The organism is Gemmobacter lutimaris, from assembly GCF_003570715.1.
Lineage (GTDB): Bacteria > Pseudomonadota > Alphaproteobacteria > Rhodobacterales > Rhodobacteraceae > Gemmobacter > Gemmobacter lutimaris.
In genome coordinates this window covers 79,469-135,355 of the sequence record NZ_QXXQ01000009.1, presented here as the reverse complement: position 1 = coordinate 135,355, position 55,887 = coordinate 79,469, and the positions used below count along the sequence as shown (strand labels likewise).

At 63.1% G+C, this 55,887-nt stretch carries 55 protein-coding genes (2 of these 55 only partly in view); 15 read left to right on the top strand and 40 right to left on the bottom strand.

Annotation, left to right across the window (positions count from 1 at the left end):
• The 20 genes from D2N39_RS15545 to xylF form a co-directional block, all read right to left on the bottom strand.
• Positions 1–435 carry the beginning of an EscU/YscU/HrcU family type III secretion system export apparatus switch protein gene (locus D2N39_RS15545; protein WP_119135693.1) on the bottom strand. Its footprint begins 639 nt before the window's first position, so the window shows 435 of its 1,074 coding nt (coding positions 1–435); its start codon is at positions 433–435; the stop codon falls past the left edge of the window.
• On the bottom strand, positions 432–1,205 hold the full coding sequence (locus D2N39_RS15540) for a flagellar biosynthetic protein FliR (RefSeq protein ID WP_119135692.1): 774 nt from the start codon (positions 1,203–1,205) through the stop codon (positions 432–434). Before D2N39_RS15540 ends, D2N39_RS15545 begins: the two co-directional genes overlap by 4 nt.
• Positions 1,202–3,262 carry a flagellar biosynthesis protein FlhA gene (flhA, locus tag D2N39_RS15535; RefSeq protein WP_119135691.1) on the bottom strand — a complete coding sequence of 687 codons (2,061 nt, stop codon included), beginning with the start codon at positions 3,260–3,262 and terminating at the stop codon, positions 1,202–1,204. The genes D2N39_RS15540 and flhA overlap by 4 nt, the downstream gene beginning before the upstream one ends.
• A gap of 10 nt (positions 3,263–3,272) precedes the next feature.
• Complete coding sequence (locus D2N39_RS15530; RefSeq protein WP_119135690.1) at positions 3,273–3,944, bottom strand: transglycosylase SLT domain-containing protein; 672 nt, start codon at positions 3,942–3,944, stop codon at positions 3,273–3,275.
• Positions 3,945–4,018: 74 nt separating this feature from the next.
• Complete coding sequence (locus D2N39_RS15525) at positions 4,019–4,867, bottom strand: alpha/beta hydrolase (RefSeq protein WP_119135689.1); 849 nt, start codon at positions 4,865–4,867, stop codon at positions 4,019–4,021.
• The gene (locus D2N39_RS15520; RefSeq protein WP_119135688.1) at positions 4,864–5,295 is read right to left on the bottom strand and encodes a CoxG family protein; all 432 of its coding nucleotides are present in this window, start codon (positions 5,293–5,295) and stop codon (positions 4,864–4,866) included. Before D2N39_RS15520 ends, D2N39_RS15525 begins: the two co-directional genes overlap by 4 nt.
• Before the next feature lie 11 nt (positions 5,296–5,306).
• Positions 5,307–6,116, bottom strand: a complete 810-nt coding sequence (locus D2N39_RS15515; protein ID WP_119135687.1) for an aspartate dehydrogenase — start codon at positions 6,114–6,116, stop codon at positions 5,307–5,309.
• Positions 6,103–6,804, bottom strand: a complete 702-nt coding sequence (locus tag D2N39_RS15510; protein WP_119135686.1) for an ABC transporter ATP-binding protein — start codon at positions 6,802–6,804, stop codon at positions 6,103–6,105. The genes D2N39_RS15515 and D2N39_RS15510 overlap by 14 nt, the downstream gene beginning before the upstream one ends.
• Positions 6,798–7,553 (bottom strand): ABC transporter ATP-binding protein, encoded by a 756-nt coding sequence (locus D2N39_RS15505; protein ID WP_119135685.1) that lies wholly within the window; start codon positions 7,551–7,553, stop codon positions 6,798–6,800. The genes D2N39_RS15510 and D2N39_RS15505 overlap by 7 nt, the downstream gene beginning before the upstream one ends.
• Complete coding sequence (locus D2N39_RS15500) at positions 7,550–8,521, bottom strand: branched-chain amino acid ABC transporter permease (protein ID WP_119135684.1); 972 nt, start codon at positions 8,519–8,521, stop codon at positions 7,550–7,552. The genes D2N39_RS15505 and D2N39_RS15500 overlap by 4 nt, the downstream gene beginning before the upstream one ends.
• A 3-nt stretch (positions 8,522–8,524) precedes the next feature.
• Positions 8,525–9,439: a branched-chain amino acid ABC transporter permease gene (locus tag D2N39_RS15495; protein ID WP_119135683.1), complete on the bottom strand. Its 915-nt coding sequence runs from the start codon at positions 9,437–9,439 to the stop codon at positions 8,525–8,527.
• 67 nt (positions 9,440–9,506) lie between these two features.
• Positions 9,507–10,664 (bottom strand): ABC transporter substrate-binding protein, encoded by a 1,158-nt coding sequence (locus D2N39_RS15490; protein ID WP_119135682.1) that lies wholly within the window; start codon positions 10,662–10,664, stop codon positions 9,507–9,509.
• An 84-nt stretch (positions 10,665–10,748) separates the two neighbouring features.
• Entirely contained in the window at positions 10,749–11,297 is a 549-nt protein-coding gene (locus D2N39_RS15485) for a 3-hydroxyanthranilate 3,4-dioxygenase (RefSeq protein ID WP_119135681.1), read from the bottom strand.
• Positions 11,298–11,313: 16 nt separating this feature from the next.
• Positions 11,314–12,267, bottom strand: a complete 954-nt coding sequence (locus D2N39_RS15480) for a dihydrodipicolinate synthase family protein (protein WP_119135680.1) — start codon at positions 12,265–12,267, stop codon at positions 11,314–11,316.
• Positions 12,264–14,351: a xanthine dehydrogenase family protein molybdopterin-binding subunit gene (locus D2N39_RS15475; protein WP_119135679.1), complete on the bottom strand. Its 2,088-nt coding sequence runs from the start codon at positions 14,349–14,351 to the stop codon at positions 12,264–12,266. The genes D2N39_RS15480 and D2N39_RS15475 overlap by 4 nt, the downstream gene beginning before the upstream one ends.
• 124 nt (positions 14,352–14,475) lie before the next feature.
• A complete protein-coding gene (gene xylA, locus D2N39_RS15470; RefSeq protein ID WP_119135678.1) occupies positions 14,476–15,777 on the bottom strand; it encodes a xylose isomerase in 1,302 nt (433 codons plus the stop codon).
• Complete coding sequence (xylB, locus tag D2N39_RS15465; RefSeq protein WP_119135677.1) at positions 15,774–17,213, bottom strand: xylulokinase; 1,440 nt, start codon at positions 17,211–17,213, stop codon at positions 15,774–15,776. The genes xylA and xylB overlap by 4 nt, the downstream gene beginning before the upstream one ends.
• 1 nt (position 17,214) lies before the next feature.
• Positions 17,215–17,973, bottom strand: coding sequence for an ATP-binding cassette domain-containing protein (locus D2N39_RS15460; RefSeq protein ID WP_119135676.1), 759 nt, complete (start codon positions 17,971–17,973; stop codon positions 17,215–17,217).
• A 12-nt stretch (positions 17,974–17,985) separates the two neighbouring features.
• A complete protein-coding gene (locus tag D2N39_RS15455; RefSeq protein ID WP_119135675.1) occupies positions 17,986–19,299 on the bottom strand; it encodes a sugar ABC transporter permease in 1,314 nt (437 codons plus the stop codon).
• 139 nt (positions 19,300–19,438) lie between these two features.
• The gene (gene xylF / locus D2N39_RS15450) at positions 19,439–20,464 is read right to left on the bottom strand and encodes a D-xylose ABC transporter substrate-binding protein (protein ID WP_119135674.1); all 1,026 of its coding nucleotides are present in this window, start codon (positions 20,462–20,464) and stop codon (positions 19,439–19,441) included.
• 213 nt (positions 20,465–20,677) lie between these two features.
• On the opposite strand from xylF, the gene D2N39_RS15445 reads away from it, so the two are divergent.
• From D2N39_RS15445 to D2N39_RS15430, 4 genes are all read left to right on the top strand, one after another.
• Positions 20,678–21,955 carry an ROK family transcriptional regulator gene (locus D2N39_RS15445; protein ID WP_119135673.1) on the top strand — a complete coding sequence of 426 codons (1,278 nt, stop codon included), beginning with the start codon at positions 20,678–20,680 and terminating at the stop codon, positions 21,953–21,955.
• 132 nt (positions 21,956–22,087) lie between these two features.
• Positions 22,088–22,993 (top strand): LysR family transcriptional regulator, encoded by a 906-nt coding sequence (locus D2N39_RS15440; protein ID WP_054304134.1) that lies wholly within the window; start codon positions 22,088–22,090, stop codon positions 22,991–22,993.
• Positions 22,994–23,289: 296 nt separating this feature from the next.
• Entirely contained in the window at positions 23,290–24,999 is a 1,710-nt protein-coding gene (locus tag D2N39_RS15435; protein ID WP_233557201.1) for an autotransporter assembly complex protein TamA, read from the top strand.
• The gene (locus tag D2N39_RS15430; RefSeq protein ID WP_119135671.1) at positions 24,999–28,820 is read left to right on the top strand and encodes a translocation/assembly module TamB domain-containing protein; all 3,822 of its coding nucleotides are present in this window, start codon (positions 24,999–25,001) and stop codon (positions 28,818–28,820) included. The genes D2N39_RS15435 and D2N39_RS15430 overlap by 1 nt, the downstream gene beginning before the upstream one ends.
• Here D2N39_RS15430 and D2N39_RS15425 read toward each other — a convergent pair.
• From D2N39_RS15425 to D2N39_RS15395, 7 genes are all read right to left on the bottom strand, one after another.
• Positions 28,814–29,665, bottom strand: coding sequence for a YihY/virulence factor BrkB family protein (locus D2N39_RS15425; RefSeq protein ID WP_119135670.1), 852 nt, complete (start codon positions 29,663–29,665; stop codon positions 28,814–28,816). The two genes, D2N39_RS15430 and D2N39_RS15425, sit on opposite strands and share 7 nt — an antisense overlap.
• Positions 29,666–29,748: 83 nt before the next feature.
• Positions 29,749–29,955, bottom strand: coding sequence for a hypothetical protein (locus tag D2N39_RS15420; RefSeq protein WP_147373503.1), 207 nt, complete (start codon positions 29,953–29,955; stop codon positions 29,749–29,751).
• Between the two features lie 77 nt (positions 29,956–30,032).
• Positions 30,033–30,701, bottom strand: coding sequence for a YjbF family lipoprotein (locus tag D2N39_RS15415; RefSeq protein WP_147373502.1), 669 nt, complete (start codon positions 30,699–30,701; stop codon positions 30,033–30,035).
• Positions 30,698–32,863 (bottom strand): YjbH domain-containing protein, encoded by a 2,166-nt coding sequence (locus D2N39_RS15410; protein ID WP_119135667.1) that lies wholly within the window; start codon positions 32,861–32,863, stop codon positions 30,698–30,700. The genes D2N39_RS15415 and D2N39_RS15410 overlap by 4 nt, the downstream gene beginning before the upstream one ends.
• A gap of 60 nt (positions 32,864–32,923) precedes the next feature.
• Entirely contained in the window at positions 32,924–34,834 is a 1,911-nt protein-coding gene (locus D2N39_RS15405; RefSeq protein WP_407645588.1) for a polysaccharide biosynthesis protein, read from the bottom strand.
• Between the two features lie 148 nt (positions 34,835–34,982).
• Positions 34,983–35,606 (bottom strand): sugar transferase, encoded by a 624-nt coding sequence (locus D2N39_RS15400; protein WP_119135725.1) that lies wholly within the window; start codon positions 35,604–35,606, stop codon positions 34,983–34,985.
• Complete coding sequence (locus D2N39_RS15395) at positions 35,603–36,445, bottom strand: NAD-dependent epimerase/dehydratase family protein (protein ID WP_119135665.1); 843 nt, start codon at positions 36,443–36,445, stop codon at positions 35,603–35,605. The genes D2N39_RS15400 and D2N39_RS15395 overlap by 4 nt, the downstream gene beginning before the upstream one ends.
• Positions 36,446–36,615: 170 nt before the next feature.
• Here D2N39_RS15395 and D2N39_RS15390 point away from each other — a divergent pair, with 170 nt between their 5' ends.
• A complete protein-coding gene (locus D2N39_RS15390; protein ID WP_233557197.1) occupies positions 36,616–37,692 on the top strand; it encodes a polysaccharide biosynthesis/export family protein in 1,077 nt (358 codons plus the stop codon).
• 19 nt (positions 37,693–37,711) lie between these two features.
• On the opposite strand, the gene D2N39_RS15385 is transcribed toward D2N39_RS15390, so the two are convergent.
• The 4 genes from D2N39_RS15385 to D2N39_RS15370 are packed head-to-tail and all read right to left on the bottom strand — an operon-like array spanning position 37,712 to position 40,014.
• On the bottom strand, positions 37,712–38,155 hold the full coding sequence (locus D2N39_RS15385; RefSeq protein ID WP_119135663.1) for a MarR family winged helix-turn-helix transcriptional regulator: 444 nt from the start codon (positions 38,153–38,155) through the stop codon (positions 37,712–37,714).
• Positions 38,155–38,985 carry a carbon-nitrogen hydrolase family protein gene (locus D2N39_RS15380; protein ID WP_119135662.1) on the bottom strand — a complete coding sequence of 277 codons (831 nt, stop codon included), beginning with the start codon at positions 38,983–38,985 and terminating at the stop codon, positions 38,155–38,157. The genes D2N39_RS15385 and D2N39_RS15380 overlap by 1 nt, the downstream gene beginning before the upstream one ends.
• Before the next feature lie 3 nt (positions 38,986–38,988).
• Positions 38,989–39,246, bottom strand: a complete 258-nt coding sequence (gene grxC, locus D2N39_RS15375; RefSeq protein ID WP_119135661.1) for a glutaredoxin 3 — start codon at positions 39,244–39,246, stop codon at positions 38,989–38,991.
• Positions 39,247–39,291: 45 nt separating this feature from the next.
• The gene (locus D2N39_RS15370; RefSeq protein WP_119135660.1) at positions 39,292–40,014 is read right to left on the bottom strand and encodes a double zinc ribbon domain-containing protein; all 723 of its coding nucleotides are present in this window, start codon (positions 40,012–40,014) and stop codon (positions 39,292–39,294) included.
• Positions 40,015–40,048: 34 nt separating this feature from the next.
• Here D2N39_RS15370 and D2N39_RS15365 point away from each other — a divergent pair, with 34 nt between their 5' ends.
• Together D2N39_RS15365 and hemH are read left to right on the top strand one after the other, a co-directional pair.
• The gene (locus D2N39_RS15365; RefSeq protein ID WP_119135659.1) at positions 40,049–40,864 is read left to right on the top strand and encodes a methyltransferase domain-containing protein; all 816 of its coding nucleotides are present in this window, start codon (positions 40,049–40,051) and stop codon (positions 40,862–40,864) included.
• A 53-nt stretch (positions 40,865–40,917) separates the two neighbouring features.
• Complete coding sequence (gene hemH, locus D2N39_RS15360) at positions 40,918–42,003, top strand: ferrochelatase (protein WP_199725265.1); 1,086 nt, start codon at positions 40,918–40,920, stop codon at positions 42,001–42,003.
• Positions 42,004–42,077: 74 nt separating this feature from the next.
• Here the strand turns inward: hemH and D2N39_RS15355 are convergent, their stop codons facing one another.
• Together D2N39_RS15355 and D2N39_RS15350 are read right to left on the bottom strand one after the other, a co-directional pair.
• Positions 42,078–42,257: a hypothetical protein gene (locus D2N39_RS15355; RefSeq protein ID WP_054304150.1), complete on the bottom strand. Its 180-nt coding sequence runs from the start codon at positions 42,255–42,257 to the stop codon at positions 42,078–42,080.
• Positions 42,258–42,405: 148 nt separating this feature from the next.
• Complete coding sequence (locus tag D2N39_RS15350; protein WP_119135657.1) at positions 42,406–42,978, bottom strand: L,D-transpeptidase; 573 nt, start codon at positions 42,976–42,978, stop codon at positions 42,406–42,408.
• Between the two features lie 160 nt (positions 42,979–43,138).
• On the opposite strand from D2N39_RS15350, the gene dalA reads away from it, so the two are divergent.
• Positions 43,139–43,747, top strand: a complete 609-nt coding sequence (gene dalA, locus D2N39_RS15345; protein WP_119135656.1) for a divisome-associated lipoprotein DalA — start codon at positions 43,139–43,141, stop codon at positions 43,745–43,747.
• A 76-nt stretch (positions 43,748–43,823) separates the two neighbouring features.
• Here dalA and D2N39_RS15340 read toward each other — a convergent pair whose 3' ends face one another.
• The 7 genes from D2N39_RS15340 to D2N39_RS15310 form a co-directional block, all read right to left on the bottom strand.
• Entirely contained in the window at positions 43,824–44,324 is a 501-nt protein-coding gene (locus D2N39_RS15340; protein ID WP_119135655.1) for a L,D-transpeptidase family protein, read from the bottom strand.
• Between the two features lie 109 nt (positions 44,325–44,433).
• Positions 44,434–45,654 (bottom strand): class I SAM-dependent RNA methyltransferase, encoded by a 1,221-nt coding sequence (locus D2N39_RS15335; protein ID WP_119135654.1) that lies wholly within the window; start codon positions 45,652–45,654, stop codon positions 44,434–44,436.
• On the bottom strand, positions 45,651–47,495 hold the full coding sequence (locus D2N39_RS15330) for an ABC transporter ATP-binding protein (RefSeq protein ID WP_119135653.1): 1,845 nt from the start codon (positions 47,493–47,495) through the stop codon (positions 45,651–45,653). Before D2N39_RS15330 ends, D2N39_RS15335 begins: the two co-directional genes overlap by 4 nt.
• Positions 47,492–49,333, bottom strand: coding sequence for an ABC transporter ATP-binding protein (locus D2N39_RS15325; RefSeq protein ID WP_119135652.1), 1,842 nt, complete (start codon positions 49,331–49,333; stop codon positions 47,492–47,494). The genes D2N39_RS15330 and D2N39_RS15325 overlap by 4 nt, the downstream gene beginning before the upstream one ends.
• A gap of 76 nt (positions 49,334–49,409) precedes the next feature.
• On the bottom strand, positions 49,410–50,009 hold the full coding sequence (locus D2N39_RS15320) for a FecR family protein (RefSeq protein WP_119135651.1): 600 nt from the start codon (positions 50,007–50,009) through the stop codon (positions 49,410–49,412).
• Between the two features lie 103 nt (positions 50,010–50,112).
• Complete coding sequence (chrA, locus tag D2N39_RS15315; RefSeq protein ID WP_119135650.1) at positions 50,113–51,414, bottom strand: chromate efflux transporter; 1,302 nt, start codon at positions 51,412–51,414, stop codon at positions 50,113–50,115.
• 25 nt (positions 51,415–51,439) lie between these two features.
• Positions 51,440–52,738, bottom strand: coding sequence for a FliI/YscN family ATPase (locus D2N39_RS15310; protein ID WP_119135649.1), 1,299 nt, complete (start codon positions 52,736–52,738; stop codon positions 51,440–51,442).
• An 84-nt stretch (positions 52,739–52,822) separates the two neighbouring features.
• Between D2N39_RS15310 and D2N39_RS15305 the strand changes: the two genes are divergently transcribed.
• The 7 genes in view from D2N39_RS15305 to flgA are tightly spaced (at most 11 nt apart) and all read left to right on the top strand, a layout consistent with a single transcriptional unit that may run on beyond the window.
• Entirely contained in the window at positions 52,823–53,206 is a 384-nt protein-coding gene (locus tag D2N39_RS15305) for a FlgB family protein (RefSeq protein WP_119135724.1), read from the top strand.
• A 3-nt stretch (positions 53,207–53,209) separates the two neighbouring features.
• Complete coding sequence (flgC, locus tag D2N39_RS15300; RefSeq protein WP_119135648.1) at positions 53,210–53,590, top strand: flagellar basal body rod protein FlgC; 381 nt, start codon at positions 53,210–53,212, stop codon at positions 53,588–53,590.
• Positions 53,591–53,601: 11 nt separating this feature from the next.
• The gene (gene fliE / locus D2N39_RS15295; RefSeq protein WP_119135647.1) at positions 53,602–53,889 is read left to right on the top strand and encodes a flagellar hook-basal body complex protein FliE; all 288 of its coding nucleotides are present in this window, start codon (positions 53,602–53,604) and stop codon (positions 53,887–53,889) included.
• Positions 53,886–54,152: a flagellar biosynthetic protein FliQ gene (locus D2N39_RS15290; protein WP_119135646.1), complete on the top strand. Its 267-nt coding sequence runs from the start codon at positions 53,886–53,888 to the stop codon at positions 54,150–54,152. Before fliE ends, D2N39_RS15290 begins: the two co-directional genes overlap by 4 nt.
• Positions 54,153–54,154: 2 nt before the next feature.
• Positions 54,155–54,868 (top strand): flagellar hook-basal body complex protein, encoded by a 714-nt coding sequence (locus D2N39_RS15285; protein WP_119135645.1) that lies wholly within the window; start codon positions 54,155–54,157, stop codon positions 54,866–54,868.
• A 1-nt stretch (position 54,869) separates the two neighbouring features.
• Positions 54,870–55,655 carry a flagellar basal-body rod protein FlgG gene (gene flgG, locus D2N39_RS15280; protein ID WP_119135644.1) on the top strand — a complete coding sequence of 262 codons (786 nt, stop codon included), beginning with the start codon at positions 54,870–54,872 and terminating at the stop codon, positions 55,653–55,655.
• Positions 55,655–55,887 carry the 5' portion of a flagellar basal body P-ring formation chaperone FlgA gene (flgA, locus tag D2N39_RS15275; protein ID WP_119135643.1) on the top strand. It continues 178 nt past the right edge of the window, so only the first 233 of its 411 coding nucleotides appear in the window; the start codon lies at positions 55,655–55,657; the stop codon falls past the right edge of the window. Before flgG ends, flgA begins: the two co-directional genes overlap by 1 nt.

The following is a 55,887-nucleotide window of genomic DNA, read 5'->3' as shown; positions in this document are numbered from 1 at the left end:
ATCGAACATCCCGCGCCGCCCGAACTTTTGCGTAGCTGTTGCAAGCGGAGAAATGCGCGAAAGCTTCGGCAACAGATTTGTGGGGGTAAACAGAAAGGCACGCTGTGCGGTCAAGGCCAACAGCACCATCATCGCGGGCAGGCCAAACACAGGCAGCAGCGGTAGCAGCAGATCCGGCAGAATGCCGACCAAGGATGCCCGCGCGCCGGCCGTCATTTGACGCGACAACAGATCGGCATTGGCCAGCACGCCCCCAAGTTGCGCAGCCAGATGCTGCGCCGACCAACCGCCGGTCAAAACAAGGGCAAGCAGAAATCCCGTATAGGCCGCCGCCGACAGCAGATCCTGTGATCGCGCGATCCGGCCTTCGCGGCGCTGATCGTCAAGCCGCTTCTGCGACGCCTCGAATGTCTTGTCGTCGCTATCCTCGCTCATGGCGCTGCCAGCGGATTGAGGAGAAAGCTCTCAACCGCGTCTGCCCAGACCGGCAGGATCAGCGGCGCCACCAGGGCAAACAAGGCGAGGCCCCCAAGGGTAAGCGCCGGGGCACCAATAAAAGCCACCATCAATTGCGGCATCGCCCGATTCACCACGCCGATCGCCACATTGTAAAGGAGCGAGCCGATAACGAACGGAGCGGCAAAGGCCAACGCAAGCCGGAAGGATCGGCCAACCTGCGCCAGCCCCCAATGCAGCAGGTCGCCCGAAGGCAATATGGTGCCGGGCGGAAAGGTGCTGTAGCTTTCGGCAAGGTATTGGGCGGCCCGCAGATGCAGGCCCAGAGTCATGAATAGCGCGAGGCCTGCGAGGCTGAGCGCATGCCCCATCGCGGGTTGCGACTCACCCATACCACCAAAGAACTGCGACAGCGAAGTGGCCTGCGCGATGATCGCACCGGCCGTTTGCAGCGCGAAGATGAAGAAGCGCAGGCCAAGCCCCAGCATCAGGCCAATGGCCGGTTCCGTCAGAAACAGGGTGAATCCCACGGTTTCGGGTTGCAGGCCCTGCGGCAGGACCATCGGGGTGACAATCAAGGTAAACGCAAGCGCCGCAACCAGCTTTATCCGCGCTGGCAGCATGGTTTCACCGAAGCCCGGCATCAATGCCACCGCCGCGCCAACCCTTAGCAATACGACCAGGGCCGCCGCGAAAAGCGGAGCGGCAAGGTCGCCAAGCTGTGTTAGCAAGGGAAACAGCCCCATCATGCAGGAACCGTGCCAATCATCGCCGGGCGTGCCTCCAGCCCGATTTCGTCATAGGACAGGACAGGCGTCGTCAGCCCCCGTGCCGCCAGAACCGTGCGCAGAAAGCGCCGTCGCAGGGTCGAGGTGACAAGCGCCGGGAAAGTGCCTGCTTCCGCCGCGCGCGACAGCCGCTCTGCCAGGGCGGTGGCAAGTCGGCCGAATTGTTCAGGCGGCAGGGCCACATCACGCAACCCGCGCTCTCCGTCGATCTGATAGGTGGCAAAGGTCTTTTCCCATTCGGGCGCCAGTTGCAGCAGCGGAATGGTGCCATCCTCGCGCTTCAACTCGGCCACCAGCTGGAAACCCAGCCGCTGCCGGACATGTTCGCAGATCGCCTCGGGGTGACCGAGGCCGCGCGCTTCGGCGATGGCCTCCAGGATCAGCGGCAGATTGCGGATCGAGACCCTTTCGTCCAGCAAAAGCCGCAGCACCGCCAACAGCATGTCAACCGGCACACGGTCAGGGACAAGTTCATCCAGCAACCGACGGTTCGCCTCGGCCCGCGACGGATCGCTGACCTTGACGAATTCGTCCAGCAGCCGACGAAGCCCCTTCAACGTCAGCAACCGCGCCAGATTGGCTTTCAGAACCTCAAGCAAATGCGTGGCCAGAACCTCGGCTGGTGTCACAACGGTCAATCCCGCAATGGCTGCGTCTTCCTGCGAGTCAGCCGCGATCCATCGTGCCGCAGCGCCATAAACGGGCTCGCGCACATCCATCCCCTCGGGCGCCGCCACACCTTCGGCCAGCAGCGCCAGCACCCGGTCCGGGATCAGACGATCACGCACCCGTTCGACCCCCTGAAGTCGGATGCGGTAGCTGCCCGGAGGCAACAGAGGATCGTCCGTCAGCCGGATTTCCGGCAGGATCAGCCCGAAGCTGGTGGCGATATGATTGCGCATATTCTGGATGCGCGCATCCAGCCCGGTTGCGGGGTCCAGCACCATCGGGATAAGACTGGGCGCGAATTCGATATGAATATCGTCGAAATCCAGCAGATCACCCAGGGATTTCCTTGCCGGTTCAGCCGCCACCTCTGCTTCAGTGGCGGGTGGCAAGGCGCGGCGGCGCAAGCCGTTCCACGCCAGACCGCCCAGCGCAGCCGCGCCCAGCATGAAAGGCAGAAAGGGCAGACCCGGCACCAGCGCAAACAGCGCGAGCAGCAGCGCCACTGTGCCCATTGCTGCCGGATATTGCCCAAGCTGATGGAAGAACGACACATCTACCGCCCCCGTCGCACCGCCACGCGCCAGCAGGATTGCCGCGGGGACCGAAATCACCACCGCCGGGATCTGGCTCACCAGACCATCGCCAACCGTCAGGATGGCGTAGGTTTCAAAGGCCCGGCCCACAGGCATGCCATGGATGACAATGCCCATGATCAGGCCCATGACAATGTTCAGCCCTGTGATCAGCAGGCCCGCCACAGCATCGCCCTTGACGAATTTCGACGCACCATCCAGCGAGCCGAAAAAGTTGGTCTCGGCCAGTTCGCGTTCCCGTCGCGTCTTCGCCTCTTCATGGGTGATCGCGCCTGCTGCCATGTCGGCGTCGATTGCAAGTTGCTTGCCCGGCATCCCGTCCAGTGCGAAACGGGCCCCGACCTCGGCCATGCGACCTGCCCCCTTTGTGATGACGGTAAAATTCACGATCATAAGGACGCAGAACACCACGACACCCAGAAGCAGATTGCCGCCCATGATGAAATTGGCAAAGCCTTCAATCACATGGCCGGCGGCGGCCGTGCCTGTATGCCCTTGACCGATGATCAGCTTGGTGGATGAGACGTTCAGCGCCAGTCGCAGCATCAGGGAGGACAGCAGGATTGTCGGGAAGGCCGAGAAATCCAGCGGGCGCTCCACGAACAAGGTGACGGTGAACATAAGGATGGCCAGCGCAAAAGACACGGCAAGCCCGATGTCCAGCAACCAGGTCGGCACCGGCAGGATCATCATGCCGATCACCGCCATCAGGGCGAGTGCCAGCAGAACGGTAGGGCGTGGCAGAAGTGCAATCATCCTGGTCGTCTCAGGGCAGACGGGCAAACAGGGATGAGCCACCCACGCTGCGCGGCACAAGGGAGCCACGGGCGCTGCGACTACCTGGCTGCAAAAGCGGATAGCGGTTCGGCCTTGGTGCCGGTTCGGCACTGGCCAGCGTCAGCACCGGCACGGGCAATGTTCCCAAGCCGGCGCGAACCGTGCGGAAACGGTCCATATAGCGGCTGGCATAGGTATCGGTTGCCGAATGATACGCGCCCGCCGCTGCCTCCCAATCGCCGGTTTCCCGATATTTCCCAGCCAGATAGCGGGCCGCGTAAAGTGCGTTTTCTTCGGGGTCGAACATGGCCTGCAACGAAGGGAAGGCCCTCGAATGCCAGCGGTGATTCAACTGGAAACAGCCGATGTCGATATTGGTGATCCCGGTCTGAAGCTGATCTTCAACCCAGTCCTGCGCGGCTTTGGCACTGTCGAACCACCACCCCTTGCCGCCCTGATTGACGGCCCAGGGCCAAGGCTCTATCCGACCGGCTTTTGTGCGACCCGTCTCGGTCCGCGTCAGCGCCAGCAGCACGTCCAGCGGCACATCCGTTTCCGCAGCGGCCCGTGCCGCAGCGTGATCGCACAAGTCAGCCGTGCTGGCCAGCGCAGGCAAGGCGGTAAGGCACAGGCACAGTAAGAAGGCCAGAGTGTAGGGCATGAACCGGATTCTCCGCTGGCACCATTCCGCACCAGCCTAGAAGCCGAATCTTTCCAACCGGTAAGCGCCGCCTCTCAGAACAGCCACAAAAGCATCCGCGACAGATCGCTGTCGGCCTCGCAAAGATCGAGGATCACATCGAAATGGTGACGTCCCGCAACTTGCAGCAGCGGTGCGCCGGTCGCTTGGGCATAGGCCGCACTCTGGCGGTGGAATCCGGCCGTTTCCTGCTCGGCCACTGCCACCCCGAGTTTCATGCCACCGGCCGGCAGATGCCGCAGCGGACTGCAATCGGCGATCTGTTCGGGGGTGAAGCCCATCCAGTCCTGCACGGTCATCGCGGCCAGCGGCGCCAGTTCGAACAGCCCGCTGATTGGCAGCGCCCCGCGCAGCGGATGCACCGGCAGCCCGTATTGCGCGGGCCAGTCCGGCGCCGCCAGCGCACCTGTCAGATGCCCCCCGGCCGAACTGCCTGCAACGACGATCCGGCTCCGGTCAATTCCCAGGTCGGGCGCATTGTGCCAGAGCCACGCAACCGACTTCCGCACATCATGCACAATGTCGGCAATGCTGGCAGCGGGTGCCAGCCGGTAATCCGGTGCTGCGGTGGCGATCCCATGCGCCGCCAGCATGGGGGCCGCGAAGGTTGAATGTTCCTTTGATAACGCTCGCCAGTAACCGCCATGGACAAAGACCATCAGCGGACGAAGGCTTGACGGATCGGTGGCCAGCAGATCAAGCCGCTGGCCGGTCACATCGTCAAACAGCAGATTGGCGCGGCAGGGGAGTGTTTCGCGCGCCAGCGCACTTTGCCCGGCATAGGCGTCAATCGTTGCCTCGAACGCTTCGACCGAACAACACTTCCTTGCGGTGTAATCGGCGTCCAGCCGATCCCGCGCCCAGTCTGCCTCGTGACGGATCATGCGACCTTTGTGACCTCGTTGCCCAGATTTTTGAAGAACTGCCCGCCCAGCTTCTGCGCCGTACGGTTGATGACGAAATCGCCCAGACCCGCCGCCTTGATCTTGACGTCAGCCTTGACGGTATAGGCCAGCCGGGTGCCCGCGTTTTCGGGCGCCAGCGTCACATGCACCACACCCTTGGCGCGTTCACCGACATTGGCATTCATGCGCAGTTTCTGGCCCGGCACCTCGTCATGCAGACGCAACCGGCCCGTCACCACGCGGCGGAAGAAGGCGATCTCGATCGCGGCCTTGACCTGCATCTCGGCCGGGCCTTTCGGGGTGACCAGCTCGCAGCCGGGGATGACCCGTTTCAGCAGCTCGGGATCGTGCAGCGCGCGCCACACGGCATCGGGTGCCGCAGCGATAAAAACGGTGTGTTCATCCATGGCCGGTTCCTTCAAATGACGAGCGGACTGGCGCGGTTCTCGATCAGGCGCACCAATGAAAGTGCCGTCATTTCGGAGGATTTGGGATTTGTTGCAAGAGGCCGGTTGTCAAAGACCGCCTCCATGCGGCCAAAAGCACCCTCTGCGGTGATGCGGTGGCGGTTCACCGCTGCCCCTGGATCCGCAATCAGGGCAACCGTGGTGCGATCCAGCCCGATCCCGGCCAGCGCCGAAATCGCCGCGACATTGGCATTTTGCGGGAAATCCGTGGCCGCCTGCCCCGCCGGGCCTTCAAAGAAGGTCGTGGCCTCGGTCAACGCATCAAGATCCAGCAGGCTTTCAGCGGAGGTGCCTTTCCAGGCGCGGGGCGGCTTCACCACCTCGTGCCGCACGCGGTCCAGCGGCAGGCGCGCGGCAGCGGCCAGCGCATCAATACCGCCCAGTGCACCGGGCGGCACGATCAATTGCGCGCGTGCAGCGCGCGCCGCCCCGGTCAGCCGGTCCAGCAAGGCCGGATCGACCAGCGCCGAGGTCGAGGAGACGGCCACATCAATCCCCGCTTCCAGAAGCGGCAGGGCCCAGGGGTCAACGGCAGCGCGGCCCGCAACCTCGATCACCAGCGCGGGGCGCAGGGCGATCAGGCTGGCGGGGTCGGAAACCTGTTCGACACCCGTCGGCAACGGGCTGCGCGGGCTGCTGCCATACCGTAACCCCACCGCCAAAAGCCGCACCGGCGCGCGACGTTCCGCCAGAAGGTCAGCCACGCGCGAGCCGATGGCCCCCCAGCCGATCAGCGCTATGGGCAGATCAAAGCCCGACATAGCCCCGCACCTTTTCGCTGTCCCGGTCCATATCGGCGCCCGTCCCCACCCAGACGGTGCGACCCTTTTCCACGATGTAATGCCTATCTGCGAGCCGCTTCAGCACACCAAGGTTCTTGTCGATCAGCAGGATCGACTGCCCCTCGGCCTTCAGCCGCTCGACACAATGCCATATCTCGGTGCGGATCACCGGCGCCAAACCCTCGGTCGCCTCGTCAAGGATCAAAAGGCGCGGGTTGGTCATCAACGCGCGCCCGACGGCAAGCATCTGCTGCTCGCCCCCTGACAGCGTGCCCGATACCTGACCTGCCCTTTCGCGCAGGCGGGGGAACAGGTCATAGACCCGCTCCAGCGTCCAGGGGTTGTCGCGCTTCAGCCGGTTCGCCGCCGTTGCCACCAGGTTTTCGCGCACGGTCAGGGTGCTGAAGATCTGCCGCCCCTCTGGCACCAGACCGGCGCCGAGCCGGGCAATACGTTCCGGGGTCAGGCCCAGCGTCTTCACACCTTCAAACTCGATGCTGCCTCCCCGCGCGCCCAGAAGGCCCATGATGCAGCGCACGGTCGTGGTCTTGCCCATGCCGTTGCGGCCCATCAGCGTAACCACCTCGCCGTCGCGGATGTCCAGATGGATGTCGAACAGCACCTGACTGGCACCATAGGCGGCTTTCAGTTCGGAAACGCTCAGCACAGTTCGTCCTCCGCGCCCAGATAGGCCTCGCGCACCGCCGGATCATTGCGGATCTCGTCTACCGAGCCCTGCGCGATGATCCGCCCATAGACCAGGACCGAAATCCGGTCGGCCAGTGCGAACACCGCCTCCATGTCATGTTCGACCAGCAGGATCGCGGCCTCCTTGCGGATGTCGCGCAACATGCCGATCATCTGCTGGCTTTCCAGATGGCCCAGACCGGCCATCGGTTCGTCCAGCAAAAGCAGGCGCGGCTGCATCGCCATGGCGACCAGAAGTTCAAGCTGTTTCTTCTCGCCATGGCTCAGATCGGCGACCACCACATCGGCGCGGTCGGCAAGCTGACACCCCGCCAGAAGGCGGTCGGTTTCATCCCAGATCGCGCGGCGCCTGCGCAGCGCATCCCAGATGCGGAAATTGCCGCCCTCGCGCACCTGCACGGCCATACCGATATTGTCGCGCACCGTCATCTCGTCCAGCAGCGAGGTGATCTGAAAGGTCCGCCCCAGCCCGAGGTCAACCCGCGCCGGCACCGGCAGATGGGTGATGTCGCGCCCCGCAAGATGGATGGCGCCCTCGTTCGGCTGCAACTCGCCGCAAAGCTGGTTGATGAGCGTCGATTTACCCGCGCCATTCGGCCCGATCAAAGCATGAATCTCGCCCGGCATGACCTCAAGGCTCACATGGTCGGTCGCCACCAGGCCACCAAACCGCTTCACCAGATTTTCGATCTTCAGGATGGCAGTCATTTGCGGCCCCCCGTGAGGCGCGTGACCAGCGCCATCAACCCGCCCTTGGTGCCCAGCACCACGACCAGCAGGATCAACCCCATGGCCAGCGGCCAGTGTTCCGACCACGACGCCAGCACGCTTTCCAGCGACAGGAGCGCGGCGGCGCCCAGGAATGGCCCGACCAGCGTGCCGACCCCGCCAAGGATGACCATGATCATCAGCTCGCCCGATTTGGTCCAGTGCATCATGTCGGGGCTGGCAAAGCGCAGCACATTGACCATCAGCGCCCCGGCCAGCCCCGCCCCCATGCCCGACAGGATGAAGGCGAACAGCTTGTAGCGATAGGCCGGGATGCCCAGCGCCGCCATGCGGCGTTCGTTCTGGCGGATGCCGGAAATCACGGTGCCGAAGCTCGATTTCGTCAGCCGGCGCAGGCCCAGCGCGAAGGCGACGGTGATCGCCAGCACCACCCAATACATCACCGCCCGGTCGCGGGTATTCAGGAACGGCAGTTCATTGGTGCGGCGCACGATGATGCCGTCCTCGCCGCCATATGTTTTCAGCGAGACGAAGAGGAAGAACAGCATCTGCGCGAAGGCCAGCGTAATCATGATGAACTGCACGCCGCCGGTCCGCAGGCTCAGCGCGCCGATGATGGCGGCGAAGGCACCGCTGACCAGAATGGCCGCGGGCAGCGTGATGAGCATTTGCGTCGTGCCGGGGATGAAACCCCAGAACAGCGTTTCGGTATCGGCGTGGTGATACAGGACGCCCACCACATAGCCCCCGATCCCGAAGAAGGCGGCGTGGCCGAAGCTGACCATCCCGCCATAGCCCAGAACGAAGTTCAGGCTGGCGGCTGCCATGCCATAGATCAGGATGCGCGAGGCCAGCGACAGCAGCGCAGATTGCCCGGTCGCCTGCGCGATGAAGGGCAGCGCGGCGAGGATGACCAGCAAGACGGCGGCAAGGATACGACGGTTCATGGCTCAGCTCCCCGCCGCAAAAAGGCCCTTGGGCCGGACCAGCAGCACAAGCGCCATCAGAAGATAAATCCCCATCGACGAAATGCCGACGCCCAGCGCATCGGCCTCGGGGCCATTCATCACCTGCCGCAGCAGGCCAGGCAGGAATGCGCGCAGCATCGTGTCGATGACGCCCAGTGAAATGCCCGCAACGAAGGCGCCCTTGATCGAGCCGACACCGCCGATGACCACGACGACGAAGGTAGAGAGCAGGATTTGTTCGCCCATGCCCACCTGCACCGCCAGCACCGGCCCGGCCAGAAAGCCCGCCAGCCCCGCCAGCAGCGCGCCAAGACCGAAGACAAGTGTGTAAAGGAGCCGGATGTCTACCCCCAGCGCCCGCACCATCTCGCGGTTGGTTGACCCTGCGCGCACCAGCATGCCGATCCGTGTGCGGTTGATGATCAGGTAAAGCCCCAGCGCCACCAGCAGGCCGACCGCGATGATGAACAGCCGGTAGCTTGGATAAGGCAGGCCGGGGATGACCTCGACCGCGCCGGAAAACAGCTCGGGCAGTTGGGTGAACATCGGCTGACGACCAAACAGCAGAATGATCGACTGGTTGAAAAACAGGATCAGGCCAAAGGTCGCCAACACCTGATCCAGATGGTCGCGGGCGTAAAGGCGCCGGATCACCACTGCCTCGACCACCAGCCCGGTCAGAGCGGCGGCAATCAGCGCCACGGGAACCCCCAGCCAGAAGCTGCCGGTCTGCATGGCAGCCAGCGTGCCGGCATAGGCCCCGATCATGTAAAGCGAGCCATGGGCGAGGTTGATCACCCCCATGATCCCGAAAATCAGCGTCAGCCCCGCGGCCAGCAGAAACAGCATCACGCCATACTGCAAGCCATTGAGCAATTGTTCGAGAAACAGGATCATGCGCCCGCCCGATCAGATGTCTGGATTGTCAGGGAAACGGGCCGGGGCATTTCCCGGCCCTGCGCCGTTACATCTTGCACTCGGCCGCGTAGACGTCACCCACATCGTCACGCAGTTTTTCCTTGGTCACCCACACAGGCTTGCCATCCGAACCGGCCACGATATCGACCATATACCAGTCCTGCACCGGGTGCTGGTTCTGCCCGAACTTGAAATCGCCACGGGTCGAGGCAAAATCGGCCTCTTTCAGCGCGGCACGGAAGGCATCCAGATCGTCGATCCCGCCGGTCTTCTTCAGGGCCGAGGCGATCAGCAGGCCCACGTCATAGGCTTGCTGGCCATAGGTGGTCAGAGGCTTGTCCGGGTGCTTGGCAGCCCAAGCCGTGACCATAGCCTTGTTCGCGTCATTGTCGAAATCGGCATTCCAGTGCGTCGTGGCCTTCAGACCCACCGCCGCTTCACCCACAGCCCCCAGAATGACGCCATCGGCCGAAGGTTCGGACACGATCATCGGCACATCTTTCGACAGACCTGCCTGCACATATTGCTTGAGGAAGGCGATCCCCATGCCGCCCGGATGGAACTGGAACACCGCATCCGGCGCGGCGGCGCGGATCTGGGCCATTTCCGGCGCGAAGTCGGTCTGTTCAAGCTGGGTATAGATCTCGGTCACATCGCCACCGAATTCGCGCTTGAACCCGGCAATGGCATCCTTGCCCGCCTGATAGTTGGGAGCCAACGCCACAACCTTCTTGTAGCCCAGCGCCTTGGCGGCAGCACCCGTCGCCTCATGCAGCGAGTCGTTCTGCCAGCTGACCACGAAATAGTTCTTGTTGCAGCCCGCACCGGCAAGGCTCGACGGGGCGGCGTTCGGGCTGATGTAGATGGCGTCGTTTTCCACCACTTCCGGCACAGTCGCCCCGGCGACGTTCGAGAAGATGATGCCGGTGATCAGCTTGATGCCTTCTTCGTTCAGGAACTTGTCGGCGATCTGAAGACCGTTGCCGGGCTTCAGACCGTCATCTTCGACCACCAGTTCCACATCGACACCGCCCAACTTGCCGCCTTCCTGGTCGATGGCCAGTTGCAACCCATCACGCACCTGTTCACCCAGATAGCCGGCGGGGCCGGACAGCGTGGTGATGACGCCGATCTTCAGCGGCTCTGCAAGCGACGGAAGGGTGGTAAGCGCGAGAAGGCTCGCTGCCGTCAGCAGTTTTTTCATTGATGTCTCCCATGTTGGGGCCGTTTTGGCCTTGTTGTTGAAGGTAGCATGCCACAGCGGGCAAATATTTCAAGCATAAAATATCTAGAGTTTCACCCAGCCCTCCGGCGGTTCCTTGCCGGGGTGGATCGTGCCGCAATTCGGGCAGGTGCGCGCCTCTTCATCGGCGTAGAAGGCTTTGTAGATCGGCGGCAGGTCATCGACGATGCTTTCCAGATCAACCTCGGCCCGATGCACAAGGCTTTGACATTCAAAGCAATACCACTCCACCGCGTCAAGCGCGCCGTCCGGGCGGGCAGGCTCGATCACCAGCCCGATGCTGCCTTCCTGCGGGCGCTGCGGCGAGTGGCGCACATGCGCAGGCAGCAGAAAAACATCGCCCTCGCGGATCGGCACATCATAGAAATCGCCGGTTTTCGTATCATGCAGCTTCAGAAGCATGTCGCCCTTGAGTTGATAGAAAAACTCTTCCACCGGGTCGTCATGGTAATCAGTGCGCTTGTTCGGACCACCGACCACGGTGACCATCAGGTCCGAATCCTTGAACACCATCTGGTTGCCGACCGGCGGTTTCAGCAGATGTTTGTGTTCGTCGATCCATTTCTGGAAATTGAAGGCAGCGAGGCGGGTCATCGTGATCTCCCTGTGATCAGAGTTTCAGGCCGCAGGCTTCAAAGGCCGCACGGGTCGCGCGTTTCTCGTCTTCGGTCAGTTCAAGGCAGGGCGGGCGTACGCGGCCGCCGGTCTGGCCCAGCAGGTCTTGCCAGTATTTCTGGTGGCTGTGCGGCTTTTCCGCCGGGCGGGTGGATTTCAGCGCATGGCGCACGGGGTCAAGGCTGTCGCGGATCGCCCGCGCCTCGGCCGCCTTTCCGGCAAAGGCGAGGTCGGTATATTGCCGCATCCGCCGGTCATTCTTCGTCTGGATCAGATAGGGCGGCGAGGAACAGAGATAGAGCCGCCAGTCCAGTTCAAGGATATTGTCCAGCCATTCCTCCTCCGACGCGGTAGAGACGATAATGCGGTCGCCGGCCAGCCGGGTCAGTTCGGCATACATCTCGCGCGGGACGGAATATTTGATCGCCACCACGGTTTCGATGTCGGCCAGCCGGTTGCAAAGCTGCGGGCTCATCAGATAGCCGCTGTCCGGGTGGCTCCACAGCGCGATGCCGATATCCACCTTGCTGGCGATGGTTTCGTAATAGCGCAGCAGGGTTTCATCCTGTTCCTTGAAGAAATGCAGGATCGGCGCGTGGACGACGATGTAATCGGCGCCGCAGGCCTGCGCGTGTTTCGCCAGATCAATCACCACATCCATGTTCTGATCGGAACAGGACATGATGGTTTGCGCCCGGCCGCCCGCCGCCTCGACCGCAAGGTCGAAGCTGCGCTTGCGCTCGTCCAGCGACATCGAGAAGAACTCGCCCTGCTTGCCAGCGATGAAAAAGCCATCGATCCCCAGATCCTCGATCCAGTGATCCATGTTGCGGCGAAAGCCATCCTCGTCGATCGACAGATCCTCGCGGAACGGCATCAGCGCCGCCGCCCAGATGCCGCGCATATGGGCGAAAGCGTGGGATTTGGCGGTTTCACGGGTATATTTCATGGCTCAAGTCCTGTCATGGCGCGCCAGAGTTTTTCCGGCGTCAGCGGAAGTGAAAGATCAGGGGCGTCGAAGGGCAACAGCGCGTCCTGCACCGCGTTCAGCAGCGCGGCGGGCACGCCGATGCAACCGGCCTCACCCACGCCCTTGAAGCCCATCTCGTTGGCGGTGCTGGGCAGCGGCTGACTGATCAGCCGCACGGGCGGCATGTCGCTGGCGCGGGGCACGGCGTAATCCATCAGACTGCCGGTCAGCAGTTGGCCGTCGGCATAGGCCATGCGTTCCATCGTGGCCGCGCCAAGACCCTGGGCCAGGCCGCCAATCAGTTGACCTTGCACCAGCATCGGGTTCAGCACACGCCCCGCATCATCAACCCAAGTGATACCCTCGACCGTCAGATGGCCGGTATCGGGGCAGATCGCCACCTCGGCCAGCACCGCGCCCGAAGCCCAGGCCTCGCCCGGCGCCTCATAGCGCTCCTTGACCGAAACGGGGCCGATGCCGGTCCAGTCCTTTCGCGGGCCAAGCTGGTCCAGCAACCGTCGCGCCGCGCGGGCCATGGCGGTGCCGCCGATGGCGGTCGAACGCGACGCAAGCGCGCCGATGCCTTCGGGCACCGCCTCGGTATCGCCCTGCACCACGCGCACGCAGTCGGGGGTCACACCCATGACCTCGGCCACGATCTGCGCAAAGGCGGTTTCGCGGCCCTGCCCCTGTGCCGATGATCCGGTCAGCGCGGTGAAGCTGCCATCGGCCTCCAGCCGCAACTCGGCACTTTCCCAACCCTGTCCGCAAGGTTCGATATAGAGCGCGAGACCAAGGCCGCAGACCGCACCCGCCGCGCGTCTCTCGGCCTGTCGCGCCCGCAGGCCCGCGTAATCGGTTTCGCGTTCCAGTCGGTCCAGCAGCGCTGCGAAATCGCCGGAGCAGATCGCCTCACCCGTCGGCGTCGCGCGCGGAAAGGCGCCGCGATAAAGCGCGCGGCGCCGCATCTCCAGCGGGTCAAGGCCCTGCGCCTGCGCCGCCTTGTCGATCAGCCGCTCCATCAGCATCGCCGCTTCGGGCCGGCCGGCACCGCGATAGATGTTCACAGCCGCGCCCGGCGTCAGATGCGCCTGCGCCTCGATGTCCACCGCCTCGATGGCGTAGGGTCCGGGCAGGATGCGCCCCGCGTTGCGGATCGGCGCCAGCGCCGAATAGGGCATCCAGTGGCCCAGCGGAAAGCGCAGCTCCGCCGACAGCGCAACAGGCAGGCCCTGATGATCCAGCGTCAGCACGGCGCGGGTTTCGCCACCGCGGCCTTGCGTCGCCGCCTGAAACTCCTCGGAACGGGCGGCGGTCCATTTCACCGGACGGCCGAGCCGCAACGCCGCCAGTGCCACCACCGCATCCTCGGGCATCAAGGACGCCTTGCCGCCAAACGCGCCGCCCACATCCTGCGTCAGCACCCGGATCGCGCTGGGCGCAAGGCCAAGGATCGCCGCCAGATCGGTGCGACAGCGTTGCGGCGTCTGGGTCGACAGATGCACCTTCAGCCCAGCCCCTTCCGGCAGCGCCAGCGTCGCGCGCGGCTCCAGCGCCATCGGGGCCACAAGCGCATGATCAAGCTGCACCGAAATCTCGCGTCCGGTCTGCGGAACGCCGGATTGCCAGCGATGGCGCAGCACGCGGCGGGTGGCCAGCGGTTCTTCGGCGATGTCGAAGGCAATCAGTTCCACTGCATCGCGCGCGGCCTCGCGGGTTTCGGCGATCACGGCGGCAATCGCCTGCCCGACCGCCTTCACCCGGCCCGAAGCCAGCGGCTCCAGCGGATGCACCTCGGCGCCTGGCAAAAGCGCGTTTACAGCCGCCTGCCCCAGCCCGGCAAAATCTTCGGCAGTCAGCACGGTGACCACACCTTCGGCATCAACGGCGTCCGAGACATCCAGATCTGTGATGCGCCCAGCCGCATAGGGGCTGCGCAGGAATTCGAGGAAAAGGCACCCCTCGGGCTGATGATCGTCAACGAAACGACCCGCACCTTTCAGCAGCCGCGCATCCTCGCGCCGCACCATCGCCTTGCCGATCCATGGGACTGTCTGCTGCATCCGATCCTCCGATACCGGCAACAGACCATGTTCACGAACATTCAAAAAGACGGATTTATTCTATATTTTGATAGTATAATCAATATGTATGGCCGGACATATCACTATGCCCGGCCGCGTCGCCTCAGATGAAGCGGTTCCACAGATTTTCAAGCCGCTCCTGCCGACCGGATTTCGGCTGCGGCTCGATGCCTTCGGCCGTCACCCGCGCCGCCGCCTGCTCCAACGAGCCTTCCAGCATCGCTTTGGCAGCAGGCGCCTGCCAGCCCGCGTAGCGCGCTGCGCGTGCGGCCTCCAGCCCCCCATCTTCCAGACAGGCAGCCGCCGCCTTCAACGCCCGCGCACAGGTATCCATACCACCGACATGGGCAAGGATCAGATCCTCGGGGTCGAGGCTTTGGCGTCGGATCTTGGCGTCGAAATTGGTGCCGCCGGTGGTATAGCCGCCCGCGCGCAGGATTTCGTAGAACGCCAGCGCCTTTTCCGCATGATTGTTCGGGAACTGGTCGGTATCCCAGCCGGATTGATAATCGTTCCGGTTCATGTCGATGGACCCGAAGATGCCCAGCGAGGCCGCCAGCGCGATCTCATGCTCGAAGGAGTGTCCGGCCAGGATGGCATGGCCCTGCTCGATGTTCACCTGCACCTCCTTTTCCAGACCGAATTGGACAAGGAAGCCATAAACGGTGGCCACATCGTAATCATACTGGTGCTTTGAAGGTTCCTGCGGTTTCGGCTCGATCAGGATGGCGCCCTTGAAGCCGATCTTGTGCTTGTAATCGACCACCTGTTGCAGGAAGCGCCCCGCATGTTCGCGTTCGGCCTTCAGATCGGTATTCAAGAGCGTCTCATAGCCCTCGCGCCCGCCCCAGAGGACGTAGTTCTGCCCGCCCAGCCGATGCGTCGCATCCATGTTCGCCTTCACATTGGCGGCGGCATAGGCATAGACGTCCGGGTCAGGGTTGGTGGCCGCGCCCGACATCCAGCGTTTGTGGCTGAACATATTGGCGGTGCCCCACAGAAGCTTGGCCTTGTGGCCAGCCTGCTTTTCACCGAGGTAGTCCACGATTTCCTCAAGATTGCGCAGGCTTTCGGCGAAAGTGGCCCCTTCGGGCCGGGCATCGGCATCGTGGAAGCAGTAGAAGGGCGCGCCGAGGATGTCGAACATCTCAAACGCCACATCGGCCTTGAGCTTCGCCAGCGCCATACTGTCGCCGAACCACGGGCGGTCGAAGGTCTGGCCGCCAAAGGGGTCACCGCCCGGCCAGGCAAAGCTGTGCCAATAAGCAATGGCAAAGCGCAGGTGATCTTCCATCCGCTTGCCGAGGATCACCTCGTCGGGGTTGTAGTGGCGGAAGGCAAATTCATTCGCACTGTCAGGGCCTTCGTAGCGAATTGCCGGAATACCCTTGAAGAAGTCGGTCATGTCAGTCCTCGGATTGCGGATTGTGCGGCGCGGAACCGGGCGTGGCCCGCGTCGAAAGCGTCGGAAAGCGCGGCAACCGGCTCGATCACGCGCGCAATAGGTGGCAGGGTGGCGACTTCGGCCCCCGCACCGGTGGCAGCCATCAAGGCCAGCCGGGCGGCGCCAAAGGCTCCGCCGAAATCCCCGGCCTCTGGCAGCAGGACCGGAACGCCCAGCGCGGTGGCTATGGTTTGCAGCCAGTAGTCGGAGCGAGAGCCGCCGCCAACCGCGATCAGCCGCTCCAGCCGTGTGCCGGTGGCAGCCAGTGCATCGCGGCAGTCGCGGAAGGCGAAGGTCACGCCCTCCAGCACCGCGCGCGTTCCCGCCGCTCGGTCGGTCGCATGTTCCAGCCCGGTAAAGGCGCCGCGCACTGCCGCATCGTTCAGCGGCGTGCGCTCGCCGCCCAGATAGGGCAGGAACAGCGTTTTACCGGGTGCCTGCAACGCGCCGAGTTCAGAGGTCAACGCCGCGGCGTCCCGATCCACGAACCGGCCATACCAGTTCAGCGCATCAGTCGCAGCGAGGATCACCCCCATCTGATGCCAGGTCTGCGGCAGGGCGTGGCAAAAGGTATGCACAGCGGTTTCCGGCGCTGGCTGATAGCCATCGTTCGCGGCAAACAGCACACCCGAGGTGCCGAGGCTGACGAAAGCATCGCCCGCCCGCACCACACCGACGCCAATGCCAGAGGCCGCATTGTCGCCACCACCGCCCGCGACCACTACCCCCTCGGGCAGGCCCCAGCGCCGCGCGAGTTCCGTCCGCAGCAAACCCGAAACCTCGGATCCTTCGACCAGCCGGGGCATTTGCGCCCGGTCAAGCCCCGTTGCCGCCAGCAGATCGTCAGACCAGTCGCGCGCGCCGGTATCGAACCAACTTGTCCCGGCGGCGTCCGACATCTCGGCCACATGCTCGCCCGTCAGCCAAAGCCGCAGATAATCCTTCGGCAACAGCACCTTGGCGACGCACTGCCAGACCTGCGGCTCGTGCGTGCGCAGCCAGTCGAGCTTGGGCGCGGTGAAGCCCGGAAAGACGATATTGCCGGTGATCCGGCGGAACATCGGGTCGCCGTCCAGCACCGCTGCCTCGGCATGGGCGCGGGTGTCGTTCCACAGAATGCAGGGGCGCAGCACCTCGTCCGCCGCATCCAGCAGGGTCGCGCCATGCATCTGCCCGGACAAGCCGATGCCCTTGACCACCGAAAGGTCAGCCTTGCGGGCCAGTCCGTCCATTACCGTTTCCGCCGCCGCGATCCAGTCGGCGGGAGCCTGTTCGCTCTGGCCTTCCGCCGGGCGGGAAACAGCCAGGGAGGCGATGGCTTCTGCCACCACCTCCTGACACTCGTTAATCAGGATACCCTTAAGCCCGGAGGTTCCGAGATCCAGTCCGATATACATGTCAATATGCCTGCGGGGGTTTCTTGCCGAGGATGATCATGCCCAGAATGTCATCGTCGGTCACATCACCCACATTCACCGTGCCGACCCGCTGGCCGTTCTTCATGACCACGGCGCGGTCACACAGTTCCATCACCGCATGGATGTCATGTTCGATCAGAAAGATGCCCAGACCCTGTTTCTTCAGTTCGGCAATGAGTTCCGCCACCATCTGCGTCTCGTGCGGGCCAAGCGCGGCGGTCGGCTCGTCCATGATGAGGATCTTCGCGTTGAAATAGACCGCCCGCGCAATGGCAACCGACTGCCGCTGCCCGCCTGACAGTGCCGAGACCGGCACGTTGAACTTGCGGAAGTTCGGGTTCAGCCGACCCATGATCTTGCGGGTCTCGGCCTCCATCGCGATGTCGTTCAGAAAGCCGCCGGGCCCGACCAGTTCGCGCCCGAGAAACAGGTTCGACGCGGCATCAAGGTTATCGGCCAGCGCAAGTGTCTGGTAGATCGTCTCGATATTGTAGCTGCGCGCGTCGCGGGGGCTACGGATCTCGGCCTTGTCGCCGTTGATGAAAATCTCGCCGCTGTCCATCTGATAGGCACCGGAAAGGCACTTGATGAGCGTCGATTTCCCGGCACCGTTATGGCCCAGCAGACCCACAACCTCGCCCGGATAGAGGTCGATCGTCACATGATCCACCGCCTTGATGCCACCGAAGGAGATGGAGATGTCGCGCATCTCGACCAGCGGGGTTCCCTTGTTCGTCATGATCCTTCCCCCTTATTTGGCGCGTTTGCGGTAAACGATGTCCAGCCACACGGCGAGCACCAGAACCGAGCCGACAACGATGTTCTGAAGCGCCGCATCAAAGCCGATCAGCACCATGCCGGTTTGCAGACTCTGCATCACCAGCGCCCCGATGATCGCGCCGTAGATGGTGCCGACGCCCCCCGCCAGCGATGTGCCGCCGATGACCGCCGCCGCGATGACATAAAGCTCGTCCAGCGTGCCCAGTGCATTGGTGGCCGAGTTCAGGCGGGCCGAGGCCACGACCGAGGACAGGCCAGTCAGAAAACCCATGACGGCGAAGATCTTGACCGTCATCCACTTGGTATTGATGCCCGACAACTCGGCCGCGTCGGGGTTGCCACCCATCGCAAAGACATAGCGGCCAAAGCGGGTGCGGGTCGAAATCACCGTCATCACGACACCGACCCCCATCAGGATCAGAACCGGGATGGCCCAGCCATGGCTGATGAACAGCCCCGCCTCGGTCAGTTCGATGTTGTTCGCCGCCGCATATTGGCGGACGATCCCCTTGGGCCAGGGATAGGCATTGACCAGAAGCGTCGCGCCGATCACCAGACCGCAGCCCAGCGCAGCCAGCACGCCCTCGGCCCAAACCGGGCGTTGCGGGAAATCATGCAGCGCACGGGTTCGGCGCCCATTCCACAACATCCAGAGGATTGCGGCGCAGGCAATCAGGGCAACGATCCAGCTTCCCGTGGCGCCGATGGCGCCATAAGGCCCGCCCCCCAGCAGCGAGAAGGTGCTGTCCAGCGGCGAGATGGTCTCGCCCCGCGCCAGAAGGAAAGCAAAACCGCGCCAGACCAGCAATCCGCCCAGCGTCACGATGAAGGCCGGGATACCGCGATAGGCCACCAGCCAGCCATGGAAGGCCCCGATGGCCGCGCCCAGCGCCATGCCGACCAGCGCCGTGATGACCCAGATGAGCGGATGGCCGAGGCCCAGAAACTCGGGCAGGATGCGGGCCTGCACGATGCCCATGACCATGGCGCAGAAACCCAGAACCGAACCGACCGACAGGTCGATGTGACGAGTCACGATCACCAGAACCATGCCACAGGCCATGATGCCGATGGAGGCGGTCTGGACCGACAGGTTCCACAGGTTGCGGGGGGTGAGGAATGAACCCGAACCCTTGAAAAAGACACCGAAAAGGTGGAAGCCGACCCAGATCAACAGCAGCGCGCCGATCATGCCCAAAAGGCGGGTGTCGATTTCGGTCGCTTTCAGAAAGCGGGTGACGGGGCCGGAGGTCACTCCGGCATGGGTATTCTGGGATGATGACATGGGGGCGTCCGGCACTACGGTGAAAAGGGTGCAGACGGGCGAGGCGAAGGGCCATATCCGCCGGGCCGTTGTCGCAACTCGGGCGGCCTCGCCGCCCATGAAAACCGGCGAGGGTCAAAGACCCCCGCCGATGAAGGCCTTACTTGCAGGCAGCCACGTCGTCGGCCGCACCTTCGCAGGCCTGCTCTTTCGAGATATGGCCAGCGTCGATCACCACATTCAGGTTTTCCTTGGTGATCGGGGTCGGCGCGAGGAAAATGGCGTTCATTTCAACGCCTTTTTCCCCGCCCGAGAACTTGGACGCACCGTCAACGGCATCCAGCGCGGTGCCACCCGCCAGCGCCGAAGCGATCTCGGCCGCCTTGGCGCCAAGCTGACGCGAGTCTTTCCAGACCGAAACAGTCTGGGTGCCCCGCGCCACGCGGTTCAGTGCGGCAAGGTCGCCGTCCTGTCCGCCGATCGGGATATTCAGACCCTGCGCCTGAAGCGCGGCGATGGCGCCACCGGCCATGCCGTCATTCTGCGCCAGAACCGCATCAACCTTGTTGTCGTTGGCGGTCAGGATCTGTTCCATGTTCTCTTGTGCACCCTCGGGCTTCCACCCTTGGGTGAATTGCTCGCCCACGACGGTGATGTCGCCCGCAGCAACCTTCGGCGCCAGCACCTCTTCCATGCCTTCACGCAGGAAACCTGCATTGGCATCGCCGGGGTCGCCCTTGATGATGGCGTAATTGCCTTTCGGCGCGGCAGCCACAACTGTTTCCGCGATGATCTTGCCAACGCCCTTGTTGTCGAAGGTCAGATAGAAGGCGCGCGGGTCTTCGATCAGCCGGTCATAGGCCACAACCGGAATCCCCTCGGCGGCGGCTTTCTCGATGGCCGGGCCGATGGCATCCTTGTTATAGGCCAGCACGATCAGCGCATCGGCGCCCTGAGTGATCAGCGCCTCGATGTCGGTCAGCTGCTTGGCCTCGGAGGCCTGCGCATCTGCCGAGATATAGCTGTTGCCAGCCGCTTCCAGCGCGCCCTTGATGGCGGCTTCATCGGTTTTCCACCGTTCTTCCTGAAAGTTCGACCAGCTCACCCCGATGGTCAGGCCTTCGGCGAGCGCAGCCGAATTGAAGCCGGCAGCCGCCACGACCGCGGCGATCAGCGCATTACGCATGTTTCTCCTCCCTATGGATGCGGCCAGCGAATGGCCGGTCCGACAGATTCGTCGGCACGCCCTAAAATTGCCGATAATAATTTCAGTTGTCAAAATAAAAATAATGGTCAAACACTGGGTATGATGAAAAGACGGCCGAAACATGATGCTGCATCGCAGAATATCCGCTCAATACGCGCCGCAATGCAGCTTTTTTATTTGGAGGTCAAATAAATGAAACCGCATGAACCCGATCTTCGCACCCAGGACCGGGCTGGATGCGGCCCGCTGATCGCGCCGCTGTCGGAACAAACCCGTCCTCTGCGCCAGCAAGTTTTTGAGCGTGTGCGCGCGGCCGGGCTGATTCCGCGTGTGCAGGTAGCCAAGGAACTGGCTGTTTCGCCCGCCTCGGTCACGACGATCACGCAGGAACTGATCGAAAGCGGGCTGATCGAGGAAGTCGCAGCCCCGCGCGATGGCGATCAGCCAGGCCGAGGACGCCCAGCCGTCGCGCTGGGAGTGCGACCGGGGGCGCATCTGGTGGCGGGCATGAAACTTTCAGACCGCGAGCATACGGCCGTTGTGGTGGATTTCGCCGGGAAGCTGATCGCGGGCGACGTGATCCCCCGCCGACCCGGCGCCATGAGCCTCCCGGAGCTTCTGGATGCGCTGGATACCCTGCTGAACCGCGTCTGCGCCAAGGCTGGCATCGCACCGCGTGACCTTTCGGCACTGGGTCTGGGTGTGCCGGGCTTTGTCGATTGCGAAAGCGGAATGGTGATGTGGTCCTCTGTCCTCATGGATCGGGGCGTGGCGCTGGCACAGGCAGCGACGGCGCGGATCGGCTTGCCGGTCCATATCGACAACGATGCCAATCTGGTGACGCTGGCCGAGTTGTGGTTCGGCGCGGGGCGCAGCCTTGCCGATTTCGCGGTGGTTACCATTGAACACGGCGTCGGCATGGGCTGCGTGATCAATCACCGTATCTATCGCGGGGCACGCGGGCTTGGGATGGAACTGGGCCATACAAAGGTGCAACTGGATGGCGCCCTGTGCCGCTGCGGTCAGCGGGGATGCCTTGAAGCCTATGTTGCGGATTACGCTCTGGCGCGCGAGGCAACGACAGCGCTGAACTGGGCCCACAAGGACGGCCAGTCGATGAATGTCCTGCTGGAAAGTCTGTATGATCATGCGAAAGCAGGCAACACAGCCGCACGGTCGATCTTTCGTCGCGCCGGGCGCTATCTGGCGGTCGGGCTGTCGAATGTGGTGAACCTGTTCGACCCCTCGCTGATCATCCTGTCGGGGGAACGCATGCGCTACGACTATCTCTATGCCGCCGAGACGCTGGCCGAGATGGAACAGCTTGCCATTTCGACCGGGCGCCCGAAACCGCCGGTGAAGATTCACGCCTGGGGTGACTTGCTTTGGGCGCATGGCGCTGCGGCACTGGCACTGCACGAGGTCAGCGAACGCCTGCTCGCGCCCTCGCGCGAGATTGCCGCACAATAAGCTTCGGGATTGGCGCCGTGCCATGAACGATCCGCCAAGATACCGCCGCTTCGTCGCGCCATCGCCCCCGTCTCGCCCCAATTCGAAACCAATAGTCCCTCATGGACCTGCATAAGACGCATGGGGACGACAATGGACAGACTGACCGAGATGGAAGCATTCGCCACTGTGGTGGATCAAGGTGGTTTTACGGATGCGGCCAAGAAAATGGGAATCTCGAAATCCGCCGTGTCCAAGCACGTCTCTGCGCTTGAAGCGCGGCTGGGCGCCCGGCTTCTGAACCGCACGACACGCCGCGTCAGCCCGACGGAAATCGGGCTGGCCTATTACGACCGCGCCCGCCGCGTGCTGAATGACGCAGGCGAAGCTGATGCGCTTGTCACTTCGATGCAAAGCGCGCCTTCGGGCCTGCTGCGGATTTCGGTGGCAACAGACTTCGGTGTGAACCTGCTGTCGCCGATTCTGGGCGAGTTTCTGGCGGAATACCCGGAAATCACCGTGAACATGGTGCTGAACAACCGCTATGTGGAACTGATCTCCGAAGGGTTCGACATGGCGATCCGTGTGGGCGAACTGGAGGATTCGAGCCTCCGTGCCCGCAAGCTGACCGAAACCTCGAAACGCATGATCGCGGCACCCGGCTATTTCCAGAAATATGGCCGCCCGCTGAAGATCGACGATCTGAACGAACACAAGCTGCTGCACTATTCCAACCAGGCCAATGGCAATGTGTGGAAGGTAACGGCGCCTTCGGGTGAAAAGCGGCAGGTGCGCTCGAACGGCTGGCTGACGGTCAATGACGGGCAATCACTGCTGAACGCCGCGATCGCCGGGCTCGGCATCGCGTTCCTGCCTTCGTTCCTATGTGCCGAGGCAATGCGTAAGGGGCAGGTGGAAGAGGCGATTCCCGGACTGCCGGTCGAAATGCTGGGCATTTACGCAGTTTATCCGCCCGGACGCTTCACCCAGCCCAAGGTGCGGGCCTTCATCGACTTCCTCGCGCGGCGCTTCATCGAAAAGGGACCGGACAACTGGTAAGCGCGGCACGACCATCAGAATTTACGGTGCGGTGACCAACTGGGCGGGGCTCGAAAGATCCCCGCCCCTCTGTTTTGGCCGGCGAAACGACGCCGGGAACGCCTGTCTTTGCGCGCGCTATGTCTAGCGGCAATTGTGGTTCGCCCTACAAGATGCGATAGTTTTCCCAACTCTTGCTGGGGGAGAGCTGCGTGTCCGGGTTTCGTTCGTATCCTGTAATCGGTCTGATCAGCAGCCTGTCCGTTCTAGCCGCTGTTGCCACCCCCGCAGGCGCCCTTGAACCTGTTGAATTCACAGTGACCGCCGGTCCTGACGGGCTGAGGAAAGACCTGCGCAATGCCTCGGCCCTGCTGGGCTTGCAGGCCGAGGGCAAGACGGCGGCCGAAGACGTATTCTCGGCCGCGCGGGCCGAATATGGTCGGCTGGTCAGCGCCGCCTATGCCACCGGATATTACGCCCCGGTCATCCATGTCCTGATCGACGGGCGCGAAGCGGCGGGCATTCCACCTTTGGATGCACCGAAAAACATCGGATCGGTGCGCGTGACCGTCGACCCCGGCCCCGCCTTCAAGTTTTCCGAAGCCCGCGTCGCCCCGGTGCCCTCAGGCACGGAAATGCCAGCGGGCTTTGCCGCCGGCAAACCCGCCGAAAGCGGGCTGGTGCAAGAGGCGGTGCAGACCGGCGTCGATGCCTGGCGCGAGGATGGCCATGCCAAGGCCGGAGTCGCCAGTCAGGATGTGGTTGCCGATCATCGCAGCAACACTTTGGCCGCACGGATCGGCCTTCAGCCCGGCCCGAAGCTGCGTTTCGGCAAGCTGAAGGTCGAAGGCCAGGAACGGATGCGCGAACGTCGTATCCACAAGATCGCTGGCCTGCCAGAGGGCGAGGTTTTTGACCCCGACGCCCTGAAACGCAGTGCAGAGCGGTTGCGCCGCACTGGCGTCTTCCGTTCGGTCACGCTGACCGAGGATGAAGCCATCACCTCGCCCGATCTGATCGGTATCACCGCCACTGTGGTCGAGGAAAAGCTCCGCCGCTATTCCATCGGGGCTGAAATCGCCAGCCTCGACGGGATGAGCCTGACCGGCTACTGGCTGCACCGCAACCTGATGGGCGGCGGCGAACGTCTGAAGGTCGAAGGCGAGATCGGCAATATCGGCGCGCAGAACAGTGGTGTGGATTACGGTCTGGGTGTGACCATCGACAGGCCCGCAACGCTGACGCCCGACACCACACTCAGCTTCTCTGTCAATGCGGCGCATCTGGATGAAGAGGATTACACGGCCGACATCGGCACGCTGGGCGTTGGCTTCAGCCACTACTTTTCTGAAAAGCTGACCGGCCGGGTGGGGCTGGAATTCAGCTATGCCAAGGTCGAAGACATCATCGCCACCTATACCTACGAACATCTCGCCCTGCCGATCGGCGCGACCTGGGACAGCCGCGACAACAAGGTGGATGCGCGGAAAGGCTACTACCTGGATGCCGAGCTGCGGCCCTATCTGGGCTTCGGCACGACCGACAGCGGCGCACGGATCAAGGCGGATGGCCGCGCTTACCTGACCTTTGGAGACAAGCGTCCCGTCACCCTGGCCGCGCGCGCGCAGGTCGGCGCGATCTTCGGTGGCGATCTTCTGGGCACCCCCCGCGACTATCTGTTCTATTCCGGCGGGGGCGGCACGGTGCGCGGTCAGCCTTATCAGTCTTTGGGGGTCGATGTGGCGCGTCTTTATGGCGAAAAGATCGGCGGCATGGCCTTTGCGGCACTTTCAGCCGAGGTCCGCGCCCGTGTAACCGATACCATCGGAATCGTGGGCTTTGCCGATGCGGGCTACATAGGCGCCACCGATTTCGGCGATTCCTATGGCGACTGGCACGCCGGTGCCGGGTTTGGCCTGCGCTATAACACCGGCTTCGGACCGATCCGGCTGGATGTGGCAGCGCCTGTTGCGGGCAGCACGGGTGACGGAGTTCAGATTTACGTCGGTATCGGGCAGTCTTTCTGATGAAACGCATCCTTGTTCTCGCCCTCTGCACCCTTCCTTTTGCGGCTCATGCGCAGCAGGATGACCGTGACTGGCTGACCGCCCTGCTGGAGGACAACCTGTCAGGCGCCGGGCGGAAGGTCACGATCACCGGCTTTGCAGGTGCGCTTTCCTCAGAAGCAACCATCGACAAGCTGACCATCGCGGATGACACCGGCATCTGGCTGACGCTGGACAATGTGGTGCTGGACTGGAGCCGCACCGCCCTGCTGACCGGCAGCCTGTCGGTTGAGCGCCTGACCGCCTCAGAAATCGTGCTGGACCGCCTGCCCATCGCATCCGCCGATGAAAGCCTGCCTGCCCCCGAGGCGACGCCCTTCGCCCTGCCCGACCTGCCTGTTTCGGTCGAGATCGGCACCCTTGGTGCTGATCGTATCGTGCTGGGACCAACGGTTCTGGGCCAGCCGGTCGAAGCGACACTGACCGCCTCGGCCAGTCTTTCGGGCGGAGAGGGCAAGGCGAACCTGACCCTGAAGCGCATTGATGACGGGCCGGAGGGCAATGTTGTCCTCACCGCCAGCTACGCCAATGAATCGAAGGTTCTGGCCCTTGATCTGGTCGCGCAGGAGGCTGCGGGCGGTATTGCTGCCACGCTGATGGGTTTGCCGGGCAATCCGGCAATCGAGCTGACCGTGAAGGGCGAAGGCCCTTTGTCGGACTACGCGGCCGATATTCAGCTTGCCTCGGGTGGCGCCGAACGGCTGGCGGGCAAGATCACGGTGGGCGATACGCCGGAAGGTGACTTGCGTTTTGCCGCTGATCTGGGGGGCGATCCCGCCCCGATGTTCCTGCCGGAATATGCCGGGTTCTTCGGCAGTGACGTGAAGCTGGCGGCGAGCGGCACAAAGGCAACTGACGGACGGCTGATCGTAGACAATTTCACCTTGCAGACTCAGGCGCTTGATCTGCGTGGCGATCTGGCACTGGCCGCCGACGGGCTGCCGCAACGCTTTGCGCTGAAGGGCACGCTTGGGAAGGACGGCACGCCGGTTCTGTTGCCGCTGACCACCGATCTGCCAACTTCGGTCACTCATGCAGACATCGTCCTGGGCTTCGACGCGGCTGAGGCCGAGACCTGGAGCGCCGACATCGCCATGACAGGCTTCGACCGGGCTGATCTGAAGCTGCGTGAAGCAAAGATCAAGGGAAGCGGCGTGATCAACCGCGCCGATGGCAAGCCCGCCGTTTCCGGTGCTTTCGACTTTGCGGCAGACGGGATCGCGCCCTCCGACCCGGCCTTGGCGCAGGCGTTGGGCACCGGGATCAGGGGCACGGTCGGCTTTCGCTGGCGCGAAGGCTATGACGCGCTGCAACTGACCGAACTGGCGCTGAACGGAGCGGATTACAGTCTTGACGGCACGGTCAATCTTTCCGGGCTGGACAATTCGTTGTCGCTGACCGGAAAGGGCGCCCTACGGGCCGACGATCTGTCGCGCTTCGCCGCTTTGGCCGACCGGCCGCTGGCGGGTCGGGCCGATATGCGGCTGGGCGGCTCTTATGCGCTTCTGGGCGGCATGTTCGACGTAACCGGCCAGATCAACGGTCACGCCCTGCGCACCGGCATTCCCGAAGCCGACAATCTGCTGTCAGGCTCCAGCACTATCGACATTTCAGCGATCCGAGACGAAAGCGGGCTGCGGCTGCGCCAGCTTGATCTGGCGGCGGCCAGCCTGCGGGCCATGGTCAGCGGGCAACTCGCCAGCTCTGGAAGCGACCTGTCTGCCGATGTGGATTTCGGTGATATTTCCGTCCTGGGCGGTCCCTATAGCGGCGCGCTGACCGGCCGCGCGCATTTTACAGGCACACCAGAAGCCGGAACCGTGATTTTTGATGGCACCGGCACGGGGCTGAAGGTCGGAATTGCCGAGGCAGATGCGCTACTGCGCGGTGCTTCAACCATTTCCGCAGAAGCAGGGATCGCGGGCGAAACCGTGGATCTGCGCAAGCTGGAGGTCAGGGCCGCCACCCTTGCCGCCTCGGCGCGTGGCAAACTGGCCTTGGCGGGCAGCGATGTCAGCGCCGATCTGAAGTTCAGCGACCTGAGCGCCCTCGGCGGCAGCTATCGCGGCGCGCTGGATGCCAGCGCCACCTTTACGGGCACGCCGGAGGCCGGAAAGCTGACCGCCAAAGCAAGTGGCCGCAATCTTGGCATCGGTCAGTCCGAAACCGACCGGCTGCTGGCGGGCGAAACCCGGCTGACCGCCGATCTGGCGCTGGCGGGCGGGCGGATCAAGGTCAACACCGCGACTCTGGACAACCCGCAACTTCGTGTCGCCGCCGACGGCAGCATCTCGGATACGACGCGGCAGGTAAACCTGACCGCTGATCTGGTGAACCTCGCCACGCTTCTGCCGGAATTTCCGGGCCGCCTGTCGGTGCGTGGACAGGTGGTGGATGACGGCAGCACCTACAGGCTTGACCTGACCGGGCAGGGACCGGGCGGAATTGACAGCAAGGTGCAGGGCACCATCAGCCCCGACTTCCGCACCGCAAATCTGAGTGCGGTCGGCGCGGCACAGGCGGCGCTCGCCAATGCCTTCATTGATCCGCGCACCGTATCGGGCAGCATCCGCTATGACCTTGCACTGCGCGGGCCGCTGCAGCCCGCCTCGCTGAGCGGGCGGATCAGCCTGTCGGACATCCGCGTCAGCGACCCGTCGCTACCTACCGCGCTGACAGGGTTCAATGGCGCGATCAATCTTGCAGGAGGCCGTGCCGCCTTGGATCTGACGGGAAGCGTGACAACCGGCGGCACGATCCGGCTTGGCGGCGGCCTGGGTCTGGCGGCCCCCTATAATGCCGATCTGGCTGTGCAGCTTCAGCAACTGATCCTGAAAGACCCCCAGTTGTTCACCACCCGCGTCAACGGCAATATCACGATGAAAGGCCCCCTGACTGGCGGTGCCGTGATCGCGGGCAATATCGACCTGAGCGAAACCGAGCTTGTGGTGCCCTCTACCGGCCTCGGCTCGGCTGGTGGGCTGGAGGGGCTGCGCCATGTCGCAGAACCCGCAGATGTGCACGCGACACGCGCCAGGGCAGGGCTGCTGGAGACCGTAAGCAACGCCGCAGGTGGCAGTGGGCGGCCCTATCCGCTGGACCTGCGAATTTCGGCGCCGCAGCGACTGTTCATTCGGGGGCGGGGACTGGATGCCGAACTGGGGGGCGAGTTGCGCCTGCAAGGCACCACAGCCAATGTCGTGCCCTCTGGCAGCTTCAACCTCGTGCGCGGGCGGCTGGACATCCTTGGCAAACGGCTGACGCTGTCAGAGGCGCTGTTGCAGCTTCAGGGCGATTTCGACCCGTTCATCAGCATCCTTGCCTCGAACGATGACGGCGAGATCGTCAGCTCGGTCAAGATCGAGGGGCAGGCCACCGACCCGAAGATCACTTTCGTCTCGCAGCCGGAACTGCCGCAGGAAGAGGTGCTGTCGCATCTGCTGTTCGGGCGCGACCTGACCTCGCTGTCGGCCTTTCAGGCCGCGCAACTTGCCAGTGCAGTGGCAACGCTCGCCGGCAAGGGCGGGGACGGGATCATCGGCAAACTACGCAAGGGTTTTGGTCTCGACGATCTGGATGTCAGCACCGATGCGCAGGGGGATACCACGCTGAAGGCGGGCAAATACATTTCGTCCAAGGCCTATACCGAGATCGAGGTGGATCAGAACGGTCAGGCCAAGATCAACCTGAACCTAGACCTCAGCAAGACGGTCACGCTGCGCGGCTCGGTCGGCGGCGAAGGCGAGACCAGCATCGGGATCTTCAAGGAAAAGGATTACTGATCCGGTGCCGGGGGCAGCCCCGGCTCTGGCACATCCGCTGCCTCGGCATCCACCGCGGCGCCCAGAAGCACCGCATAGGCGCTGAGATACAGCCACATCATCAGGATCACCACAGCCCCGATGGAGCCATAGACCTGATTGTAGCTGTTGAAATTGGCCAGATAGAGCACGAAACCCCGTGAGACGGCAAACCACAGCACCATGGCCACCAGAAGGCCTCGGGTAAAAAGCCGCACCTGAATATGATCTGGCCGGTTCGGACCAAAGCGATAGGTCAGCGCAAGGCCCAGCACCAGCAAGCCGAGGGCCAGCAGCATGTTCCCCAGATCCAGCGCCAGCGAAGCGAAAGGACCAAGCGGCAGGAAACGCAGCAATACCGGGGCCACGATAGAGGCCAACAGCGCCGCCAGCGCGATCACCACCATCATCAGTGTCAACGCCATGGACAGCAGGATGGCATACACCCCCGAACGATCCGGGTGATGGTGCACCGCATTCAGCCCCGACACCATGCCCGCCACACCCGATCGCGCCGACCAGAAGGCTACCATGAGTGAAAGGATGGTGGTCCAGCCCAGTTCGCTGCTTCCGGCTGCCAGTAGCGCCTCGACCTGGGTATTCAGCACTGAAAAGGCGTCATGCGGCAGGAAATCGGCCAGAATGGCCATTTCATCGCGGATGACTGCCGGGTCGGCCGCAAAGCTCCACAGCCCCATAACAAAGGCCATGGCCGGGAAGATCGACAGAAACCCGAAGAAAGCTACACCGGCGGCCACCATGCCCAGATTGGCTTGCGATGCCCGCGCCATGATGCGCACAAGCCTGCGTTTCAGCCGCTGGAACATCACTACCCGTCTTCCGAAAATGGAAAGGGCCCGTCGCCGGGCCCTTCCGTGGAACGATTCTCGTCCGCGCCGTCAGGCGTGGATTAGTGGCTGCCCGAGTCGTTCGACGCCAGAGCGGCGACGACAACGATGCCAGCCAGAGCGGCCAGAGCAGCGCCACCACCCATCGACGACGACGGGGCGAGCACGGCGACCGGGGTCGGCTCTTCTTCAACGATGACCGGGCCGCCGGCGAAAGCGGTCGAAGCGGTCAGAGCGGTGGCCAGAGCGGCGAAAGCGAACTTTTTCATCTGTCTCTCCATGACATTTTAATTTGGCGATTGGGCATCGGATACCACAACGCGACACTCAAAGTAAGTAGTATTCTCTAGCCGTTGTCAATGACCCTGGCCAGCTCCATGTAGCCCCAGCCGGGGACTAGCAACTCTTTGGATTTTCTAATGAAATTACCTCCTTCAAACCAATATTCGTTGGTAAATTCATGCTCTGCACCACGGCAGGTTTCCGCTATATGGCGGGTCGAATGTTGCCGTCCTACCACAGTGATTGTTTCCGCCCCGATCGTCGAAACGCTGCAATTGTAATCAAAGCGGTGCATTTTATCGGCGCCGTCCAGATAGAAATAGCTGCGACGGTGCGAGCCCCCGCCAGAAGCAAGCTGCGCGCGCGTCGGAACCGATGCCTGCATCAGATCGGGACCGAATCCCCTTGTCTGCATCATCACGCCATCGCGGAAGGTGACGGTCAGGTCATCCGACGTTGACCAGGTTTCCACAGAACCGCTGCGCGTGATGGGCACAAGATAGATGGTCCAGGCGCCGGTCTTCAACTCTCCCTTGATGATCGGCACGTTCAGCTTGGCAAGATCTGCCCGCGTGACCGGGGGCGCCGCAGCCGTCGAGCGCTGCTTCAACATGGCCACAGACAGATTCTTTGCCGCCGAAACCAACGGCGAACCAGATTCGCTGTCGCTGCTGCATCCGGCAAGAACCGTCAGCGCAAGACCAAGGGCAAGGACAGGTTTCAGCAGCTTCATTTCCAGAATCGACCCCACTGCTGTTGAATGCCCGCGTCCTGATAATCGCGAATCGTCTCGTAAAGACGTCCGTCGATATCGAGTCTTGCCCCGCCATCACGACCGAAGGGCCGGATGACCGTTTCATACTTGCGCCGCGACGGAGCGCCGGTGCCCCATGTCAGCGGCACCTCAAGGCGAATCCCCTTGTCGAACGAGCCAGAGCCGAAATCCTCAGCCGAAACATTGGTCTTGGTGGCAAAAGCCCCCACCCGCCAGCCGTTCGAGAATTCGCGGTCCACCGCAAGGGTTGCCCCCACGTCGCCCGCCAGATAGCGGCCAACATCAAGCTGCGCATGGAAGCCCGGCGCGAAATTGTAATAGGCAGAGACATGCCCGGTCGCGACGCGATAGTCGTATTCGCTGAAACCGAACAAACCGTCGGTATCGCGCTGCGCGACATAATTCACCTCGACGCCCACCGCCCAGCGGCTGTTGACGGGCTTGTAAAGCACCTCGCCCGAGATACCGCCGAACATCCGTTCCAGATAGCCGACGCTGACCCGGCCATAAACGTCACCGCCCAGATAGGCGTATTTCGTCAGCGACAGGCTTTCCAGCGCAGGATCGGCATTGGCGTCATAAAGGTCCACATCCGACCGCACGGGTTGCAGGCCGGTCGTGATATTCGGCGGCGGCTCGTCAAGGTTTCCGGCAACCTTCTTGGTGGCAGAACCTTGCAGCACCCAGCCCGGCGCGAATTCATAGCGGCCCGTGAACCGCAGCCCCACATCCATCTTGAACGGCGATTTCTGGTCGAACAGCCGCACGCGGTTGTAGGGCGCGATGGACCAAGAAAGGCTCGGATACAGATCCGGGTCGTAGGTCAGGTTTGGCGCGCGCTGTCCCGGACTGGACACGCTGACGGCATTTTGCATCGCCGCGCTGGCATTCGGATCATATTCCAGCCGCTCCAGATCCGAGCGGCGCACCTTGACGCGCGAGGCGGGCATGCCGTTCACCAGCGGCACGATCTCGAACGTCTCGACCGAGGCAGGCATGACATGCGACATCGCCCGCGCAACGCGGCCAATAGCCTGCGCCTCGGCGTCGTAGCGATTGTTGCGAATGCGCACCTCGGCGCTGTTGGCGCTGTAGCCGATCGCCTCGACCACGATGCCATCCTGCTCAAGCCGCTTGTTCAGGTTGGTGATGAAGATCGGCGCCGCGCTTTCCTGCGTCACCCATTCCGGCGACCATGCATCCGCATCGACAGAGCGCGAGGGCCGCAGCTTCACCGGATCGGGGGCACCATCCCTTACGCCCCCCAGCGGGCGCTGACCCGGCGTCATCAGGAAATGCGCGGCAAACCCCAGTTCGCTGCCATACATATAATAGCCGCCCAACGTGATCCACGGGCTCAGCTTGTATTCCGCGCCGAAGTTCAGCGGGCTTTTGCGATCAAAAGTGCCGCGCTTGTCCGATTCAAGCCCGTAATCGTCGGAGGAATATTCAGCCTTCAGGGCCAGACGGTCAGTCGCCTGCCATTCCACACCCGCAAAGGGTGCAGCGGGGCCACGGAACCACTGGCCGAAGTTGACATTGCCGCCTTCACCCACCTCGATCGGATCCCGTGTTCCGAAAGGTGACCCGATGGAGCCATAGCTGCCCAACCGGCCCCAGCCCAGACCCACGGTCGCCTTCAGGCTGGGCGTGATATGCTTGGTCGCGGCGATATATTCGCCCGACAGGATGCCCGTGCCGGCAAAATCCTGCAAACCGACGGTAACCGAGGGCAGATAGCGGCTTTCGTCCAGCACCTTGTAGCGCAGATCGAACGAACGGTCATAATAGATGTCGAACTGATCGACACCGGTTGTGCAATTCGGCTGGCAGGCGCTGTTGGCGTTCCAGTCACGGATACCAAGGAACCGGAAGCTGGCGGAAATGCGCGGCGTCACCTGAAAGCTCAGCGTCGTACGGCTGATGGGGCCAAAATGCCCGCTGGAGACGGTCAGGTTCCCATCCGGCTGCGCCTCGCCCGAAGGCATGTCGATCAGGCCGGTAGCCCCGTAAAAGTTCAAAGACGGCGCGGTTTCCGCAACCGCAAATCCCGAGGCGCAAAGGGCAACCACCGAGGTTGCAAGCAGGAACCTTCCCGCCGGGGTCTTGAATGCACTCATCGTCGCTCCGCCTATGCTAGTCGCGGCAGTTTAGGGCAATCGTTGCCGCACAACAATCTGTCACGGGTGTATTGCGCGGATCGTTTCCTGAACAGGTGCGCGATAGCCATGCACCCAGGTCTTGATGACGCGGCGCGCACCGTCGTGATCCCCCACGGCAATGGCCGACCTCAAGGCACGCAGGGCCTTGGCCATCTCCAGCTCCGAAAGGCTGTCCTCACGCGCGCGCAGGATTTTTGAATGCGGCGTGGTCAGAAGGCCCGCGCCGATCAGCAGTTCCTCATGCAATTTCTCGCCGGGACGCAGGCCCGTCACCACAATCTCGATATCCCCCTCGGGATGCGCCTCGTCGCGGACCGAATAACCGGCCGTATTGATAAGCTGCACCGCGACGTCACGGATGCGCACCGGCTTGCCCATATCCAGCACGAAGACATCGCCCCCGCGCGAGGTTTCGACATCCGAGAACGAGCCCGCCAGCAACACAAGGCGCGACGCTTCGGAAATCGTCATGAAATATCGGGTCACGTCCTCATGGGTCAGGGTGACCGGACCGCCCTTGGCAATCTGCTCCTTGAACAGCGGGATCACCGAGCCCGACGACCCCAGCACATTGCCGAAGCGCACCATCGAGAAGACGGTACCGCGCGAGCGCTTGGCCATATCCTGCACGACCAGTTCAGCCAGCCGCTTGGAGGCCCCCATCACATTGGTCGGGCGCACCGCCTTGTCGGAGGAAATGAGGATGAAGCGCCCGACGCCTGCGTCATTCGCCGCTTCGGCCAGCGTCCGGGTGCCCAGTACATTGTTTGCAAGCCCGGCCAGTGGATTCAGCTCGACCAGCGGCACATGCTTGTAGGCAGCGGCATGGAACACGACCTCGATATGATGATCGTTGATCACCATGCGCGTCAGCCGCGAATCCGTGACGGACCCCAGAACCGGCACGATTTCCACCCCGGTTCCAGCCGCGAGTTCCTGCAATTCGCGCTCGATGGTGTAAAGCGCGACCTCGCTGACCTCATACAGCACAACACAGGCCGGCCCGCAGGGGATCAACTGGCGGCAAAGCTCCGATCCGATGGAACCGCCTGCGCCGGAAACCAGAATAGCCTTGCCGCGATAGGCCTGTTCCCCCTCGGCCAGCATGTCGCCGACCTGATCCCGACCAAGAAACTGGCCCGGCGCCACCGGCGACAGGTTGTCGATCAACTCCTCCTCACCGACAAGCTGTGCGAAGGACGGCAGGGATTGCACCTGAAGCCCCATCTGTCGCAGTTGCCGCGTCAGCCGCGCGAGCTTGGGCGCCGAGACAGAGGGCATGGCCAGAATGATGCGGTCGATGTCGCGCTGCTCTACAAGATCCTTCAGATCCGAGGGCGGCAGCACCCGCAGACCGGCCACGGTCATGGAATGCAGGGCTTCGTTGTCGTCAATGAAAGCGACCGGCACAATCCGGTCATGTGAGCGCAGCGCCGCGACAAGCTGCACACCTGTCGTGCCGGCACCATAGATCAGCACGCGGTGCTTGGGCTGGCCATTACGCAACACCCACAACAGCAGGTGCAGCATCCCCAGCCTTACGCTGACCGCCGCGAGAAACAGCATCAACCCATAAATCGTGATCCCCGCCACGCCGAAGCCCGGCACAACAAACCGGCTGAGCACAGCAGCAACAGCCGTAACCAGCGCGGAATAAAGCGCCGTGCGCAGCATTGCCGTTGTTTCAAAGGATTTGAGCTGAACCCGCGGGATACCAAGCCATGCCGAAACGGCCCCGCCGGTGAGCGAAAGCGCAGGCAGCATGTAGAACACACGCGGCAGACGATCAAACAGCGAGAACCCGTTGTAGGTGACCGCGATCGCCAGAACCAGAATGACCGGCGGCAGCAGCGCGTCGATCATGAATAAAACAAATTGCTTGTTCTTACGACTCAGCCCGGACTGAAAGGCATAGAGCCCGCGTCTGATAATATACATTCAGTAACCTTCTTGCTCGGCGCAGCGACGTGGCGAACTCGCAGGAGGCCATCTTGGCTATTTAGGGAAAACTACCCGAAGGCGTCACATCCAACAAGTCGAAGCAAAGTCGATTCGCCCCGTTTTTGCGCGATTCAGCCTATTTTCCAAGCATTTTGCGTAACAATACACCCGAGCCAGTATGCCAAAGCAGCGTCAGATCGAAGCATACACCCTGATTCCGCTGATAAATCAGATCAAGCGCGGCTTTTCTGCGCACACATCGCCGGGCATAGACAGCATCCGTTTCCTCGGGCGTTTTGCACCGCGACAGAAGGTATTCCTCGTGCCGGTGGAAATGCAGCGTCGCAAGGCCAGTGATTCCCGGTCTGCTTTGCAGCACCTCGGCATAAAGCGCGGGAAAGCGTTCGACATACAGCCGCAGCGGCGGGCGCGGCCCGACAAAGCTCATGTCGCCCCGGATCACGTTCCAGAGTTGCGGAATTTCATCAAGTCGCGCAGCCCGCAGAAATCGTCCCGTAGCCGTAATGCGCGTCGCCTTGTCCCCGCCCGACACACCGCTGTCCTGCCGGGCGACCGTCATGGTGCGCAGCTTCCAAAGACGGAACGGCACGCCCGGCGCCTTCATGCGCTCCGCCACATAGAACACCGGCCGCCCCTCACGGACCAGCAACACGACGACAAGCAGCGCGAAGGGCACGGCCAGAAGCGCGGACAACAGCAGGGCAAGGGTCAGGTCGAACAGCCGTTTCTGCAAGGTCATTGCCGCCCCCTCCACGCCCGCCATTCGGTCACCAGATCTGCGGCGATGCCTGTCCCAGCCTGCCCCGGCAGCAGCCGCTCCAACCGCCCGGTCCCCAGAACGACAGACGGGATGACCGACGGATTGACCGGACCGGCTGTCCAATCGACCCCTGCCGCCGTCAGCAGGGCCCCCATCGTCACAGGTGAAGGCGCCGAAATGTTCAGGATCGGCGGAATTTCGCCACCCGTCAGGGCAAGATTGCTCAGCCCGGACAACACCTGCGCAAAGCCCTGCGGACCGATATATGACCGCAACGGCCCGCCAGTAGACCCCGCCACGGGATCGACCAGACGCCGCGCATCCAAAGGTCGGCCCAGCACGGCGTCGGCCCCGGCGACATTTCCGATGCGAAGATGCGTGACGCCCATACCGGCATTGTGAGCCTGCCATTGTGCCACCGCATGCTCTGCCGCAAGCTTCGCCGCGCCATAGGCAGACACCGGCTGAGGCAAGGTATCTTCTGCGAAAGGTGGGTCCGTCAGGGCCGCAGAGCCATAAATTGCAGCAGAAGATGCAAGAAAAACATGACGCGCCCCATTGGCGCGCGCCAGTTCACAGGCCCGCACAGCAATCCCGGCATTCATGTCAAGATCGGCACCCGGACCGGGGACGACCCCCGCAAGACAAAGCACCACGCCCCCTTGCAAGCCGCCCATCTCGGGCAGAGGCCCGGTCATCAGATCGCAGGCGAACCAGCCGGCCCCCTGCGATCGGCGGCTCCATATCACATCGTTGCGACGCCAGAGCGTCCGCAAGATGGAGCCAAGCCGCCCTGAAGCCCCCAAGACACAGATCATCGCCGCCTTGCCGTCAGTTGCACCGGAACAAAACTAGGCTGTTGAACCCCCGGCTACACCCCAGTATCTTGCAACCGCTGTCAAAGTCCACCCTGCCAGGTGCGGCCCGATCGGAGATATTGATGCGGAAATTTGCGTTAAGGCTTTGCCTGGCTACAGCAAGTCTCGGGATGCTAGCCTCTTGTGGCGACCTTCCGGCGGGCGGGCCGAATGCCGGTCAGATCCTTGCAGGGGCCGACAAGGAAGATGCGGATTTCGCCGTCTATGCCGTGACCCGCGAAACGCTTCCGAAATTTGCAGCATGGCCGTCGCGCGGTGCCACCCCGGCAGGTGGATGGATTCCGCGCGCGAAGGGACCGAGCTCGCAGATCATCGAGGCGGGCGACATGCTGGATCTGGCAATCTGGGACAATGGCGACAGCTCGCTGCTGACGCAGTCCGGTCAGAAGGTCGTCGAGCTGAAGGGGATACGGGTTTCCCCCGCTGGCGAGGTGTTCCTGCCTTACGTCGATCAGGTCTATGTGGCCAAGATGTCGCCTGATCGCGCACGCAACACAATTCAGGCCGAATTCTCGCAAATCATCCCGTCGGCGCAGGTTCAACTCAGCCATCAAGCCGGTCGGCAAAGCTCGGTCGATCTGGTCAGCGGTGTAACCACACCGGGCAATTACGTCATGCCCGACCGTGATTTCACGGTGTTGAGTTTGATCGCCATGGGCGGGGGGATCGCCAAGGACATCGAAAACCCGCAGGTCCGCCTGATGCGGGGCGGCAAACTTTACGCGATTTCAGCGGACCGCCTGCTGAAAAGCCCCTCGCTGGACACAACCCTGCGCGGCGGCGACAAGATTTATGTCGAAAGCGATGGCCGCTACTTCCTGTCGCTGGGCGCAACCGGGCGCGAGGCGCAGATCCCTTTCCCGCATGACAAGGTGACGGCGCTTGACGCTGCCTCGCTGGTGGGTGGTCTGAACGATGTCCGTGCCAACCCGAAAAGCGTGCTGATCCTGCGCAATTATGAACCGAGTGATCTGCGCAGCAACGAAACCGGCCCGAGCAAGGAGCGCGTGATCTTCGCGCTGGACCTGACCACCGCCGACGGATTGTTCAGTGCGGGTGAGTTCGCCGTTCAGGACCGCGATCTGGTTCTGGCTACCCAAAGCTCGCTGTCCAATACCAAGAGCATCATCGGGCTGGTCTACGATGCCTTTGGCATCACCACCCGGATCGACCGGCTGGTCAAGTAACCTTGCAAAGGGGGGGCGGTTAATCCGCCCCTTCCAGTTTGGTGCGCAATTCGCGCAGCACCGGCAGCACCGCCCGAACACGATCAGCGCCAAGCGCCTGAACGACTTCGCCGATCAGCGGGGCGATGGCCTGAACGGCAGCATCCCGCGCCGAACGGCCCGAAGGGCTGAGTGCAACGAACTTCTGTCGCGCATCATCCCAGTCCGGCCGGATATGGATGTGCCCGGCCCATTCCAGCTTTGCAAGCGTATTGGTCATTGCCCCGCGCGTAACGTGGAAGCTGCGGGCAAGCTGGGCGGGTGTGCGTTCCTCCTGAATCCGCGCCAGATGGTTCAGCACCCCGAAATGTGACAGCTCCATCCCTTTGGGCAGCGCCTTGGAAATGCGGTTGCGGGCAAGCTGATCCGCCATGAACAGCTCGCCAAACAGGGCAATCGCCAGATCTTCGGTCTTTTCCGCCATTACGGACCTTCAAAGCTGCGGTCGTGCGACAACGAGGGCACCCGGCCCCGCGCCTTTTCGACCTCGGCCAGTTCAATATCCACGAACGTCACCCCCGGATCGGTGCCCGCGTCCACCAGCACCTCGCCCCAAGGCGCGATGGCAAGGCTGTGACCATAGGTGTTGCGCCCCTTGCCGTTGCTTTCGGGGTGGAAGCCGGTTTGCGCCGGGGCCAGCACGAAACAGCCCGTTTCGATGGCACGGGCACGCAGCAACACCTCCCAATGCGCGGCGCCTGTCAGGTGGTTGAAGGCGGCAGGCACGGTCAGGATCTGCGCGCCGCCCTGTGCCAGTCGACGAAACAGATGCGGGAAACGCAGGTCATAGCAGACCGCCATGCCGATCTTTGCCAACGGGATGTCCGCCACCACCGCCTGCACGCCGGGCCGATAGGCGGCGCTTTCGCGATACACCTCGGTCTCGGTCACGTTGACGTCAAACATATGGATCTTGTCATAGCGCGCGGCGATTTCACCCTCTGGCCCGATCAGGAAGGAGCGGTTGGCAAAGCGCCCGTCGGCATCCTGCGTCAGCAGCCCCAGCGACCCGATCAGCACCCAGATCCCATGCGCCTTCGCCTCGGCCCGGATGGCAGCCAGCGTCGGATCGTCGTCTTCGTGCCGCAGCGTAGCGCGCTGATGTTCGCGCGACGAACTGAGCATATTGGTGCATTCAGGCGTCAGCACCAGATCGGCTCCGCCCTCTGCCGCGATGCGCAGGAAGGCGAGCGTTTCCGGCAGGTTCTCTGCCGGGTCGTCGGTCACCGTCAGCTGGACAAGCGCAACCCGCATCGATCAGCCCGCCAGCAGCGCGTCAAGCTTGCCGTCATGGTCAAGCGCATGGATATCATCGCTGCCACCGACATGCTGCCCGCCGATGAAAATCTGCGGCACAGTGCGGCGCCCGTTTGCCCGGTCGGTCATGGCGGCGCGCAGATCGGGGTCGCGGCTGACGTCAATTTCGGTGAAGGCCACGCCCTTGCGCGTCAGAAGCCGCTTGGCCGCATGACAATAGGGGCAGGTGGGGGTGGTGTAGATTTCGACAGTTTTCATGATGGGGTCCGCTCAGTCTCGCAGTTGCGGCAAGACTATAGGGATTCATCCGTCTTTCGCAACGCGTGCCAGCACAACCACATCCACCCGTGCGGCCCCTGCCGCCAGGCAGGCATCTGCGCAGGCCCCCAGCGTGGCGCCCGAGGTCATCACATCGTCAACCAGCAGAACGGGACGCCCCTCGACCTGCCAGCGCCGCTTGTCGTTGACGCGGATCGCATCCTCCATATTGCGGAACCGCCCCTCACGATCACGCCCTTCCTGACTGCGGGTATTGCGACGCCGGACCAGAAGGTCCGGACAATGCGGCAGATCGGCGAGCCGGGCCAGACCCGCCGCCAGCAGCGCCGATTGGTTGTAGCGCCGCCGGAATAGCCGCAGCCAGTGCAGTGGCACAGGCGCCAGCAGGGTGTCGGGCTGCAACAGCGGGACCGCTGCGCGATGCAGCCATTGCGCACCAGGTCGAGCCAGATCCAGCCGGTCGCCATGTTTGAAGGCCATGACCAGACGCCGCGCGTTGTCGCGGTATAGCATCACTGCCCTCCCCCGCCCCCAGGGCCGGGCAATGGTCAGGCAATCGTCGCATTGCACCGGCGCACCGCCTTCCTCGCCCGGCAGGGGCGTGCCGCAGCAATCGCAGACCAGCCCGGCAATGAAGGGCGTGTCGCGCCAGCAGCGGGCACAAAGCCCGAAATCCGTGGTCACCAGCGCATCGCAACTGAGGCATTGCGGCGGGTAGACCAGTTGCACAGCCGCTTGCATTCCCATCCGACCCTCCTATGGTCCGCGGAAAGGAGCCCGCATGACCCCGCCCCAGCTTGTTGATCGCCACGCACTTGCCCGGAACCGCAGACGCGCCCGCCCTGACGCGCTGTTCCTGCATGACGAAGCCGTCATCGAGGTTCAGGAAAGACTAGCCGCGGTTAACAGGCAGTTTACGAAACCCGCCATCGTGACACCTTTCGCGGAAATCTGGGCCGGTGCCTTCCCTGACGCAAAGATCATCCCCGATGCCGAGGTGCTGGATCTTGCCGCTTCAGCGCATGATCTGGTGATTCACGCCATGGCACTGCACTGGGCCAACGATCCGGTCGGGCAACTGGTGCAATGCCGCCGCGCGCTATGCCCTGACGGGCTTTTTATCGGGCTGACGCTGGGGGGGCAGACGCTGGCCACCCTGCGTGCCACGCTGGCCGAGGCCGAGGCAGCGCAAACTGGCGGGTTGTCGCCGCGAGTACTGCCGATGGGCGAAATCCGCGATCTGGGCGCGCTGCTGCAACGCGCCGGGCTGAACCTGCCGGTCGCCGACAGCCTTACCCGCCGCGTCAGCTATCGGAATGCGCTGCACCTGATGGCCGACCTGCGCGCCATGGGCGAAGCCAATGCCATGGCCGAGCGGCCGCGCCATTTTACCCGGCGGGGTATCCTGCTGGGAGCCGCGCAGCGTTACGAAACGGATGCCGATGGCCGGGTCGAGGCGTTGTTTGAAACCATCTGCCTGACCGGCTGGAGCCCACATGACAGCCAGCAGAAACCATTGCGCCCCGGTTCGGCTGTGCAACGGCTCGAAGATGCGCTGAATGCCGCCCGCACGGGTGCGACGAAAAACGACAGTTGACCGCTGGCCCCATGGCACTATCTGGGGCGCGGAACCGAATGCAGGAGAAGACGATGCTTGATGCGCTGCGCGATGCGGTGGCCGGGTTGATCCGGCCGGGCGAAGGCCGTCTGGCCCATGCGCCTGCCGATCACCCTCCGGTGCGCGCCCCGAAGATCGGGGTATTGCTGGCCAATCTGGGAACGCCGGACAACTACGACTACTGGTCGATGCGGCGTTATCTGAACGAATTTCTGTCCGACCGGCGGGTCATCGACTATCCGGCGTGGAAGTGGCAGCCGCTGTTGCAGTTGATCATCCTCAGCAAGCGGCCCTTCACCAGCGGCGCAAATTACAAGCTGATCTGGAACGAAGAGAAGGGCGAAAGCCCGCTGATGACCATTACCAAAGAGCAGACCGCCGCATTGGCCGAGGCGTTGCGCGCCGATTACGGCGACCGGGTGATGGTGGATTTCTGCATGCGCTATGGCAACCCGTCCACCGAATCGCGGCTGCGCGCGATGGTGGAGGCTGGCTGCGAGAAGGTGCTGTTCTTCCCGCTTTACCCGCAATACGCGGGCGCCACCTCGGCCACGGCCAACGATCAGTTCTTCCGCGCCCTGATGAAGGAAAAGCGCCAGCCCGCAGTGCGCACCGTGGCAGAATATTTCGACCACCCGCTCTATGTGGAGGCGCTGGCGCAATCGGTGGAACGCGTCTATGCCGCGTTGGATCATCGCCCCGATGTGCTGGTCGCCAGCTATCACGGCATGCCGAAACGCTATCTGATGGAGGGCGACCCCTATCATTGCCAGTGCCAGAAAACCACGCGCCTGCTGCGCGAAAGGCTGGGATGGGACAAGGGCAGCATCGACACCAGCTTCCAGTCGGTCTTCGGCACCGAGGAATGGCTGCGGCCCTACACGGTCGAGCATGTCGCCGCGCTGGCGAAACAGGGCAAGAAACGGATCGCCGTCATCGCCCCCGCCTTCAGTGCCGATTGCATCGAAACTCTGGAAGAAATCAACGGCGAGATTCGCGAAAGCTTTGAACATGCCGGAGGGGAGGTTTTTACCTATATCCCCTGCCTGAACGCGGATGCCGCCCATATCGCGGCGCTTGCAGCGGTAACGCGCGAAAATCTGGCGGGCTGGGTCTGACCGGCCTTTCTATCCGCCACAAATGAAAAAGGCGGCAGGTTGCCCTGCCGCCCTTTCCATGACGTGATGTCAGATCAGTTCGAAGCGACCGCAGCGGCCACAACGAGCAGGAGCAGCAGCGGAACCAGCGCGCCCGACGACGACGACGTCGCAGCTTCCACAACTTCCGGCTCCATCACCGGCTCGACCATGCCACCGGCGAAGGCGGTGGTGGCGGCAACCGACAGAGCGGCAGCAAGAGCGAGTTTCTTCATTTCGATCTCTCCAGATAACGCACGGCATCGAATTTTGCAGAGGCGATACCGTGCACCCAAGACTGTACCTCGTAAGGCGTGTTTAGTCTTGAACGCATAAAGGCGCAATTGGCTCCCACAGGCGGCAGAATTGCGCCCGGCGCTATCGTCAAATTAGCAACACCTGCGTTCCGACTTGTGCGAGGTCGAAAAGTTCCTCGACATGCTCGTTATACATACCGATGCAACCATTGGAGGATTTCCGGCCGATCTTGCGCGTATCGTGGGTGCCGTGAATACGGTAATAGGTCCAGGAAAGCCACATCGCACGCGTTCCCAGCGGATTGTCAGGGCCAGGGCCGATGTAATCCGGCCAATCCGGGTTGCGTTCCTTCATCGTCGGCGTGGGGCGCCAGTCGGGACCGACAACCTTCTTGATGATCTCGGTCCGGCCCCGGCGGGTCAACTCATCCGACAGCGGCACCGAGGTCGGATACAGCTTGTAGACCGACTGGTCCTCGGACCAGAAATGCAGCGCCCGCGAAGTGGTATCCACCAGAATGGCCCCCTTGGCGAGATTGCTGAAATAGGGCTGCCAGTCGAGCATGCGGAAGCTCGAGATGTTGTTGCGCACCGATCCTTCGACCTGCGCAAAGGCAGGCAGGGCGGCGGCCCCTGCGAAGGCGACGACGCCGCCAAGAACGGCCCGGCGGCTGGGCCCGTGCGAATGTTCAGCAGACATTGCTGATCTCCTGAGGGTTGGATTGGGCGGTTTTTAGCCGCTGCGCCGCAACATCGCAAATCAAAGAGATGTCACTGGGCGAAATCACGCAGACTTGCGTTTGATAACCTGCCCGCTATTGGATAAAGACGGGCGGTCGAAATCCCTGCTGGTGCCCGAAATGACGCGCTTTCCCGTTCTGTCGATCTGTGCCCTGTCGCTGCTGGCGGCCTGTGCGGCCCCTGATTCCCAGCCTACGATCGGTGCGGACGGGCGGCCTCTGCCGCGCGTCTATCACATCGACAAGCGTAGCGAGGCCCAGATCCCCGGCCGCATGCTGGAAGCGGTGAACACCCTGCGCGCCGCGAAAGGCGTGCAGCCGCTGCAATATAACGGTGCCCTGATGGCCGCTGCCAACGCGCATTCACGCGACATGTCGGAGCAGAACCGCCCTTGGCATTTCGGTTCTGATGGCTCATCGCCGCTGCTGCGCGTGCAGCGCGCGGGCTATACCGGCCATCTTCAGGGCGAGTTGATCTCGGAGACTTACGAGACCGAGCTCGATACGCTGGCGTCCTGGACCGCTGTGCCTGATACGCGGGCTGTCGTGATGGACCCCCAGTCGAACGAAATCGGCTTTTCCTGGTATCAGGAACCCAGCGGCAAGATCTGGTGGACCCTGTTGACCGGCGATTCGACGCGGGCGCCGGTGGCACGGGTTTCCGCCACCGCGCTTGGGCGCACCGTCACCTCGGAAATGGATCATACCGGCGGCGCCCCGGCGCAGTAATGCGCGCTAGCACAATGAACAAAGCGCCGGTCGCGGGACCGGCGCTTTTGTTTTGGAAGCTGCCTTCTGCCCGGGCTCAGGGCAGAATATGAATTGGTGTGTATTGCCGGACCATGGAATAGACTTCTTCCATCTCCGCGTCGCGCACCGCGATACATCCGGCCGTCCAGTCGCCCTTGTTGGTGCCTTTGTAATTGCTGCGCCCGTGAATCATGATGTCACCGCCCGGCCGCTTGCCCTGCGAGGCGGCAAAGGCCCTGTCAGCGACATTGGGGTAGGAAATGCCCAGCGACAGGTGATAGCGGCTTTTCGGGTTGTGAAAGCTGATGAAGTAGGTGCCTTCCGGCGTCTTGCCATCGCCCTCGAACTGCTTGTGGCCTTCGGGCGCGAAACCAAGTCCGATATCATATTCCTTCAGCACCTTGGCATCGTGCAGCAGATACATCTTGCGCGCGCCCTTGTGGACCTGGATCGAGGTCACGGCAGGGCCATGGTAGCTGCGGAATTTGCCGCTGCCGCCACATGCGGCCAACAGGGCCACAAGAAGAAATGCCGATAAAAGGCGCACGAAGGTCATGGGGTGCCTGCTGCTTTGTTTTTTCTGCCCATAGCCAAAATGCCAGAATCTGCACAGCCTGTATATGCGTGCGGCGGCTCACAGTCGCTTCACGCCTTCGTGCGCAGACTCACAGGCTGAAACGGGCGGCCAGTTCGACATGCGACGACCAGCGGAACTGATCGACAACCTGCACCCAGTCGAGCCGCCATCCCGCCGCAACCAGCACCTTCGCATCGCGGGCGAAGGTGATCGGGTTACATGACACCATGGCGATGACCGGCACACGGCTATGCGCCAGCGTCGCCACCTGCGCCTCGGCCCCGGCGCGCGGCGGGTCGATGACCACGGCGCCGACTCCCTTGAACTCGTCAGGCTCCAGCGGGCGGCGGAACAGGTCGCGGGTTTCACAGATGACGCGATGCAGCCCGCCAGCCTGACGCCAACCCTTGTCCAGCGCAGCCATCATTGCGGCGTCGCCTTCTGCGGCCAGCACATCAGCACGTTCCGACAGCGGCAGGGTGAAAGTGCCACATCCCGCGAACAGGTCAACGATGCGCGGCGCATCGCCCACAGCCTCGGTGACAGTGGCAAGCAGCGCCGCCTCTCCCTCCTCCGTCGCTTGCAGGAAGGCACCGGGCGGCGGGGCGACGAGGGCGCGACCCATGCGTTGCATCGGCGCTGCACGCAGGGCGACCACCTCATCCCCCCAGCTGAGGCGCGACAGACCATGCGCCTCAGCCACGCGGGCCAGATCCAGCCGCAGCGTCGCATCCAGCGGCTTGCCGCCCTGCACCGCAACATCCGGCCCGGCAAGGCTACGCGTCACGGTCAACGCAAGCTCGCCGGTGCGTGAGCCGCCCGTGCGCACCAGCGTCTCCAGCGCGGGGACCGCGCCCATCAGATCGGGGTGCAGAAGCTGGCAGTTCGGCACTGCAATGATGGTATCGGACCCGCGCGCGTGAAAGCCGATCAGCGCGCCGCCCTTGGTGCGTCGCCCAGCCAGCGTAGCACGACGACGCGAGCGTGGTGGCGATGTCAGGATCGGCCGCAGCGGCGCCTCCAGCCCTTGCCCCGCCAGCGCACCGCGCACGATACCCAGCTTCCAGTCAGCGACAAAACTGTCGCGCGCATGCTGCATCAGACAGCCGCCACAGCTTTTTGCATGGGCGCAGGGCGGCTTCACCCGGTCCGCCGAGGGAGTCACGATCTTCGGGCTGGTCAGTTGGCTGCCCTGAAGATCACCCTCCACCTCCTCACCCGGCAACATGCCCGGCACATAAACCGGACCTTCCGGCCCCTCAGCGATGCCGTCGCCATGGTGCCCAAGCCGCGCGATGGTCAGTTTCATTCCGCTGCCTCTTCGGTGACGATGAAGCCCCCCGATTGCCGGTTCCAGTAGCGCGCGTAAAGCCCCCCTTTCGTCAGAAGCGCCTCGTGGCGGCCTTCTTCGACGATCCGGCCCTGATCCAGCACGATGATACGGTCCATTTCCGCGATGGTAGACAGACGGTGTGCGATGGCCAGCACGGTCTTGCCCTGCATGACACGGCCCAGCGCCTCCTGAATGCTGGCCTCGACTTCACTGTCAAGCGCGCTGGTCGCCTCGTCCAGCACAAGGATCGGCGCGTCCTTCAGGAAGGCGCGCGCCAGCGCGATGCGCTGCCGCTGCCCACCCGACAGCTTCACCCCCCGCTCGCCCAGATAAGCGTCATAGCCCTTGCGACCCTGATGATCCTCCATCGCAAGGATGAACTCATGCGCCTCGGCCTGTTTCGCGGCGGCGATGATCTCGGCCTCCGACGCATCCGGGCGGCCATAGGCGATATTGTCCCGCGCGGATCGGTTGAACATCGCGGTTTCCTGCGTGACCATGCCGATCTGACGGCGCAGACTTTCCTGCGTCACCCCGCGCAGGTCATGGCCATCCAGGGTAACCATACCCTTTTCGCAATCATAGAGCCGCAAAAGCAACGCCACCAACGTCGATTTCCCCGCCCCCGAGGCTCCCACGATGCCGATCTTTTCGCCCGCCGCGATATGCAGCGTAACCCTGTCGATGCCGCCGCGCTTGCGGCCATAAGCAAAGCTTGCATCAAGATAATCAACCTTGCCGCTAATGCGCGGCAGATCCACCGCCCCCGGCGCATCGGCAAGCTGATGCGGCTGCGCCAAGGTGCGCATCCCATCCTCGACCTCACCAACGCTGGTGTAGATCGACATGAGCGTAAAGCTGACCCAGCCGGTCATCTGCGCAATCCGCATCGCCACAGCGCCCGAGGCCGCGATGTCGCCTGCCGTCGCCCCGCCCTGCTGCCACAAAAGCACCGTACCTCCGATCAGCAGCACCGGCAGAACGCCGGCGAGCGTCATCAGCGACAGGCGGAACCAAGTCGAAATCTCGCCGAATTCGACACTACGCTCGCGGAAAACCTCCATACTGCGCAGGGCCACACGATCCTCGAAGGCGGCATGGGCGAACAATTTCACCGTTTTGATATTGGTGATCGTATCAACCACCTGCCCCGAGACCATGGCCCGCGCCGCAGCCCGCGCTGCCGAATTACCCTTCACCCGCGGCATGAAAAACCGGATCAGCGCCAGATAGGCCACCAGCCAGACCAGAAGCGCGACGCCAATCCAGGCGTCGATGGCAATGAGGAAAATCGCCGATCCGATAACAGAGGCCAGCGCGAAACAGACAGTATTGATGACCTCGGTCGCCGTATCGGTGACGGCGCGTGCCGCCTGCATCTGTTTTTGCGCAATCCGGCCCGCAAAATCGTTGTCAAAGAAGGTGACGCTTTGCCCGAGGGTCCACCGATGCAACCGGCTCAGCACCAGCGGCATCACATTCGGCCCGACGATGATCGAATTGGAGGCCGAGGAGGCCGCAAAGGTCAGCGGCCGCAGCACAAGGTAGAAGACCACGAACAGCGCCAGAAGCCCGGCCTGTTCGGCAAAGAACGCGGCGGGGCCAGAGCCAACCGCAGCATCGACCACCATGCCAAGGATCAGGGCGGAAACCACCTCGGTCGTGCCCGCCAGCGCCGAAATTGCCCCCGCCACGGCCAGCGGCGCCCAAGCCCCGCTAAGGCACCAGCGGAAGAACGGGCCAAGCTCTTGCGGCGGCATGCCCTCAGCCGGGCTGAATGCGTCAATGAAACCGGCAAGGCCACGCAACGCCTTCATGCCTCGTCCTCCGTTCCGATGAACCCACCGGATTGCCGCGCCCAGAAGCGGGCGTAAAGCCCGCCCTTCGCCAGCAATTCGGCATGGCTGCCCTCTTCGGCCACCGCGCCATCCTCCAGCACGACGATGCGATCCATCGCTGCGATGGTGGACAGCCGGTGCGCAATGGCGATGACGGTCTTGCCCTGCATTACACCATACAGCGCGTCCTGAATCGCCGCCTCGACCTCGCTGTCCAGCGCCGATGTCGCCTCGTCCAGAATCAGGATCGGCGCGTCCTTCAGGATCACCCGCGCCAGCCCGATGCGCTGCCGCTGGCCACCGGACAGCTTCACGCCCCGTTCGCCGACATGCGCGTCATAGCCGCTGCGGCCCTCTGGGTCTTCCAGCGTCAGGATAAACTCATGCGCTTCGGCCCGGCGGGCGGCGGCGATCATCTCGTCCTCGGTGGCGTCCGGACGGCCGTAAAGGATGTTCTCGCGCACACTTCTGTGCAAAAGGCTCGAATCCTGCTGAACCATGCCGATTTCGCGGCGCAGACTGTCTTGGGTGACGCGCGCGATGTCCTGTCCGTCGATCAGGATGCGGCCCTGCTCACAATCGTAGAACCGCAGCATCAGCTTTACCAACGTGGACTTGCCCGCACCGGACCGGCCGACAACCCCGATCTTCTCACCCGGCCGCAGGGTCAGGTTCACGTCACGCAACCCGCCCGAACCACGCCCGTAGTGATGCGACACACCTTCCAGTCTGATCTCCCCTTTGGTCAGTTGCAGGGGCGCGGCATCGCGCGCATCGACCAGCCCGATGGGCTGTGTGATGGTCTCCATGCCCTCCTGCACCACGCCCAGCGCCTGCACCAGCGAAGTGGTGGCCCACATGATCCAATAGGTCATGTTGTTCAGTCGCAGGACGAGCGCCGTTGCCGCTGCCACGGTGCCAACGCTCGCCTGTCCCTGATACCACAGCAGAAGCGCCCAGCCGGTGACCGCCACGATCAGCCCGCCGTTGAGGCCGGTCAGCGCAAGGTCCATCTTGGTGATAACCCGCATTTCCTTCTGGAATGTGGATCGCGCATGTTCAATGGCATCGGTCGCATGCCGCATTTCCAGATCGTGATGCGCAAACAGCTTCACCGAATGAATATTGGTATAGGCATCCACCACCCGCCCGGTCACAGCCGAGCGCGCGTCAGAACTGGCTTTCGAGGCCGGCCCCGCCCGTCGCAACGTCCAGCGCACCAGCGCGGCGTAAAGCGCAAACCAGACCAGCAGCGGCAGCACCAGACGCGGGTCGGCATCGGCCAGCATGATACCCGCGCCGACGATTGTGACGCTGGCAAAAGCCACGGCGTCAAAGGTCTGGAACACCGCATCGCCCGCTGCCGGAGGCGTCTGCATCACCCGGTTGGCAATGCGCCCGGCAAAATCACTTTCAAACCAGCCGACCGGCTGACGCAGCACATGATCATGCGCGCGATAGCGGATCATCGTGCCGAAGTTTGGCAGGATGGTATTGTGCAAAAGCGCGACATTGGACACCAGCAGCAAGGGCCGCAGGATCAAGACAGCCAATCCAACGGTCATGATTTCAGTCCCGTAGCCTGTCCAGACCTCGGCAGGGCTTGCGGTCGCCAACAGATCGACCAGCCGCCCGACGTACCAGATCAGAGCAACGTCAGATCCGGCAGCCAGCACGGACAGCAATGCCGTCACCACGAAAACACCCCGGAACGGCCGGACATACTCTTTCAGATACGGCCAGAGCTTGCGGGGCGGGGAATCGCTGCGCGCATAGGATTGGTAAGGGTTAACAAGCCCTTCAAAGAACCGGAACATCTGGAAACTGCCTCAAAACGGGTCGGAGATCAGATATAGACCGATCCGGCCCAAAGGAAAACCGCAGCAGGAAGCTTCAGCGGGTCAGGCCAACACTTGCAAATGCTTCGGCAACGCGCGCCTCGCCCCAGTATGCGACCGCCGAGGGCGCGGCTTCCGGTGCGACGATATTCACGCCTTCGCCCGCACCGATCTGCCGGGTTTGGCCTGCGGCTGTCACCTCGACCCTGCCGCGTTGCACAAAAACGCCGAACACACCGTTGCTCGGCCCCGCGAAAAAGCGCGTTCCGCGCACCCCGATCCGGGCGAAACTGGTTTGCACCTCAAGATCCAGCGGCGGAAGGGTTTCCGGCCGGTCGAACACCATTGCCCCACCGACCGTTATGGTGCCGCCCAGATCGGCGATGAAACGGTCAACGGTGAAGCGCGTCTCCGGCCCCAGATTGATACGCGTCTCGGTGAACAGTTCCAAAACCGCCATACTGGCGGCGGCAGTGGTGACAGTATCCCCCTCGTTCAGCGGATCATCGGGGCGCAGCGTATTTTCGGCCTTGTCGCGGGCAAGTGTCGCTTGCCCCGTCAGGGCCAGCGTTACACCCACCGGCGACGCCGCCAGACTACGGCCTGCCAGAAGCAACGCGGGAGCAGCAAGGAAAAGGCGGCGGGTGGCGGGCATGACTTTTGTCCGACAGGATCATTACTTCAGCGTAGCAGCCATAACCACACACCGGAACCGGAATCTAGCCACCGCTTTCCGGGTTGTTCCACAAGAAACAGGCTCACACCTGACCGGTAAAGTGAAGGACCATGCCTGCCGCCGCCATCGCGCAAAGCAGCCGCCCCATTCCCCAGCGCAAGCCGAAAACCAGCCCAAGCGCAAGCGATGTCAACATCGCGGACCAAGGGACAAAACTGCCCGGCACCGGCAGGCTCAACCGCAGCGGACCGCGCTGCCACGGCACCACTTCAGCAAACAGGCTGTGAACGGCGAACCAGAGCGCGAGGTTCAGGATGACGCCAACAACGGCCGCCGTGACCATGGACAGGGCGGCAGCCGGTGCCGGATTGCCACGCACCCGCTCCATCCACGGGGCGCAAAGAAAAATCCAGGTGAAACACGGGGCGAACGTCACCCATGTCACCAGAAAACCCCCAAGCGTTCCGGCAAGAAGTGGGGGCAGATCACCGGCCTCCCGGAAAGCCGCAAGGAAACCCACAAATTGCAGCACCATGATCAGCGGTCCGGGGGTTGTTTCGGCAAGGCCGAGACCGTCAAGCATTTCATCCGGGCCGAGCCAGCCCTGAACCGACACCGCCTCCTGTGCCACCCAGGCCAGCGCGGCATAGGCCCCGCCAAAGGTGACCACCGCCATCTGCGAGAAGAACCGCCCGATCTCGTCGAAAATGCTGCCGGGTGCCAGAGCCGCAATCAGAGCCACAGGCAGTAACCAAAGCGCCAATGCAACCACACCCGCCCGAACTGCCCCGGCAGAGGCTGGCGCGGTCAGGCCCTCCTCCTCGGTCTGGTCATGGTCTGAACTCGGGCTTCCGCGCCCAGCGGCGAGTCCGATCAACGCCGCCGTAATAACAATCACCGGAAAGGGAACGCCCAGCGCAAAGATGGACAGGAACGACGCACCTGACACAGCCAGCGCAAGCCGTCCGGCCAAGGCACGTTTGCCAAGGCGGAGGACTGCCTGAAAGACGATAGCCAGAACCCCGGCCTTCAACCCGAAGAACAGCGCCGCAATCAGCGGCGCTTCACCGTGCAGCGCGTAAAGCCAGCTCAGCGCCATGATCGACAGCAGGCCGGGCAGGATGAACAATCCTCCCGCGATCAAACCACCGCGCGTGCCATTCAGCAGCCAGCCCAGATAAGTGGCAAGCTGCTGCGCCTCTGGCCCCGGCAGCAACATGCAGAAGTTCAACGCATGCAAAAAGCGCCGCTCGCCGATCCAGCGCTTTTCCTCCACCAGTATGCGGTGCATCACTGCAATCTGCCCGGCAGGCCCGCCAAAGCTGAGCACGGCGATGCGGGCCCAGGTGCGGGTGGCCTCGGATGGATCTGGCGTTCCGGTCATGGCAGCCTGATAGCCCCCGTCCCGGTCATGGCGCAAGACATGCCGCAAGACGGCGGAAGCTGGCCTCGACCCCGTCGGTCGCATCTTCGGCCAGAAAACCATCCAGCGCGGGCCAGACCTTGATTGCCCGATCCACCAGCGGATCGGAACCCTTGGCGTAAAGACCCGCCTGAATCATCATCTCGGCCCGGTCATAGGCGCCTAGCAGGCGCCTGGACTCTGAAATCAAGGCGTTTTCGGCGTCCGTTGCCGCGCCAGGCAAGCTGCGCGACACTGATCGCAGCAAGTCAATCGCCGGATACCGACCACGCTCGGCAATGCGGCGATCCATCACCACATGCCCATCCAGCGCGCCGCGCAGAATATCGGCGATCGGCTCCTCCATATCGGACCCGGCAACAAGGACCGACAGCACGGCCGTGATGTCACCCGCCCCCTCCGGCCCTGGACCGGCGCGCTCCGCCAACGACATGATCATATGCGCAACCGAAGGCGGATAGCCGCGCAAGTCGCCCCCTTCGCCTGAAGTCAGCGCCACCTCCCGGTGCGCCTCTGCAAAGCGGGTGATCGAATCGGCGAGAAAGAGGACATGTTGCCCCTGATCCCGAAAATGTTCGGCGACCGACATCGCGGTCCATGCGCAACGGCGGCGGGTCAACGGCGACTGGTCAGAGGTGGCGGCCACCACAACTGATCGCGCCATTCCCTGCGGACCCAGAACATTCTCGGTAAAATCCCGCAACTCGCGCCCGCGCTCGCCGACAAGCGCAATCACGACGACATCCGCCTCGACCCCTCTGGCGAATTTCGCCAACAGCGAGGATTTGCCAACACCAGACCCCGCGAAAAGCCCGATGCGCTGACCTCTTGCCAGCGGCAGAAGTGTGTCGAAAGCGGCTGTTCCAGTGCGCAACCGCCCGCCTATGGCACGACGTTGTGCAGCAAGCGGAGCCGCCGCACATAGCGGCCGGGCAACCGGGCCACGAAACAGCGGCTGCCCGTCTAGCGGCATCCCGTAGGGATCAATGATCCGCCCGATCCAGCTGTCGTCTGGCGCAATGGTCGCAGGACCCGTCAGTTCAACCGCATCGCCGATACGCACCCCTTCGGGCGGGCTGTCAGGCAGGATTGTCGCGCCATCGCGGGCAAGGCGGATGACCTCGCCAAACCCCGAGCCGATGACCACCCTGTCCCCCAGGCCAGCACGGTCCGCAAGCCCTTTGACTGCAAGCGTGCCACGCTCAGCCCCGGTGACGCGGCCAACCCGGCGAACCGGGATGATCGCTGCGACTTCTGCCTGAAGAGCATCAAAAAGGCCGGTCATGGGATTCTCTCTTTGTTCGCTGATTACGGTTTCTAAAGGAATCACCCTTAAGCCTTGATGAAGGTTGTCGAGGGAGAAGCCCCGATGTTTGAAAAACTTGCACTGGTCAGAATGGCCCAGGCTATGGCAGCACATGCCGGTGCGCGTCAGGCCGAAATTTCGCGCAATGTCTCCAACGCCGATACGCCCGGATTCAAGGCGCGCGACCTTGCGCCCTTTGCTGAGGTTTACGAGACGGCACCCGATGGCCTGCGCCATACGCGGCCCGGTCACATGCTGCCCGAGGCCGCCAACGGGGCGGAGCCGGTGTTGCGCCGCCAGAACGGGGCCGCATCCCCGAATGGCAATACCGTGTCGCTGGAAACCGAACTGGTGAAGGCGGTCGATGTAGGTCAGCAGCACGAAATGGCGCTGGGCATCTATCGCAGCGCCTCCACGATCCTGCGCGCCAGCCTGGGCAGGAGGTAAGCCATGTCCGATCTGCTTGGCGCCCTGTCACAATCCGCCTCGGGCATGCAGGCACAGGCCGCGCGACTGCGGCATGTGTCTGAAAACATGGCAAATGTGGATACACCCGGCTATCGCCGCAAGCTGGTCAGCTTCCGCGAGATGGCGGACGGATCAGGGGTCGAGCCGGGCCCCGTTCGGCTGGATCGCAATGCTCTGGCCCGCATCTATGCGCCCGGTCATCCCCTGGCGGATGATACAGGGCACTACGATGGCTCCAACGTCGATCTAATGATCGAGGTCGCCGACGCCCGCGAGGCGCAGCGCAGTTACGAGGCCAATCTTAAACTCTTCGATCAGGCACGCCGGATGACGCAAAGCCTGTTCGATCTTCTGCGCAAATAAGGAGGTCCAGAATGGACATGAACCCCGCTTCCGCCGCCCGCAGCTACGGGATGGCGCGGCCTGCCGTTGCCGCAATGCCCGATACCGCAACAGCAGATGGCTTTGTCGCCGCCGCGCAGGAGTTTCAACAGATCCTGTCACAGGGCGAGGTCACGGCCCGCGCGGCAATGACCGGCGGGGCAGATCCGCATGCACTGGTTCAGGCCCTTTCAGCCAGCGAACTGGCGGTTGAAACCGCTGTCACGGTCCGCGACAAGGTTGTCGAGGCCTATCAGGAAATCCTGAGGATGCCGGTATGACCGCCGATCTGATCTATGATCTGCTGCGGCAGGCGCTCTGGACCGCGGTGAAGATCAGCGCCCCGCTGCTGGCCGTCGCGCTGATTGCGGGCCTGACCATCGGGCTGTTGCAGGCGCTGACCTCGGTGCAGGAAATGACGCTGACCTTTGTGCCGAAGGTCGGTGCCATGCTGATTGTTTTCTGGGTCTCGATGAGTTTCATGACCGCCACGCTCGTCAGCTTCTTCACGGACAGCGTCATTCCGCAGATCGCCGGAGGCTGAGCATGGACGCATCGGGATACACGACCCTGACACGACAGAATGGCCTGCTGCGCGAATTGCAGGTGATTGCGAACAATATCGCCAATAGCTCCACCACCGGATTTCGGAGGGAAGGCGTTGTTTTTGCAGAATATGTGGCGCGACTTGACGATGCACCCTCGTTGTCGATGGCACATGCCTCGGCGCGCAACGTGGATCTGAGCCGCGGAGAGATGCAGGAAACCGGCGGCAGTTTCGACTTCGCCATTGATGGTGACGGTTTCTTTCTGGTCGAAACGCCGCAAGGTAACCGGCTGACACGGGCTGGTCACTTCACGCCTGCCGCGACCGGCGAGTTGGTCAATGCGCAAGGACACCGGCTGCTGGACGAGGCGGGCGGCCCGGTTTTCGTACCCGCCGACGCCGGACAGATTGCACTGTCGGAGGATGGCACCCTGTCCACGGCGCAGGGTCCGCTGGCCCGGGTCGGCCTGTGGCAAGCCGAAACGGCGACCGGCCTGCGCCACGAAGGCGGCACACTGTTCACTGCCGAGAGTGGCATTGTGCCGATGGAGGGCGGGCGGATGCGACAGGGCAGCCTTGAAGGCAGTAATGTGAACACCTTTTCGGAAATCGCCCGCATGATGGAAGTCCAGCGCGCCTATGAAATGGGCCAGAGCTTCCTTGATCGGGAAGACGAGCGGATGCGCGCGGCGATCCAGACCCTCGGAGGCTGAAATGAAGGCACTTCAAATCGCGGCCAGTGGCATGGCGGCACAGCAGATGCGTGTCGATGTCGTGTCGAACAACCTGGCAAATATGTCCACCACTGCCTACAACGCCCGTCGCGCCGAGTTCGCCGACCTGCATTATGAACAGGTGGCCCGTCCCGGCACGATTTCGGCCGAGGATGGCTCCATGCTTCCGACCGGGGTGCAGATGGGCATGGGCGTCCGTCCTGCGGCGGTTTCGATCGTGCTGTCACAGGGCACGCTGAGCCAGACCGGCGGCGATCTTGATCTTGCGATCGAGGGACGGGGCTATCTGGAGGTCACGCTGCCGTCCGGCGGCAGCGCCTATACCCGCGACGGCGGACTGAAGCGCACCGCTGACGGGCTGATCGTCACCTCCGAAGGCCATGAGGTTGCACCGGGTATCACCATTCCAGCCGATGCGCGCAGCCTGACGATCAATGCGCAGGGCGAGGTCTATGCCTATTTCGTCAATCAAGTGCAGCCGCAGTTGATAGGCCAGATCACGCTGGCTGGTTTTACCAATGAAAAGGGGTTGGAAGCGATTGGCGGCAATCTCTATCTTGAAACGGCTGCCTCCGGTCCCGCACAGACGGGAACGCCCGGTGAGGACGGGCTGGGCACCCTGCGGCAGGGCTATCTTGAGGAAAGCTCGATTGATGCGGTGCGCGAGGTGACCGAATTGATCAAGGCCCAGCGCGGATACGAGCTGAACGCCAAGGTCATCACCGCCGCCGATCAGATGCTTGCCGCCACGACACAGGTGCGCTGATGCGCTGGCTGTTCCTTGCCCTTGCGCCGCTGCCCGCTCTGGCCGATACGCTGGTCACCACCCGGACCATCCGTGCGCAGGAAGTTCTGACCGAAGCGGATGTTGCGCTTGTTCCCGGCGGGATGGGGTTTGACGACCCGCTTCAGGTGATCGGCATGGAAGCACGCGTGGCGATCTATGCCAATCGTCCGATCCGCCCCGCTGACATCGGCCCGCCCGCACTGATTGACCG

What these genes read in the sequence shown, in the direction of transcription:
- D2N39_RS15540 (WP_119135692.1), bottom strand. Translation starts at nt 1,205, where the DNA reads ATGATGGGGCTGTTTCCCTTGCTAACACAGCTTGGCGACCTTGCCGCT.
- flhA (WP_119135691.1), bottom strand. Translation starts at nt 3,262, where the DNA reads ATGATTGCACTTCTGCCACGCCCTACCGTTCTGCTGGCACTCGCCCTG.
- D2N39_RS15530 (WP_119135690.1), bottom strand. Translation starts at nt 3,944, where the DNA reads ATGCCCTACACTCTGGCCTTCTTACTGTGCCTGTGCCTTACCGCCTTG.
- D2N39_RS15525 (WP_119135689.1), bottom strand. Translation starts at nt 4,867, where the DNA reads ATGATCCGTCACGAGGCAGACTGGGCGCGGGATCGGCTGGACGCCGAT.
- D2N39_RS15520 (WP_119135688.1), bottom strand. Translation starts at nt 5,295, where the DNA reads ATGGATGAACACACCGTTTTTATCGCTGCGGCACCCGATGCCGTGTGG.
- D2N39_RS15515 (WP_119135687.1), bottom strand. Translation starts at nt 6,116, where the DNA reads ATGTCGGGCTTTGATCTGCCCATAGCGCTGATCGGCTGGGGGGCCATC.
- D2N39_RS15505 (WP_119135685.1), bottom strand. Translation starts at nt 7,553, where the DNA reads ATGACTGCCATCCTGAAGATCGAAAATCTGGTGAAGCGGTTTGGTGGC.
- D2N39_RS15500 (WP_119135684.1), bottom strand. Translation starts at nt 8,521, where the DNA reads ATGAACCGTCGTATCCTTGCCGCCGTCTTGCTGGTCATCCTCGCCGCG.
- D2N39_RS15495 (WP_119135683.1), bottom strand. Translation starts at nt 9,439, where the DNA reads ATGATCCTGTTTCTCGAACAATTGCTCAATGGCTTGCAGTATGGCGTG.
- D2N39_RS15490 (WP_119135682.1), bottom strand. Translation starts at nt 10,664, where the DNA reads ATGAAAAAACTGCTGACGGCAGCGAGCCTTCTCGCGCTTACCACCCTT.
- D2N39_RS15485 (WP_119135681.1), bottom strand. Translation starts at nt 11,297, where the DNA reads ATGACCCGCCTCGCTGCCTTCAATTTCCAGAAATGGATCGACGAACAC.
- D2N39_RS15480 (WP_119135680.1), bottom strand. Translation starts at nt 12,267, where the DNA reads ATGAAATATACCCGTGAAACCGCCAAATCCCACGCTTTCGCCCATATG.
- D2N39_RS15475 (WP_119135679.1), bottom strand. Translation starts at nt 14,351, where the DNA reads ATGCAGCAGACAGTCCCATGGATCGGCAAGGCGATGGTGCGGCGCGAG.
- xylA (WP_119135678.1), bottom strand. Translation starts at nt 15,777, where the DNA reads ATGACCGACTTCTTCAAGGGTATTCCGGCAATTCGCTACGAAGGCCCT.
- xylB (WP_119135677.1), bottom strand. Translation starts at nt 17,213, where the DNA reads ATGTATATCGGACTGGATCTCGGAACCTCCGGGCTTAAGGGTATCCTG.
- D2N39_RS15460 (WP_119135676.1), bottom strand. Translation starts at nt 17,973, where the DNA reads ATGACGAACAAGGGAACCCCGCTGGTCGAGATGCGCGACATCTCCATC.
- D2N39_RS15455 (WP_119135675.1), bottom strand. Translation starts at nt 19,299, where the DNA reads ATGTCATCATCCCAGAATACCCATGCCGGAGTGACCTCCGGCCCCGTC.
- xylF (WP_119135674.1), bottom strand. Translation starts at nt 20,464, where the DNA reads ATGCGTAATGCGCTGATCGCCGCGGTCGTGGCGGCTGCCGGCTTCAAT.
- D2N39_RS15445 (WP_119135673.1), top strand. Translation starts at nt 20,678, where the DNA reads ATGAAACCGCATGAACCCGATCTTCGCACCCAGGACCGGGCTGGATGC.
- D2N39_RS15440 (WP_054304134.1), top strand. Translation starts at nt 22,088, where the DNA reads ATGGACAGACTGACCGAGATGGAAGCATTCGCCACTGTGGTGGATCAA.
- D2N39_RS15430 (WP_119135671.1), top strand. Translation starts at nt 24,999, where the DNA reads ATGAAACGCATCCTTGTTCTCGCCCTCTGCACCCTTCCTTTTGCGGCT.
- D2N39_RS15425 (WP_119135670.1), bottom strand. Translation starts at nt 29,665, where the DNA reads ATGTTCCAGCGGCTGAAACGCAGGCTTGTGCGCATCATGGCGCGGGCA.
- D2N39_RS15420 (WP_147373503.1), bottom strand. Translation starts at nt 29,955, where the DNA reads ATGAAAAAGTTCGCTTTCGCCGCTCTGGCCACCGCTCTGACCGCTTCG.
- D2N39_RS15415 (WP_147373502.1), bottom strand. Translation starts at nt 30,701, where the DNA reads ATGAAGCTGCTGAAACCTGTCCTTGCCCTTGGTCTTGCGCTGACGGTT.
- D2N39_RS15410 (WP_119135667.1), bottom strand. Translation starts at nt 32,863, where the DNA reads ATGAGTGCATTCAAGACCCCGGCGGGAAGGTTCCTGCTTGCAACCTCG.
- D2N39_RS15400 (WP_119135725.1), bottom strand. Translation starts at nt 35,606, where the DNA reads ATGACCTTGCAGAAACGGCTGTTCGACCTGACCCTTGCCCTGCTGTTG.
- D2N39_RS15395 (WP_119135665.1), bottom strand. Translation starts at nt 36,445, where the DNA reads ATGATCTGTGTCTTGGGGGCTTCAGGGCGGCTTGGCTCCATCTTGCGG.
- D2N39_RS15390 (WP_233557197.1), top strand. Translation starts at nt 36,616, where the DNA reads ATGCTAGCCTCTTGTGGCGACCTTCCGGCGGGCGGGCCGAATGCCGGT.
- D2N39_RS15385 (WP_119135663.1), bottom strand. Translation starts at nt 38,155, where the DNA reads ATGGCGGAAAAGACCGAAGATCTGGCGATTGCCCTGTTTGGCGAGCTG.
- D2N39_RS15380 (WP_119135662.1), bottom strand. Translation starts at nt 38,985, where the DNA reads ATGCGGGTTGCGCTTGTCCAGCTGACGGTGACCGACGACCCGGCAGAG.
- grxC (WP_119135661.1), bottom strand. Translation starts at nt 39,246, where the DNA reads ATGAAAACTGTCGAAATCTACACCACCCCCACCTGCCCCTATTGTCAT.
- D2N39_RS15370 (WP_119135660.1), bottom strand. Translation starts at nt 40,014, where the DNA reads ATGGGAATGCAAGCGGCTGTGCAACTGGTCTACCCGCCGCAATGCCTC.
- D2N39_RS15365 (WP_119135659.1), top strand. Translation starts at nt 40,049, where the DNA reads ATGACCCCGCCCCAGCTTGTTGATCGCCACGCACTTGCCCGGAACCGC.
- hemH (WP_199725265.1), top strand. Translation starts at nt 40,918, where the DNA reads ATGCTTGATGCGCTGCGCGATGCGGTGGCCGGGTTGATCCGGCCGGGC.
- D2N39_RS15355 (WP_054304150.1), bottom strand. Translation starts at nt 42,257, where the DNA reads ATGAAGAAACTCGCTCTTGCTGCCGCTCTGTCGGTTGCCGCCACCACC.
- D2N39_RS15350 (WP_119135657.1), bottom strand. Translation starts at nt 42,978, where the DNA reads ATGTCTGCTGAACATTCGCACGGGCCCAGCCGCCGGGCCGTTCTTGGC.
- dalA (WP_119135656.1), top strand. Translation starts at nt 43,139, where the DNA reads ATGACGCGCTTTCCCGTTCTGTCGATCTGTGCCCTGTCGCTGCTGGCG.
- D2N39_RS15340 (WP_119135655.1), bottom strand. Translation starts at nt 44,324, where the DNA reads ATGACCTTCGTGCGCCTTTTATCGGCATTTCTTCTTGTGGCCCTGTTG.
- D2N39_RS15335 (WP_119135654.1), bottom strand. Translation starts at nt 45,654, where the DNA reads ATGAAACTGACCATCGCGCGGCTTGGGCACCATGGCGACGGCATCGCT.
- D2N39_RS15330 (WP_119135653.1), bottom strand. Translation starts at nt 47,495, where the DNA reads ATGAAGGCGTTGCGTGGCCTTGCCGGTTTCATTGACGCATTCAGCCCG.
- D2N39_RS15325 (WP_119135652.1), bottom strand. Translation starts at nt 49,333, where the DNA reads ATGTTCCGGTTCTTTGAAGGGCTTGTTAACCCTTACCAATCCTATGCG.
- D2N39_RS15320 (WP_119135651.1), bottom strand. Translation starts at nt 50,009, where the DNA reads ATGCCCGCCACCCGCCGCCTTTTCCTTGCTGCTCCCGCGTTGCTTCTG.
- chrA (WP_119135650.1), bottom strand. Translation starts at nt 51,414, where the DNA reads ATGACCGGAACGCCAGATCCATCCGAGGCCACCCGCACCTGGGCCCGC.
- D2N39_RS15310 (WP_119135649.1), bottom strand. Translation starts at nt 52,738, where the DNA reads ATGACCGGCCTTTTTGATGCTCTTCAGGCAGAAGTCGCAGCGATCATC.
- D2N39_RS15305 (WP_119135724.1), top strand. Translation starts at nt 52,823, where the DNA reads ATGTTTGAAAAACTTGCACTGGTCAGAATGGCCCAGGCTATGGCAGCA.
- flgC (WP_119135648.1), top strand. Translation starts at nt 53,210, where the DNA reads ATGTCCGATCTGCTTGGCGCCCTGTCACAATCCGCCTCGGGCATGCAG.
- fliE (WP_119135647.1), top strand. Translation starts at nt 53,602, where the DNA reads ATGGACATGAACCCCGCTTCCGCCGCCCGCAGCTACGGGATGGCGCGG.
- D2N39_RS15290 (WP_119135646.1), top strand. Translation starts at nt 53,886, where the DNA reads ATGACCGCCGATCTGATCTATGATCTGCTGCGGCAGGCGCTCTGGACC.
- D2N39_RS15285 (WP_119135645.1), top strand. Translation starts at nt 54,155, where the DNA reads ATGGACGCATCGGGATACACGACCCTGACACGACAGAATGGCCTGCTG.
- flgG (WP_119135644.1), top strand. Translation starts at nt 54,870, where the DNA reads ATGAAGGCACTTCAAATCGCGGCCAGTGGCATGGCGGCACAGCAGATG.